Origin of the sequence: Geodermatophilus marinus (genome assembly GCF_003428645.1) — a bacterium.
Taxonomy (GTDB): Bacteria; Actinomycetota; Actinomycetes; order Mycobacteriales; family Geodermatophilaceae; genus Geodermatophilus.
Genome location: NZ_QVQH01000014.1, coordinates 1 through 56,745, shown reverse-complemented (window position 1 = coordinate 56,745; position 56,745 = coordinate 1). Strand labels below are relative to the sequence as shown.

The 56,745-nt window shown below is 72.2% G+C and carries 51 protein-coding genes and 1 pseudogene (1 of these 52 only partly in view); 17 read left to right on the top strand and 35 right to left on the bottom strand.

Annotated elements, in window-relative coordinates:
• The 7 genes from D0Z06_RS15650 to D0Z06_RS15620 form a co-directional block, all read right to left on the bottom strand.
• Positions 1-1,161, bottom strand: the 5' portion of a protein-coding gene (locus D0Z06_RS15650) for an acyl-CoA dehydrogenase family protein (protein WP_117378484.1). 24 nt of this gene lie to the left of the window's left edge; only the first 1,161 of its 1,185 coding nucleotides appear in the window; its start codon is at positions 1,159-1,161; its stop codon lies off the left edge, out of view.
• A gap of 11 nt (positions 1,162-1,172) precedes the next feature.
• Positions 1,173-2,246, bottom strand: coding sequence for a 4-hydroxy-2-oxovalerate aldolase (gene dmpG / locus D0Z06_RS15645; RefSeq protein ID WP_117378483.1), 1,074 nt, complete (start codon positions 2,244-2,246; stop codon positions 1,173-1,175).
• Between the two features lie 14 nt (positions 2,247-2,260).
• Positions 2,261-3,184 carry an acetaldehyde dehydrogenase (acetylating) gene (locus D0Z06_RS15640; protein ID WP_117378482.1) on the bottom strand — a complete coding sequence of 308 codons (924 nt, stop codon included), beginning with the start codon at positions 3,182-3,184 and terminating at the stop codon, positions 2,261-2,263.
• Positions 3,181-4,029, bottom strand: coding sequence for a 2-keto-4-pentenoate hydratase (locus D0Z06_RS15635; RefSeq protein ID WP_199522343.1), 849 nt, complete (start codon positions 4,027-4,029; stop codon positions 3,181-3,183). Before D0Z06_RS15635 ends, D0Z06_RS15640 begins: the two co-directional genes overlap by 4 nt.
• Positions 4,030-4,096: 67 nt before the next feature.
• Complete coding sequence (locus D0Z06_RS15630) at positions 4,097-5,140, bottom strand: ferredoxin--NADP reductase (RefSeq protein ID WP_117378480.1); 1,044 nt, start codon at positions 5,138-5,140, stop codon at positions 4,097-4,099.
• Positions 5,141-5,159: 19 nt separating this feature from the next.
• On the bottom strand, positions 5,160-6,857 hold the full coding sequence (locus D0Z06_RS15625; protein WP_117378479.1) for an FAD-binding protein: 1,698 nt from the start codon (positions 6,855-6,857) through the stop codon (positions 5,160-5,162).
• The gene (locus D0Z06_RS15620) at positions 6,854-7,720 is read right to left on the bottom strand and encodes an alpha/beta fold hydrolase (RefSeq protein WP_117378478.1); all 867 of its coding nucleotides are present in this window, start codon (positions 7,718-7,720) and stop codon (positions 6,854-6,856) included. Before D0Z06_RS15620 ends, D0Z06_RS15625 begins: the two co-directional genes overlap by 4 nt.
• Positions 7,721-8,053: 333 nt before the next feature.
• On the opposite strand from D0Z06_RS15620, the gene D0Z06_RS15615 reads away from it, so the two are divergent.
• A complete protein-coding gene (locus D0Z06_RS15615; RefSeq protein ID WP_233517723.1) occupies positions 8,054-8,542 on the top strand; it encodes a flavin reductase family protein in 489 nt (162 codons plus the stop codon).
• A gap of 66 nt (positions 8,543-8,608) precedes the next feature.
• Here D0Z06_RS15615 and D0Z06_RS15610 read toward each other — a convergent pair whose 3' ends face one another.
• On the bottom strand, positions 8,609-9,511 hold the full coding sequence (locus D0Z06_RS15610; RefSeq protein ID WP_117378476.1) for an IclR family transcriptional regulator: 903 nt from the start codon (positions 9,509-9,511) through the stop codon (positions 8,609-8,611).
• A 204-nt stretch (positions 9,512-9,715) separates the two neighbouring features.
• On the opposite strand from D0Z06_RS15610, the gene D0Z06_RS15605 reads away from it, so the two are divergent.
• From D0Z06_RS15605 to D0Z06_RS15595, 3 genes are read left to right on the top strand one after another with little or no spacing between them, the layout of a single operon-like run.
• Positions 9,716-10,585 (top strand): TIGR03619 family F420-dependent LLM class oxidoreductase, encoded by an 870-nt coding sequence (locus D0Z06_RS15605; protein ID WP_117378475.1) that lies wholly within the window; start codon positions 9,716-9,718, stop codon positions 10,583-10,585.
• The gene (locus D0Z06_RS15600) at positions 10,582-11,103 is read left to right on the top strand and encodes a nuclear transport factor 2 family protein (RefSeq protein ID WP_117378474.1); all 522 of its coding nucleotides are present in this window, start codon (positions 10,582-10,584) and stop codon (positions 11,101-11,103) included. Before D0Z06_RS15605 ends, D0Z06_RS15600 begins: the two co-directional genes overlap by 4 nt.
• Positions 11,100-11,504 carry a nuclear transport factor 2 family protein gene (locus D0Z06_RS15595; protein WP_117378473.1) on the top strand — a complete coding sequence of 135 codons (405 nt, stop codon included), beginning with the start codon at positions 11,100-11,102 and terminating at the stop codon, positions 11,502-11,504. The genes D0Z06_RS15600 and D0Z06_RS15595 overlap by 4 nt, the downstream gene beginning before the upstream one ends.
• 75 nt (positions 11,505-11,579) lie before the next feature.
• Here the strand turns inward: D0Z06_RS15595 and D0Z06_RS15590 are convergent, their stop codons facing one another.
• A complete protein-coding gene (locus D0Z06_RS15590; RefSeq protein WP_117378472.1) occupies positions 11,580-12,338 on the bottom strand; it encodes an SDR family NAD(P)-dependent oxidoreductase in 759 nt (252 codons plus the stop codon).
• A 164-nt stretch (positions 12,339-12,502) separates the two neighbouring features.
• On the opposite strand from D0Z06_RS15590, the gene D0Z06_RS15585 reads away from it, so the two are divergent.
• Together D0Z06_RS15585 and D0Z06_RS15580 are read left to right on the top strand one after the other, a co-directional pair.
• Positions 12,503-13,012: a nuclear transport factor 2 family protein gene (locus tag D0Z06_RS15585; RefSeq protein WP_117378471.1), complete on the top strand. Its 510-nt coding sequence runs from the start codon at positions 12,503-12,505 to the stop codon at positions 13,010-13,012.
• Positions 13,009-13,860, top strand: coding sequence for an SDR family NAD(P)-dependent oxidoreductase (locus D0Z06_RS15580; RefSeq protein ID WP_117378470.1), 852 nt, complete (start codon positions 13,009-13,011; stop codon positions 13,858-13,860). Before D0Z06_RS15585 ends, D0Z06_RS15580 begins: the two co-directional genes overlap by 4 nt.
• Before the next feature lie 22 nt (positions 13,861-13,882).
• Here the strand turns inward: D0Z06_RS15580 and D0Z06_RS15575 are convergent, their stop codons facing one another.
• A complete protein-coding gene (locus tag D0Z06_RS15575; RefSeq protein WP_117378469.1) occupies positions 13,883-15,079 on the bottom strand; it encodes an acetyl-CoA C-acetyltransferase in 1,197 nt (398 codons plus the stop codon).
• Positions 15,080-15,255: 176 nt separating this feature from the next.
• Here D0Z06_RS15575 and D0Z06_RS15570 point away from each other — a divergent pair, with 176 nt between their 5' ends.
• From D0Z06_RS15570 to D0Z06_RS15560, 3 genes are all read left to right on the top strand, one after another.
• Positions 15,256-15,723, top strand: a complete 468-nt coding sequence (locus tag D0Z06_RS15570; protein WP_117378541.1) for a VOC family protein — start codon at positions 15,256-15,258, stop codon at positions 15,721-15,723.
• A 357-nt stretch (positions 15,724-16,080) separates the two neighbouring features.
• On the top strand, positions 16,081-17,244 hold the full coding sequence (locus D0Z06_RS15565; RefSeq protein ID WP_255419351.1) for an acetyl-CoA C-acetyltransferase: 1,164 nt from the start codon (positions 16,081-16,083) through the stop codon (positions 17,242-17,244).
• 39 nt (positions 17,245-17,283) lie between these two features.
• A complete protein-coding gene (locus D0Z06_RS15560; protein WP_117378468.1) occupies positions 17,284-18,342 on the top strand; it encodes a TIGR03617 family F420-dependent LLM class oxidoreductase in 1,059 nt (352 codons plus the stop codon).
• On the opposite strand, the gene D0Z06_RS15555 is transcribed toward D0Z06_RS15560, so the two are convergent.
• The 11 genes from D0Z06_RS15555 to D0Z06_RS15505 are packed head-to-tail and all read right to left on the bottom strand — an operon-like array spanning position 18,339 to position 28,810.
• On the bottom strand, positions 18,339-19,424 hold the full coding sequence (locus tag D0Z06_RS15555) for an acyl-CoA dehydrogenase family protein (protein WP_117378467.1): 1,086 nt from the start codon (positions 19,422-19,424) through the stop codon (positions 18,339-18,341). The two genes, D0Z06_RS15560 and D0Z06_RS15555, sit on opposite strands and share 4 nt — an antisense overlap.
• 13 nt (positions 19,425-19,437) lie before the next feature.
• Entirely contained in the window at positions 19,438-20,613 is a 1,176-nt protein-coding gene (locus D0Z06_RS15550) for an acyl-CoA dehydrogenase family protein (RefSeq protein WP_117378466.1), read from the bottom strand.
• A complete protein-coding gene (locus D0Z06_RS15545) occupies positions 20,610-21,473 on the bottom strand; it encodes an SDR family oxidoreductase (protein WP_117378465.1) in 864 nt (287 codons plus the stop codon). Before D0Z06_RS15545 ends, D0Z06_RS15550 begins: the two co-directional genes overlap by 4 nt.
• Positions 21,470-22,342 carry an enoyl-CoA hydratase gene (locus D0Z06_RS15540; protein WP_117378464.1) on the bottom strand — a complete coding sequence of 291 codons (873 nt, stop codon included), beginning with the start codon at positions 22,340-22,342 and terminating at the stop codon, positions 21,470-21,472. Before D0Z06_RS15540 ends, D0Z06_RS15545 begins: the two co-directional genes overlap by 4 nt.
• Positions 22,339-23,373 (bottom strand): acyl-CoA dehydrogenase family protein, encoded by a 1,035-nt coding sequence (locus D0Z06_RS15535; RefSeq protein ID WP_117378463.1) that lies wholly within the window; start codon positions 23,371-23,373, stop codon positions 22,339-22,341. Before D0Z06_RS15535 ends, D0Z06_RS15540 begins: the two co-directional genes overlap by 4 nt.
• A 4-nt stretch (positions 23,374-23,377) precedes the next feature.
• Positions 23,378-24,508 carry an acyl-CoA dehydrogenase family protein gene (locus D0Z06_RS15530; RefSeq protein WP_117378462.1) on the bottom strand — a complete coding sequence of 377 codons (1,131 nt, stop codon included), beginning with the start codon at positions 24,506-24,508 and terminating at the stop codon, positions 23,378-23,380.
• The gene (locus D0Z06_RS15525) at positions 24,508-25,266 is read right to left on the bottom strand and encodes an enoyl-CoA hydratase family protein (protein ID WP_117378461.1); all 759 of its coding nucleotides are present in this window, start codon (positions 25,264-25,266) and stop codon (positions 24,508-24,510) included. The genes D0Z06_RS15530 and D0Z06_RS15525 overlap by 1 nt, the downstream gene beginning before the upstream one ends.
• A gap of 11 nt (positions 25,267-25,277) precedes the next feature.
• On the bottom strand, positions 25,278-26,069 hold the full coding sequence (locus D0Z06_RS15520) for an SDR family oxidoreductase (RefSeq protein ID WP_199522342.1): 792 nt from the start codon (positions 26,067-26,069) through the stop codon (positions 25,278-25,280).
• On the bottom strand, positions 26,062-27,153 hold the full coding sequence (locus D0Z06_RS15515) for an NAD(P)H-dependent flavin oxidoreductase (protein WP_233517722.1): 1,092 nt from the start codon (positions 27,151-27,153) through the stop codon (positions 26,062-26,064). The genes D0Z06_RS15520 and D0Z06_RS15515 overlap by 8 nt, the downstream gene beginning before the upstream one ends.
• The gene (locus D0Z06_RS15510; protein ID WP_117378459.1) at positions 27,150-27,947 is read right to left on the bottom strand and encodes a CoA-transferase subunit beta; all 798 of its coding nucleotides are present in this window, start codon (positions 27,945-27,947) and stop codon (positions 27,150-27,152) included. Before D0Z06_RS15510 ends, D0Z06_RS15515 begins: the two co-directional genes overlap by 4 nt.
• On the bottom strand, positions 27,944-28,810 hold the full coding sequence (locus D0Z06_RS15505) for a CoA transferase subunit A (RefSeq protein WP_117378458.1): 867 nt from the start codon (positions 28,808-28,810) through the stop codon (positions 27,944-27,946). The genes D0Z06_RS15510 and D0Z06_RS15505 overlap by 4 nt, the downstream gene beginning before the upstream one ends.
• A gap of 211 nt (positions 28,811-29,021) precedes the next feature.
• On the opposite strand from D0Z06_RS15505, the gene D0Z06_RS15500 reads away from it, so the two are divergent.
• Complete coding sequence (locus D0Z06_RS15500) at positions 29,022-30,614, top strand: FadD3 family acyl-CoA ligase (RefSeq protein ID WP_117378457.1); 1,593 nt, start codon at positions 29,022-29,024, stop codon at positions 30,612-30,614.
• Between the two features lie 271 nt (positions 30,615-30,885).
• Here D0Z06_RS15500 and D0Z06_RS15495 read toward each other — a convergent pair whose 3' ends face one another.
• The 14 genes from D0Z06_RS15495 to allB form a co-directional block, all read right to left on the bottom strand.
• Positions 30,886-31,725, bottom strand: a complete 840-nt coding sequence (locus tag D0Z06_RS15495; protein WP_117378455.1) for a bifunctional allantoicase/(S)-ureidoglycine aminohydrolase — start codon at positions 31,723-31,725, stop codon at positions 30,886-30,888.
• A gap of 157 nt (positions 31,726-31,882) precedes the next feature.
• Positions 31,883-33,139 (bottom strand): DUF6986 family protein, encoded by a 1,257-nt coding sequence (locus tag D0Z06_RS15490; protein WP_117378453.1) that lies wholly within the window; start codon positions 33,137-33,139, stop codon positions 31,883-31,885.
• A 31-nt stretch (positions 33,140-33,170) separates the two neighbouring features.
• Positions 33,171-34,760: a malate synthase A gene (gene aceB / locus D0Z06_RS15485; RefSeq protein ID WP_117378451.1), complete on the bottom strand. Its 1,590-nt coding sequence runs from the start codon at positions 34,758-34,760 to the stop codon at positions 33,171-33,173.
• 112 nt (positions 34,761-34,872) lie between these two features.
• The gene (bcp, locus tag D0Z06_RS15480) at positions 34,873-35,364 is read right to left on the bottom strand and encodes a thioredoxin-dependent thiol peroxidase (RefSeq protein WP_117378449.1); all 492 of its coding nucleotides are present in this window, start codon (positions 35,362-35,364) and stop codon (positions 34,873-34,875) included.
• A 45-nt stretch (positions 35,365-35,409) separates the two neighbouring features.
• Positions 35,410-37,122, bottom strand: coding sequence for an NAD-dependent malic enzyme (locus tag D0Z06_RS15475; RefSeq protein ID WP_117378447.1), 1,713 nt, complete (start codon positions 37,120-37,122; stop codon positions 35,410-35,412).
• Positions 37,123-37,208: 86 nt separating this feature from the next.
• Positions 37,209-39,032, bottom strand: a complete 1,824-nt coding sequence (gene lpdA / locus D0Z06_RS15470) for a dihydrolipoyl dehydrogenase (RefSeq protein WP_117378538.1) — start codon at positions 39,030-39,032, stop codon at positions 37,209-37,211.
• Positions 39,033-39,093: 61 nt separating this feature from the next.
• On the bottom strand, positions 39,094-40,425 hold the full coding sequence (aceF, locus tag D0Z06_RS15465) for a dihydrolipoyllysine-residue acetyltransferase (protein WP_233517731.1): 1,332 nt from the start codon (positions 40,423-40,425) through the stop codon (positions 39,094-39,096).
• 4 nt (positions 40,426-40,429) lie between these two features.
• Positions 40,430-43,108: a pyruvate dehydrogenase (acetyl-transferring), homodimeric type gene (aceE, locus tag D0Z06_RS15460; RefSeq protein WP_117378445.1), complete on the bottom strand. Its 2,679-nt coding sequence runs from the start codon at positions 43,106-43,108 to the stop codon at positions 40,430-40,432.
• Positions 43,109-43,214: 106 nt separating this feature from the next.
• Positions 43,215-44,702: a nucleobase:cation symporter-2 family protein gene (locus D0Z06_RS15455; protein ID WP_199522340.1), complete on the bottom strand. Its 1,488-nt coding sequence runs from the start codon at positions 44,700-44,702 to the stop codon at positions 43,215-43,217.
• Positions 44,703-44,736: 34 nt separating this feature from the next.
• Positions 44,737-45,615, bottom strand: a complete 879-nt coding sequence (pucL, locus tag D0Z06_RS15450; RefSeq protein ID WP_117378443.1) for a factor-independent urate hydroxylase — start codon at positions 45,613-45,615, stop codon at positions 44,737-44,739.
• Between the two features lie 18 nt (positions 45,616-45,633).
• Positions 45,634-45,966, bottom strand: coding sequence for a hydroxyisourate hydrolase (gene uraH / locus D0Z06_RS15445; protein ID WP_117378441.1), 333 nt, complete (start codon positions 45,964-45,966; stop codon positions 45,634-45,636).
• On the bottom strand, positions 45,963-46,487 hold the full coding sequence (uraD, locus tag D0Z06_RS15440; RefSeq protein ID WP_233517721.1) for a 2-oxo-4-hydroxy-4-carboxy-5-ureidoimidazoline decarboxylase: 525 nt from the start codon (positions 46,485-46,487) through the stop codon (positions 45,963-45,965). Before uraD ends, uraH begins: the two co-directional genes overlap by 4 nt.
• On the bottom strand, positions 46,484-46,612 hold the full coding sequence (locus D0Z06_RS26735; RefSeq protein ID WP_255419350.1) for a hypothetical protein: 129 nt from the start codon (positions 46,610-46,612) through the stop codon (positions 46,484-46,486). Before D0Z06_RS26735 ends, uraD begins: the two co-directional genes overlap by 4 nt.
• A gap of 2 nt (positions 46,613-46,614) precedes the next feature.
• Positions 46,615-47,952, bottom strand: coding sequence for an allantoinase AllB (gene allB / locus D0Z06_RS15435; protein WP_117378439.1), 1,338 nt, complete (start codon positions 47,950-47,952; stop codon positions 46,615-46,617).
• A 431-nt stretch (positions 47,953-48,383) separates the two neighbouring features.
• Between allB and D0Z06_RS15430 the strand changes: the two genes are divergently transcribed.
• The 7 genes and pseudogenes from D0Z06_RS15430 (at position 48,384) to D0Z06_RS15400 (ending at position 56,473) form a co-directional block, all read left to right on the top strand.
• A complete protein-coding gene (locus tag D0Z06_RS15430) occupies positions 48,384-49,199 on the top strand; it encodes a hydroxypyruvate isomerase family protein (protein ID WP_117378535.1) in 816 nt (271 codons plus the stop codon).
• Positions 49,200-49,247: 48 nt separating this feature from the next.
• A pseudogene (locus tag D0Z06_RS15425) lies at positions 49,248-50,129 on the top strand (2-hydroxy-3-oxopropionate reductase); the annotation flags it as partial.
• 67 nt (positions 50,130-50,196) lie between these two features.
• On the top strand, positions 50,197-51,987 hold the full coding sequence (gene gcl / locus D0Z06_RS15420) for a glyoxylate carboligase (RefSeq protein WP_233517720.1): 1,791 nt from the start codon (positions 50,197-50,199) through the stop codon (positions 51,985-51,987).
• Between the two features lie 88 nt (positions 51,988-52,075).
• On the top strand, positions 52,076-53,209 hold the full coding sequence (locus D0Z06_RS15415) for a glycerate kinase (protein WP_117378433.1): 1,134 nt from the start codon (positions 52,076-52,078) through the stop codon (positions 53,207-53,209).
• A gap of 4 nt (positions 53,210-53,213) precedes the next feature.
• On the top strand, positions 53,214-53,636 hold the full coding sequence (locus D0Z06_RS15410) for an allophanate hydrolase-related protein (protein WP_117378431.1): 423 nt from the start codon (positions 53,214-53,216) through the stop codon (positions 53,634-53,636).
• Positions 53,637-53,690: 54 nt separating this feature from the next.
• Positions 53,691-54,371 carry a GntR family transcriptional regulator gene (locus tag D0Z06_RS15405; RefSeq protein ID WP_117378430.1) on the top strand — a complete coding sequence of 227 codons (681 nt, stop codon included), beginning with the start codon at positions 53,691-53,693 and terminating at the stop codon, positions 54,369-54,371.
• A 302-nt stretch (positions 54,372-54,673) separates the two neighbouring features.
• Complete coding sequence (locus tag D0Z06_RS15400; protein WP_117378428.1) at positions 54,674-56,473, top strand: IS1634 family transposase; 1,800 nt, start codon at positions 54,674-54,676, stop codon at positions 56,471-56,473.
• The last annotated feature ends 272 nt before the right edge of the window (positions 56,474-56,745 follow it).

The following is a 56,745-nucleotide window of genomic DNA, read 5'->3' as shown; positions in this document are numbered from 1 at the left end:
CGGCGGCGGCTCGATGCCGAGCTGGGACAGCGCGGCCACGTGGTTGATCGAGCCGGGCACGTGGATGGCGTGCGTCAGGCCCATGTGGGCGTCCCGCCAGAAGCGCTGCAGCGGGTTGTCCATCCGCATGGCGTTCCCACCCGACCGGGCGACGATCTCGTCCACCGCCCGCACCGCCCGCCAGGCCGCCTGGGTCTGGTTGCGCCGGCCCAGCGCCCGCTCCTCGAAGGAGAACTCGTGGCCGGCGGCGGCCAGGTCGTACATCCGGTTGGCGTTGTCGAGCAAGGCGGCCCGGGACGCGGCGATCTCGCCGGCGGCCTCACCGATCGCGTAGAGCACGTACGGGTCGTCCTTCACCTTGGTCCCGGTGATCTGCACGCGCGTCCGCTGGTACGCCAGGTGGTGGGCCAGCGCGCCTTCCGCGATGCCGATGACGGCCGAGGTGATGCCGAGCGGGAACGCGCAGGAGAACGGCAGGTGGTAGAGCGGGTTGGTCAGCCCGGCGTCCTTGGGTTGCGTGCCGTCGACCAGCTTGGCGTTGTGGATGATCCGGTAGGACGGGATGAAGGCGTCCTTGACGATGATGTCCTTGCTGCCCGTGCCGCGCAGGCCGACGACGTCCCAGGTGTCCTCGACGATCTCGTAGTCCGAGCGCGGCAGGATCACGTGGACGTTCTGCGGCGGCTTGGCCATGTCGCCGTTCTCATCGCCGAGGAAGGCGCCGAGGAAGATCCAGTCGCAGTGATCCGTGCCCGAGGAGAACTGCCACCGACCGTTGAAGACGTACCCTCCCTCCACCGGGCGCAGGATGCCCATGGGGGCGTACGGCGAGGCGATCCAGACGTCGTGATCGGCTCCCCACACCTCCTCCTGCACCTTCGGGTCGGCCATGGCCATCTCCCACGGGTGGATGCCGACGATGCCGGCGACCCAGCCGGTGGAGCCGTCCAGGGCGGCGGTGGCCATCACGGTCTCGGCCCACTCCACCGGGTGCGCCTCGGCGCCGCCGTAGGTCGCGGGCTGCAGCATCCGGATGACGCCCGCGTCACGCAGCGTCTTCGCGGCGGTGTCGCTGAGCTTGCCGAGACGCTCGTTGACGACGCCCTGCGCCCGGATCTCGTCAGCGCGCTCGGTGATCGCGTCGAGGGCGGTGGTGGTCATGGCGGTGGGCCTCAGTTCTTTCCGGCGAGCGTGGAGTTCTTCTCGGCGAGCGAGACAGCGATGTCGATGAGCTGGTCCTCCTGCCCGCCGACCAGCTTGCGCCGTCCGGCCTCGATGAGGATCTCGGCGCCGGAGACCCCGTAGCGCTTGGCCTGGCGGTCGGCGTGCTTGAGGAAGGAGGAGTAGACGCCGGCGTAACCCATGGTCAAGGAGAGCCGGTCGAGCAGGCACTCGTCGTCCATGACCGGCCGGACGACGTCCTCGGCGGCATCGATGACCTTGAGGGTGTCGACGCCGGTGCGGATGCCGAGCTTCTCGGCGACCGCGACGAATGCCTCGACCGGGGTGTTCCCGGCCCCGGCGCCGAACCGGCGGGTGGAGCCGTCGATCTGCTGGGCGCCGTTGCGGACGGCGATGACCGAGTTCGCCACCCCGAGGCCGAGGTTCTCGTGGCCGTGGAAGCCGACCTGGGCGTCGTTCCCGAGCTCGGCCACCAGCGCGGCGATCCGGTCGCCGGTCTGCTCCATGATCAGCGCCCCGGCGGAGTCGACCACGTAGACGCATTGGCAGCCGGCATCGGCCATGATCCGCGCCTGCTGCGCCAGCATCTCCGGGGGCTGGCTGTGGCTCATCATCAGGAAGCCGACGGTCTCCAGCCCCAGCTCCCGGGCCAGCCCGAAGTGCTGGATCGAGATGTCGGCCTCGGTGCAGTGCGTGGCGATCCGGCAGATCGACGCACCGTTCCCGGCCGCCTCGCGGATGTCGTCCTGGATGCCCAGGCCGGGGAGCATGAGAAAGGCGATCCTGGCGCGGGTGGCCGTCTTCACCGCCTCCTTGATCAGCTCCTGCTCGGGGGTGTGGCTGAAGCCGTAGTTGAAGGACGAGCCACCCAGCCCGTCGCCGTGCGTCACCTCGATGACCGGCACGCCGGCGTCGTCGAGCGCGCCCACGATCGACCGGACGTGCTCAGCAGTGAACTGGTGCCGCTTGGCATGCGAGCCGTCACGCAGTGACGAGTCGGTGATCCGGATGTCGAGATCGTCGCTGTAGGCCTTCGCGGCCGGGAAAGCGGAGAGAGCAGTCATGGCGGTCGGTGTCCTCAGCTCGCGGCGGGTGTGCGGTCGGCCAGGATGCGGACGGCAAAGCCTTCACCGACCGCGGTCGCCGCGGCGGTCATGATGTCGAGGTTGCCGCTGTAGGGCGGCAGGAAGTCCCCTCCGCCCTCGACCTCGATGAAGACGGCGACCCGAGCCATCCCGCCGCTCATCGGGTTCGGGTCGTCGAACTGCGGGTCGGTGCGCAGCCGGTAGCCGGGCACGTAGGCGGCGACGTCGTCGGCCATCTTGTGGATCGAGGCAGCGATCGCTTCACGGTCGGCGTCCTCGGGGATGGCGCAGAAGATGGTGTCCTGCATGAACATCGGCGGCTCGGCGGGGTTGAGGATGATGATCGCCTTGCCTCGCCGCGCGCCACCGATGACCTCGATGCCCCGGGAGGTCGCCCGGGTGAACTCGTCGATGTTGTTGCGCGTGCCCGGGCCGGCCGACGGTGACGCCACACTGGCCACGATCTCCGCATAGGCCACCTCGGTCACCCGGGACACCGCGGCCACCATCGGGATGGTCGCCTGGCCGCCGCAGGTGATCAGGCTGACGTTGGGAGCCTCGCGGTGCTCGTCGAGGTTGACGGCGGGGACGACGGCGGGGCCGAGGGCAGCCGGGGTGAGGTCGATGGCCTGGATCCCCCGCTCGGCGTAGCGCGGCGCGTTGGCGCGGTGCACGTAGGCCGAGGTGGCCTCGAAGACGAGGTCGGGCTGCTCGTCCTGGGCCAGCAGCCAGTCGACACCGTCGGCCGATGACTCGAGGCCCAGGGCGGTCGCCCGGGCCAGACCCTCGCTGGCGGGGTCGACCCCGATCATCCAGCGCGGCTCGATGCTGGCCGAGCGCTGCAGCTTGTACAGCAGGTCGGTGCCGATGTTGCCCGAGCCGACGATGGCGGCGGTCGCCTTGCTGGTGGCGGTCACTGGTCTCCCCCGGTGAAGGTCAAAGCCACGGAGCCGAGTCCGACGAACTCGGCACGGAAGGTGGAGCCGGCCCGGACGTCGAGGGCCCGGGTGCAGGAGCCCGGCAGGATCACGTGCCCGGCCTCCAGCTTCACGCCGAAGGAGGCGACCGTGCGGGCCAGCCAGGCGACGGCGGTGGTCGGGTTGCCGAGGACGGCGCTGGTGTTGCCGCGGGCGACCTCCACGTCGTCCTGGAACAGCACCGCGTCGATGTCGGCCGGGTCCAGGTCGCGCGGACTCATCCGTGCGGCACCCAGGACGACGCCGGCCGAGGAGGCGTTGTCGGCGATCGTGTCGGCCAGACCGATCCGCCAGTCGACGATCCGGCTGTCGATCAGCTCGATGCTCGGAGCCAGGTACTCGGTGGCGGCGAGGACGTCGTCCTCGGTGCACCCCTCCCCCGGCAGCGTGTCGCCGAGCACGTAGGCCACCTCCACCTCGATCCGGGGGAAGCAGTACCGAGCAGCCGGCACGGGGGTGCCCTCGGAGAGCACCATCCTGTCGAGCAGGTGGCCGTAGTCGGGCTCGTCCACCCCCATCATCTGCTGCATCACCGGGGACGAGAGCCCCACCTTGTGGCCGTGCACGGTGGCGCCGTCGGCCCGCTGACGGGCGATGTTCAGCAGCTGGATCTCGTACGCGTCGACGACGTCGATGCCGGGGAACACAGTGGTCAGCGGCTGGACCGGAGCCCGGTCCCGCTCGGCGGCCCAGAGCAGGTCGGCCGCCTCCTGGCGTTGTGATCGGCTGAGCATCCGGTGCCTCTCGTCGTCCTGGCCTGCGCCCCGGTCGGGGTGTAGCTGCACGGTGGCATCGGGCTGCGCGAGCCGGGGGGCACCTCCCGGTGAGTGGGAGGCCCACCCGGTGGCGGGCTCATGCCTCGTAGGTGATCCGGAAGCGCTCGCTGATCGGGAAGGCCTGGCAGGCCAGCAGCAAGCCGTCCTCCAGGTCGTGGGCGTCGAGGACCTCGTTGCGCTCCATGGCGGCCTCACCCTCGAGCACCACGCAGGCGCACGCGCTGCAGTTGCCCTCGCGGCAGGAGAACGGTGCGTCCAGCCCCGCGTTGCGCAGCGCGTCGAGCAGCTTGGTGCGACGCGGCCAGGCGACCGTGGTCACCTCGCCATCGAGCTGGACCTCCACCTCGGCCGGCGGGCCGACGTCATCGTCCTCGACGTCGAGCTCGACGACGTCCACGTCGGCGAACGGATCGTTGGTGAGGGAGGTGAACCGCTCGATGTGCAGACGGGAGTCGGGGACACCAGCGGCGGCGAGGGTCGCCTGGGCGAGATCCATGAACGGTCCCGGGCCGCAGATGTACACCTGCCGGCCGGTGTACGGCCCGGTCAGCGCGCGCAACCCCGCGGCGGTGGGGATGCCCTGCAGGGACTCCAGCCAGTGCAGTACGACCAGCCGGTCGGGGTGCTCCTTGGCGAGGGTGACCAGCTCGTCGCGGAAGATCACGGACTGCTCGTCCCGGTTGGCATAGACGAGCGTCACCGCACCGGCGCCCGCGCCCAGCACCGACTTGAGGATGGACATCACCGGGGTGATGCCGCTCCCGCCGGCGAGCAGCAGGACGTCGTCGTCGAGGGACTTCGGGGTGAACATGCCCGAGGGCCGCAGCACCTCCAGCGTCATCCCCTCGGCCACGTTGTCGCACAGCCAGTTCGACCCGTAGCCGCCCACGGTGCGCTTGACGGTGACCTTCAGCCGTTCCTGGCAGTGCGGCGAGCTCGACAGCGAGTAGCAGCGGGCCGCGCCGCCTGCCCGCTCCGAGGGGATGCGGACGGTCAGGAACTGCCCCGGCCGGTAGGACTCGAACGGCTGCGGGTCCTCGGGTTCTAGGACGAGCGAGTGCGCGTCGACGGTCTCGCGAACGACCTCGACGACCCGGACGCGTTGCGGTCCGCTCGACATGGTGCTGCTCCTCAGGAGATCAGGCCGACTGGCGGAGCGGGTCCTCGCTGAACCGGTCGGCGGCCCGCGCGGCGGCATCCTTCGCGGCGACGTAGCCGAAGACGATCGAGGGACCGATCGTCGCGCCCGGGCCGGCGTACTCGTTGCCCATCACCGACGCCGAGGTGTTGCCGGTCGCGTACAGGCCCGGGATGACGCCGCCGTCCGTACGCAGCACCCGGCTGCGCTCGTCGGTGACCAGGCCGCCCTTGGTGCCGAGATCCCCGACCTCGATGCGGAAGGCGTAGAACGGCCCCTTGTCGATGACGTCGAGGTTGGGGTTCTTCAGCGTCGGGTCCCCGTAGTAGCGGTCGTACGCCGAGCCGCCGCGGCCGAAGTCGGCGTCCACACCGTTGCGGGCGAAGCCGTTGAAGCGGTCGACGGTGACGACCAACGCCTCGGCCGGGACACCGATCTGCTCGGCCAACCCCGTCAGGGAGTCCGCCCGGAAGGCGATCCCGGCGTCGTAGAACTCCTCGGGGACAGGCATGCCGGGCAGGATCTGCGCGAACGGGTACCGCGAGCGGGCCTTGGCATCCATGACGAACCAGGCCGGCACGTGCCCGCCGGCCAGCTGGTCGTGCACGAAGTTGACGTAGGGCGCGGACTCGTTGGTGAACCGCTGTCCGGCGGAGTCGACGATGACCGAGGGCGGGATGCACCGCTCGGACACCAGGGGGATCACCGCCCCGGCCGGGTGGCGCACCGAGGGCATCCACCAGGCGTCGTCCATCAGGTCCAGCGCCGCCCCGGCCTTCTGCCCCAGCAGGATGCCGTCGCCGACGATCTCCCGCGCACCGGCGCTGTAGTCGGGGTGCGCACCCTCGGGGAGGTACTGCTCACGCATCTGCTGGTTGTGGTCGAAGCCACCGGTGGCCAGCAGCACGCCATGGCGGGCACCGATGCGCATCGGCGTCCCCTCACGGCTGACCTCGATCCCGCGGACCGCGCCGGCGTCGTCGAGCACGAGGTCGGTCATCGGGGTGCGCAGCCACAGCGGGATGCCGGCGTCCTTGAGCGCCATGCGCATCCGGGCGGCCAGGGCGCGCCCGCCGGTGGCCATGTGCCGGCGCCGGACGACGTTGGACGACACCCGCCAGGCGGCGACGACCGACGCCCACCGACCACGCCAGGTCCGCTTCACCATGGCCAGGTCGTGGTAGTCCTTCGCGGTCACCCACAGGCCCAGCGGACCCTTCATGCTGTTGGGGCGCTGGAACTGCTCGTCCTCGCCGAGCTTGCGGGTGTCGAACGGCTTGGCCTCGATGGAGCGGCCCAGCGGGCGGCCACCCTCCAGTTCGGGGTGGTAATCGGCGTATCCCTTGGTCCAGTCGAAGACCATCCACTTGCTGCGGCACAGCAGTTCCATGGCGGGCGGACCGTTGTCGACGTAGGCGTCCAGGCGCGCCGCGGGCACCCGCCCCTCGGTGAGCAGGTCCAGGTAGCGGCGGATCGACTCGCGGCTGTCGTCGTGGCCCCTGGCCCGCAACGTCGGGTTGTTCGGGATCCAGATGCCGCCGCCGGAGATCGCGGTGCTGCCGCCGAACTTCTTGCCCTTCTCCACGACGAGCACGCTCAGCCCCGCGTCGGCAGCGGTGAGGGCTGCGGCCATGCCGCCGCCCCCGGAGCCGACGACGAGGAAGTCGTACTCCTCGTCCCAGTTCCCGCGCGCGGTCACGCCGCGTCCTTCCGGGTGAGGAAGGCCAGGACAGTGGTCTCCCAGGCCTCCTTGGCCTCGATCATCGCCCAGTGCCCGCAGTTGGGGAACACGTGCAGTTCGACCTCCGGGATCGTGCGCATCGGGATGAGGGCCATGTCCACGGGGCTGACCCGGTCGTCGCGACCCCAGGTGATGAGCGTGCGCGCCCTGATCTTGTGCAGCATGGCCCAGTACGGCGGCGCGTCGGAGTTCGCTGCCGCTGCCGTGCGGGACTCCATCGCCTTGCGCCCGTACATGCGGCGGGCACTGGCCAGGGTCTCCGGGTCGGTGGCCTGCGCCCACCGCTCCTCGATCAGCTCCTCGGTGACCATGGCCGGGTCGTACACCATGGAGTGGAGCCACTGGACCAGGCGCTCGCGAGTCGGCTCCTCGGTGAACTCCACGAGCAGCTTGATGCCCTCGCCAGGTGACGGGCTGAAGATGTTCCGGCCGATTCCACCGATGGTCACCAGCCGGCGGATGCGGTCCGGGTGGGCAGCGGCCACCTGGGCCGCCACGATCCCGCCCATCGAGTTGCCCACGACGTCCACCTGGTGCAGCCCGAGACCGTCGAGGAAGCGCAGCACCGAGGTGGGCGCGGCGACCATCGGGTGCTGGTCGGTCGGATCGCTCACCCCGAAGCCGGGGAACTCCAGCACCAGGCAGCGGAAGTGCTCGGCGAAGGCGGCCAGGTTGCCGCGGTAGTTCCGCCAGCCGGTGACCCCGGGGCCGGAGCCGTGCAGCAGCAGCAGCGGAGGGCCGCTGCCGGCCTCGTGGTAGCGCAGCACGCCCTGGTCGGTGGCCAGCTCCCGGAGCGTGGACTCGTGGGTCAGGGAGGTCATCGGCGGATCAGCTCCAGCGCACACGGGGACGGGTGGTCGGCGGGCGTGGGAACCGTAGGTGGGCCCGGGGGGTGATCGGCGGCACGCGTCCCGATCAACGGGACGGCCGGGCAGGACCGGGGCGGCGCGGCCGGTTCCCCGATCGGTCGCCGCCCGCTTCCGGTCACCGGGACGCGGCCGGGGACGGCTGCGCGTGGCCCTCCTACCGTCCTCCGCATGCGGACGATCGAGCCGAACAGCACGTCGCCGTCGGCAGGACCCGCGGTAGGCCTTGCGGGCAGTGCCACGGCACCGGACCCGGCACCACCGACCCCGGCGGAGATGCGGCGTGCCATGGGCGCCTTCGCCAGCGGCGTCACCGTGGTGACCGGGCACGACGGCCGGGACGCCGTGGGCTTCGCCTGCCAGTCCTTCGCCTCGGTGTCCCTGGAGCCACCGCTGATCCTGTTCTGCGCCGACCACCGGGGCCAGGCCTGGCCGCGCATCCGCACCTCCGGGAAGTTCTGCGTCAACGTGCTCGCCGAGGACCAGACCGATGTCTGCGGCCGGTTCGGCTCGGCACGTGGGAAGAAGTACGAGGGCCTGGAGTGGGACCGGTCGCGGTGGGGCGCCCCCGCCCTGCACGACGTCCTCCTCCGGGTGCACTGCGAGGTCTACGACGTGCACGTGGCCGGTGACCACGACGTCGTCATCGGCCGGGTGCTGCACGTGGAGACCGGTCCCGAGACACGACCGATGATCTTCTTCCGAGGCCGGTTCGGCGTGGACCCCGAACCGGAGTTCGCACCGCCGGACTGGGGCTGGGGCGACCGCTGGGGATGAGCCCCGGCGGTGGCCGGCCCGCCGCGCGCATCCAGCAGGCGGTCCAGCGTCTGCGGGGACCGGGTCTCAGAGCCAGTCGCCGTTCGTCCCGACGGCCAGCAGGCGGTCCAGCGTCTGCGGGGACCAGGTGGGGCCGGTTCCGGTGCGGACCGCGCGGGGACGGCGACCGGTTTCCAGGTTGGGGTGCAGGGCGAGGGAGACCTGGCGGGCAGCGTCCACCACCAGGGGAGCGACCTTCTCCAACGGCATCCGCGCGTCACCGACCAGGGAGATGCTGGCCAACGGCCCCTCCGGACCCCGAACGGCGGCGGCCACGCAGGAGATCTCCGCGAAGCACTCCCCCCGCTCGAAGGCCAGCCCCCGGCGCTGGCGGATCCGGTTGAGCTCCTGGTGCAGGGTGCCCAGATCACCGATGGTGCGGCTGGTCAGCCGGCCGATCGCCCGGCCCACCTGCACGTCGACCTGCTCGGGCTCCAACCAGGCCAGCATCGCCTTGCCCAGCGCCGTCGAGTGGGCCGGCGCCCGACCACCCACCCGGGACGGGACCGCGCCGGCGAACCGCCCACCGACCTTGTCCAGGTAGTAGACCGCCGCCCCCTCCAGCACGGCCAGGTGCACCACCAGCCCCGTCTTGATCTGCAGCTCGTGCAGCAGCGGTGCGGCCGCGACCCGGATCTCCTCGAACCCACCGTCCCGCCCGCCCAACCCCAGAGCGCGCTGGCCCAGCCGGTAGCCGAACGGGGTGTGCTCCAGCCAGCTCAACCGGACCAGCTGGTCCAGGATCCGGTGCGCGGTCGACCGCGGCAGGTGCGTGCGTCGGGCGACGTCCTCGAGCGTGAGCCGGGTGGAACGACCGTCGAAGGCATCCAGGATCAACGTCATCCGCTCCACCATCGACGGGGGCAGCTCCGGCCGCCCGGTGGCGGGAGCAGCGGAGTCAGCAGCGGGCTCGGCGGCGAGAACAGTCATCGGTGACGTCACCCATCCAGAACTGGAATGAATTCCTATTCCACCGAAGGTACCAGCGTCGGGCGTGACGTGGAACACCTACCCGGCGTCTTCTCCGGTCTCTCGCTCCCGGCCACCGGGAGGGGGCGGCGCACATGGCGCCGCCGCCGGTAGCAACGGAGCCGGACGCAGGCCACGCGGCGCCTGCCCGTGGGAGGAGCGCGCATGCGGATCGGGATCGTCAGCCCGGTGGTGACCCTGGTGCCGGGGGCCCACTCGCCGTGGGAGCGGGACGCGGGAATCGAGGAACTCGGCCTGATCGCCGAGGTGGCCGACCGGCTCGGTTTCGCCCACCTCACCTGCAGCGAGCACGTCGCCGTCCCTGTCGACGTCGCGGAGACCCGCGGCGCCACCTATTGGGACCCGTTGGCCACCTTCGGTCACCTGGCCGCCCGCACCCGGCGGATCCGCTTCGCCACCCAGGTGCTGGTGGTCGGCTACCACCACCCCCTGGAGATCGCCAAGCGCTATGGGACGCTGGACCGGGTCAGCGGGGGGCGGCTCACCCTCGGTCTGGGCGTCGGTAGCCTCGAGGAGGAGTTCGCGCTCCTCGGCGTCCCGTTCTCGGGGCGCGGCCCGCGGGCCGACGACGCGATCGCCGCGCTGCGCACGGCGCTGTCCCAGCGCGAGCCGAGTTTCGCGGGCGAGTTCTACGACTTCTCCGGTCTCGTCGTCGAGCCACACGCACAGCAGGAGCGGGTACCGCTGTGGATCGGCGGGCGGACGCTGAAGTCGCTGCGCCGGGCGCTCACCGTCGGCGACGGGTGGGTGCCCTTCGGGCTCTCCTTCGACGAGCTCGCCGACCTGCTGGGTCCCGTCGACGTCCCGGCCGGCTTCGAGGTCGTCCTCTCCGCGGGGCGGCCGCTGGACCCGGCGGGCGACCCCGATCGCACCCGCGCGGCGCTGGACCGGCCCCGGCGGACCGGTGCCACGACGGTCAACGTCGCGCTGGCCGCCGACTCCGCCGAGCACTACTGCGAGCAGTTGGAGGCCCTGGCCCGGCTGGCCGCCGTCGACGCGGTGGCCGCTCCGTGAGCGCCGACCTCGCCGGGCGCCTGGCGCGGCTGGAGCAGCGGGTGCAGCAGCTCGAGGACGAGCGCGCTGTGGCCCGGGTGATCGCGGCCTACGGTCCGCTCGTCGACGGCGGGGACGCCGCCCGGGTCGCCGCGCTGTGGGCGTCCGACGGCGTCTACGACGTCGACGAACTGCTCATGACCGGCCCGGCGGAGATCGCCGCCATGGTCCGCTCCCCCGCCCACCAGCGGTGGATCGCGGGGGGCTGCGCGCACCTGGTCGGTCCGCCCCACGTGACGGTGACCGGCGACGACGCGATCGCGGTCTGCCACTCGCTGATGGTCGTGCACGACAACGGCCGGTTCGTGGTCCGCCGGGCCACCGCCAACCGCTGGCGGCTGCGCCGCGGTGCCGGCGGCTGGCAGGTGGTCGACCGCACCAACCGGGTGCTCGACGGCCGCGAGGAGGCGCCGCACCTCCTGACCGGCGGGATCCCCGGTGCCGACGTCCCCGGCCACTCGCCTGGCGTGGAGCCGTGAGCGACCGCGCAGCGATCGAGGCGGTGCTGCACGGCGTCGCCTCGGCACTGGACGGACGGGACTGGACCGCGCTCGGGGCGGCGTTCACCGAGGACGCCCACGGCTACGGGGCCGACGGCCGGGCAGCGATCGTCGCCCGCGTCCGGGAGCACCTGGGCGGCTGCGGGCCGTCGCAGCACCTGCTGGGCAACGTGCGGGTGACGGTGGAGGGCGGCACCGCCCGGTCGCTGGCCTACGGGCGGGTGTTCCACGTCGGCGCAGACGACCCCGGCACCTTCTACGAGTGCATGGGCGAGTACCGCGACCGCTGGGTGCGCACGCCGGCGGGCTGGCGGCTGACCCGCCGCCGGTTCGTGGTCGCCATCGAGCGCGGCGACCGCGCGGTCCTGCGCCCCTGCTGACGACCCGGCGGAGGGTCGTGCCACCCAGGGCAGGGTGGGCCAGTCACCGACGGACCCACCCTGCCGGCTCCGAGGTCAGTCGAAGTTCGCCTGCCCGCCGTCCAGCGGGACGGTGGCGCCGGTGAGGTAGCGCATGGCCGGGCTGACGATCGCGGCGACCGCCCGGCCGATGTCCTCCTCGCAGTCGCCGATGTAGCCGAGCGGGATCGTCTTCTGAAACTCCGCCGCCTCCTCCGGGTTGGCCTCCACCCAAGACGCGAGGCCAGGGGACAGCGCGTGCGGCGCGATCGCGTTGACCCGGATGCCGTCGCGCCCCCACTCGTCGGCGGCCGCCTGGGTCAACGAGCGCAGCGCCCACTTGGCCGAGGCGTAGGCGCCGAACGTGGACAGGTCCCAGCGCACGGTCACCGAGCTGACCACGTTGACGATGCTGCCCCGCCGCTCCTTGAGGTACGGGTGCGCAGCCTTCATGAAGGCGAACGCGGCGAAGGGCCCGCTGACGAACCCGCGCTGGAACTTGCGATCGTCCATCGACAGCAGCGGGCCGTATGCACCGAAGTAGGCGTTGTTCACCTGGATGTCCAGGCCGCCGAAGACGTCGACCACCTTCTCGACGGCGTCGGGGATCGCCGCGGTCTCGGTGACGTCGCACTGGATCGCCTCAGCCTTCACCCCGCGGGCGCGCAGCAGGTCCGACGTCGTCTCCAGCTTGGACAACGTCCGGCCGAGGACGGCGACGTCGCAGCCCTCGGCAGCCAGCGCGAGCGCGATGCCCTGCCCTACCCCCTGCCCTGCCCCGGTGATCATGGCGACCTTGCCGTCGAGGATGCCCATGCCCGCCCTCTCGCCCCACCTGTCGTGTCCTCCGCCGGCCGGCGGCCCGGCCATCCTTCGCGACCGGGCGCCTGCTCTCCGAGCGCCGATCCCGCTCATCGGGATCGGCGGGGGCCCCCTCCCGCTGCCGCGGGCCACGGTGGCACGGTGCAGCAGGGACGACGATGAGCAGCAGTGACGTGTCCGCCTCCGTCGAGGAGCGGCTGGCCGCGCTGGAGGCCGTCGCGGCCATCGAGCGGTTGAAGCACCGCTACTGGCGCGCCTGCGACCGCAAGGACGTGGCCGGATTCCGGGCGTGCTTCGTCGCCTCCGGCGCCGACATCGACTTCGAGCGCATGGGGCGCTACGACGACGCCGACGGGCTCGCCGACGTCTTCGCGCGGGTGGCGCTGCGCCGCGACGAGGCGGGCCGGCACCTGGTCCTCGACATGCACCACGGCCTGCACCCCGACATCACCATCGTCGACCGGACGTCGGCGACCGGGCGGTGGACGCTGCGGTTCCGGCAGCTCGACCTGCGCGCCCGCACGGAGAAGGTGGCCGCCGTCGAGTACGACGACGCCTACGTCGTGGAGGACGGCGAGTGGCGGATCAGCCGGTGCGTCGCGCGCACGCTGTGGTTGATCACCCGCCCCCTGCCCGAGGACGTCCGGATCGAGGAGGCTGTCGCGTGAGCCGACCGGTCGCGCTGGTCACCGGGGCGAGCCGCGGTGTGGGCCAGGGCATCGCCCTCGGCCTGGGCGAGGCCGGGTGGACCGTCTATGTCACCGGCCGCGGCCCCGCGTCCCCCGGCGCTCCGCTCGCCACGACCGCCGATCGGGTGACGGCAGTCGGTGGTGACGGGATCGCCGTCGTCTGCGACCACCGCGACGACGAGGCGGTCGCCGCCCTCGTCGACCGCTGCGTCGCGGAACAGGGCCACCTGGACGTGCTGGTCAACAACGTGTGGGCGGGACCGGCCATCGCCGCGGAGGAGCCACCTTTCTGGGAGCGCCCGCTCGCGGAGTGGGACGACCTGGTCGGGCTCGGCCTGCGAGCCCACTGGGTGGCGAGCACGGCCGCCTGCCGGCACATGGTGGCCCGGGGCTCCGGGCTGGTCGTGAACGTCTCCTCCTTCGGCGCCCGCGGCTACCTGCACTCGGTGCTGTACGGCGTCGCCAAGGCGGGGCTGGACAAGATGACCCACGACATGGCCCGGGAGCTGCTGCCCCACGGCGTGGCCGCGCTCTCCCTGTGGCCGGGGCTGGTCCGCACCGACGCGCTGCTCTCCCGCGGCATCGAGCAGGTCGCCGGGGTGCCGGTGGCCGAGGGCGAGAGCCCGCAGCTGCAGGGGCGGGTGGTCCGTGCGCTGGCCGAGGACCCCGACCTGATGCAGCTGAGCGGTCAGGCCGTGGTGACGGCCGAGGCCGCGGTCCGGTACGGCCTCGCCGAGCCCGGTGGTCATATCCCGCCGTCCCTGCGCCACCTCTTCGGCGGTGGGCCGCTGTTCGGGCCGATGGCGCCGGTCCGGCGCGAGAGCTGACCGCCGCGCCGGACCGCGGCGGTCAGCTGAGCCGCTCGAACACCATCGCCATGCCCTGGCCACCGGCGGCGCACATCGTCTCCAGGCCGATCGACCCGTCGCGCACGCGCAGCCCGTTGAGCAGGGTGACGGTCAGCCGGGCACCGGTCTGGCCGAACGGGTGGCCGACGGCGATGGCGCCACCCTGCGGGTTCACCTTCTCGACGTCCAGGCCGAGGTCGTCGATCGAGGGCAGGACCTGCGCGGCGAACGCCTCGTTGATCTCGCAGACGTCGATGTCGGCAGCGGTCATGCCGGCCAGGGCCAGCGCGCGGCGGGATGCCTCCACCGGACCCAGCCCCATGATCTCCGGCGACAGGGCGCTGACCCCCGTGGAGACGACGCGGGCCAGCGGCGTGACGCCGAGCTCGCGCGCACGCGTGTCGCTCATCAACACCAGGGCGGCGGCCCCGTCGTTGAGGGGGCAGCAGTTGCCGGCGGTGACCGTGCCGTCCTCGCGGAACGCCGGCTTCAACGACGACAGCGCCTCCAGCGTCACGCCGGCGCGGGGGGTGTCGTCGGCGTCGACGACCATGCCGTCGGGCAGCGTGACCGGGGTGATCTCGCGGGCGTAGAACCCGTCGGCGATCGCCTTCTCCGCCCGGTTCTGGCTCAGCAGCGCGAACTCGTCCTGGGCCCGGCGGGTCACCCCGCGCAGCTGCGCCACGTTCTCCGCCGTCTGCCCCATGGCGATGTAGGGGTCGGGCAGCAGGCCGGCCAGCCGGGGGTCCGACCAGTCGCCGGTCCGCTCCGCCGAGTCGGAGAACCGCGGGTTGCGGGTCTCGGGCATCCCGTCCGACTTGCCGAACGTGTACCTCGAGACCATCTCCACGCCGGCGGAGACGACGACCTGCGCCTCGCCGGCGCGGATCGCGTGCAGCGCCATGCGGGTGCTCTGCAACGACGAGGCGCAGTAGCGCTGCACCGTCGTACCCGGCACGCCGTCCTGCCCGAGCAGCAGGGCGGTGATCCGGCCGAGGCCGTACCCCTGCTCCCCCGCCGGCTGCCCGCAGCCGAGGACCAGGTCGTCGATCTCGGCGGGGTCGAGCGCCGGCACCTGGTCCAGCGCGGCCTGCACGACCGTCGCGGCGAGGTCGTCGGCGCGCAGCTCGCGCAGCGACCCCTTGAAGGCGCGGCCGATCGGCGACCGGGCCGCGGCGACGAGCACTGCTTCGGGCATGCGGGGTTCTCCTTCGTCGTCCCACCCACCGGGCGGAGGCACCAGCAACGGGTCCGGGCCCGAAACTAGGCCGCCCCCGACCGGCCGGCGGGTCAGGTCTCGGTGACCGGCACGATCGGAGGAGCGCTCGGCCCGTCCGGCACGCGGGGACCCGCACGGTGCGGGACGGTGGCTGGATGGCAGACCTCCTCGCACCGTCCTGGCAGCCGACCGCCCTGCACCACGTCCGCTTGACGGTCACCGACATCACCCGCTCGAAGGCCTTCTACGCGCAGCTGCTCGGCGTCGGCCCGGCGATCGACTTCAGCGACCAGGCCCACGACCCGGCCGCCCGCCAGGACCCGCATCGGTTCTTCGGCGGCTGCACCTACGCCCTGGGCAGCCAGCTCCTGGGCCTGCGCCCGTCCGCGCCCCCGGGCGACCGGTTCGACCCGACGCGCATCGGGCTGGACCACGTCAGCCTGGCCGTCGACTCACCCGACGCGCTCCACCAGGCCGCCGACCGGCTCGGCAGCGCCGGCGTCGAGCACGGCGAGGTCACCGAGCTCGGGGAGCTCGGCATCGCCATCCTGTCCGTCCAGGATCCCGACGGCATCAACCTCGAGCTGGTGGCGACGCTGCCGGCGCCCGGTGACGCCGGCTGACGGTCAGGAAGCCGTCCCGCCACCACGGCTGGATCGACGCCTCCCATGCCGACCGCTTCCCCGAGTTGACGCCAGGAGGCACGGTGCCCCGCTCCCGTGCGGGCCGCGAGGTCGAGCCGACCCGCAACCCGGCCGGTGCCGTGCTGGCCGGCGCGCTGATCGCCGCGCAGAGCGCGCACGGCCCGGTCGACATCTCGTTCGGCCCGCCGGCCGTGGTGGTCCTCCCCGCCGGGGGCTGCTGGCGGGTCCCACCCAGCGGGCACTCCCCCGCGCCGGGCACCCACCACGGGCGATGCTGGGGCTTCGGACGGCAGCGCGGCGGCGTCCCGGTCGCCGGCACGGCAGGAGGGTTCTCCCATGGCTCGCACGATCGGCACCGCCTACCTCGTCGAGGCGGTCCGAACCCCGGTGGGGCGCCGTGGTGGCGGGCTCTCGGGCATCCACTCCGCCGACCTGGGCGCGCACGTGCTGAAGGAGCTGGTGACCCGCGCGGACGTCGACCCGTCCGCGGTGGACGACGTCGTGTTCGGCTGCGTGGACACGATCGGCTCTCAGGCCGGCGACATCGCCCGCACCGCCTGGCTGGCCGCCGGGCTGCCCGAGGAGGTGCCGGGCGTGACCGTCGACCGCCAGTGCGGCTCCTCGCAGCAGGCGGTGCACTTCGCCGCCCAGGCGGTGCTGTCGGGCACCGCCGACCTGGTCGTGGCCGGCGGCGTGCAGAACATGAGCGCGCTGCCGATCAGCAGCGCGATGACCGCGGGCCACGAGTACGGCTTCCCGGACCCGTTCTCCGGTTCCGCAGGCTGGGTCGCGCGCTACGGCGACCAGCCGATCGACCAGATCCGATCGGCGGAGATGATCGCCGAGAAGTGGGGCATCAGCCGGGCGGACATGGAGGAGTTCTCCGTCGAGAGCCACGAGCGCGCCCTGCGGGCGCGTGCCGAGGGCCGGTTCGACCGGGAGATCGCACCGATCGCCGGCGTGACGCAGGACGAGGGCCCGCGCGAGCCGAACTGGGACAAGATCCGCTCGCTGCCGCCGGTGCGCGAGGGCGGCCGGGTGACCGCCGCGGTGTCCAGCCAGATCTCCGACGGCGCCGCGGCGCTGCTGGTCGCCAGCGAGGACGCCGTCCGCGAGCACGGGCTCACGCCGAGGGCCCGGATCGTGCACCTCTCCGTGCGCGGCGCGGACCCGGTCTGGATGCTCACCGCACCCATCCCGGCGACGGCGCACGCGCTGGGCAAGGCCGGGCTCGGACTCGACGACATCGACCTGGTCGAGATCAACGAGGCGTTCGCCTCCGTCGTGCTGGCCTGGCAGCAGGAGACCGGGGCCGACCTGGCGAAGGTGAACGTCAACGGCGGCGGCATCGCGCTGGGCCACCCGCTCGGTGCCACCGGTGCCCGGTTGATGACCACCCTGCTGCACGAGCTCGAGCGCACCGGTGGCCGCTACGGCCTGCAGACGATGTGCGAGGGCGGCGGCCAGGCGAACGTGACCATCGTCGAACGCCTCGGCTGAGCCGGCGCGGCGATGTCAGGACGACGGAGCGGCTGACCGGTGCGGCTGGCCACCACCCTCCCGCCGGAGACACCGCTGCGCGACGTCCCCGCGGCGGTGCGCCGGGTGGAGCGGCTGGGCTTCGACACGGTGCACGTGCCCGAGACGCTGCACGACTCCCTGTCGGTGGCCCTGCTCGCGCTGGAGCACAGCTCGCGGATCCGGGTCCGCACCAGCATGACCCTGGCGTTCCCCCGGAGCCCGATGGTGGTCGCCTACGCCGCCTGGGACCTCGCCCGCTTCTCGAGCGGGCGCTTCCAGCTCGGGCTGGCCACGCAGGTGCGGGGCAACATCGTCGGCCGGTTCTCGATGCCGTGGTCGGACCCCGCCGCGCAGCTGACCGACTACGTGCGCGCGCTGCGGGCCATCTTCGCGGCGTTCACCCGCGAGGGTCCGCTGCGGTACGAGGGCACCCACTACCGCTTCGACCGCCTGCAGCCCTACTTCAACCCGGGCCCGCTGGAGGTGCCGGCACCTGAGATCTTCACCGGCGGCGTGAACCGGCTCATGTGCGAGCTCGCCGGCGCCGAGGCCGACGGCCTCGTGACCCACCCCACCAACTCGCACCCGCGGTTCCTGCGCGCCTCCGTGCTGCCCTGGCTGACCGCCGGAGCGGCCGCGGCGCAGCGCGTGTCGCGCCCGGTGCTCGTCGTGGGCGCCAAGGCCGTCAGCGCACCGGACGCGCGGTCGCTGCACGACGCCCTCAGCCGGGCCCGGACGGAGATGGCCTTTCTCTGGTCCACGCCCGCGTACCGCCCGACGCTCGCCCTGCTCGGGCACGAGGAGCTGGGTGAGCGGCTCACCGCGCTGGTCCGCGACCAGCGGTGGGACGAGTTGCCGGCCGCCCTGCCCGACGACGTCCTCGCCAGGATCGTGCCCGTCGCCACCTACGCCGAGTTCCCGGCGGTGATCGCCGACTGGTACGGCGGGCTGTGCGACGAGCTGTCCGTCGCCACACCGGCCGACACCTCCGCCGACGACCGGTTCGCCGCGATGCTGGAGGCCGTCCGCGCCGTGCCGGCTGCCGACGAGCCGGCTCCGGTCCGTTCCCGGAGCTAGAGGCCCGCGGCCGGGGCGAGCTGCCGGCGCAGCTGCTCCGGTGAGCCACCGGTGTGCTGCACGTGCGCTGCCCGCTTGAACCACAGGTGCGCGTCGTGCTCCCAGGTGATCGCGATGCCGCCGTGCAGCTGGATCGCCTCGGCGGCGACGTCGGTGAGCGCCTGCGCGCAGACCAGCTTCGCCAGCGGCGCCACCACCGGCAGCTCGTCCGGCGCCGTGGCCACCGCGCAGGCGGCGTAGCGGGCGGTCGACGCGGCGGCCTCCACGGTCGTGAACAGGTCCGCTGCCCGGTGCCGCAACGCCTGGAAGGAGCCCAGCACCCGGCCGAACTGCACCCGGGTGCGCAGGTGGTCGACGGTGCGCTCGAGCGCCCGCCGGGCCGTGCCCACCGCCTCGCAGGCCGTGGCGACCGCAGCCACGTCCCGCGCGAACGCCACGGCGTCGGGACCGCCCACCCGTTCACCGGGCACGCGCTCGAGCCGCAGGTCCGCGGCCTGTCGCGTCTGGTCCATCAACGGAACGGCCGCACGGCTCAACCCGGCAGCGTCCCCGGCGACGGCGAACAGCGCCTCTGCCCCACCGTCCACCGCGGCCACCAGGAGGAGATCGGCGGCCTCGCCGTCGATCACCGCAGCTTGGACGCCGGTGAGCAACCGGCTGCGCGTATTCCTCGACGCCACGCAGCCGACGTGCGGGGGCCACGACCGGTCACCGGGCTCGCGCTGCGCCAGCGCGCCCACGGCGCCGTCTCCCAACGGAGGGAGCAGATCGGTGCGGCCGAACCGCGTCAGCACCTCGGCGACGACGACGGTGGAGTCATAGGGCACCGGCAGCAGCGCGGCACCGACCTCCTCCAGGACGACGGCGACCTCCGCGAAGGACGCGCCCGCGCCGTCGTGCTGCTCCGGCACCGACAGCGCGGTCAGTCCGAGCTCGCCGGTGAGCTGCGCCCACAGCTGCTCGTCGCGGCCGGTGGGCGCGGCGATCGCGGTCCGGACGGCCTCGGCAGAGGCGTGCTTGGCCAGCAGCGAGCGGACCGCGTCCCGCAGGTCACGCTGCTCCTCGGAGAGCGACAGGTCCATCGGTGCGGCTTCCTCAGGCACGATCGCGGGGCAGTCCGAGGTGACGCTCGGCCAGTACGTTGCGCTGCACCTCGTTCGATCCCCCGTAGATGGTGTCGGCACGGCTGAACAGGAACAGCCGCTGCTCGTCGGTGAGCTCGTAGGGCAGCCCGGAGGTCACCACGGCGGCGGCGCCCTCCACCGCCATCGCGAGCTCACCGAGCCGGCGGTGCCAGTTCGCCCACAGCAGTTTGGAGACGTTGGCCGCCCACGGCGCCTCGCGCGCGGCGTCGCTGCCGAGCGTGCGCAGCGCGGTGTGCCGCATGACCTGCAGGTCGACCCAGGCCGAGACGATCCGGTCGGCCAGCACCGGGTCGTCGGCCGCGCCGTTCTCCCGCGCCCGGGCGGTGATCGCCTTGAGCTCGCGGGCGAAGCCGATCTGCTGCCCGAGGGTCGAGACCCCGCGCTCGAAGCCCAACAGGCTCATCGCCACCCGCCAGCCCTGGCCGGGCTCCCCCACCACGTCGCCGGCCGCCGCGACCGCGCCGTCGAGGAACACCTCGTTGAACTCCGACGTCCCGGTGAGCTGCACGATGGGCCGCACGGTGACACCGGGCTGGTCCATCGGGACGAGCAGGAACGACAGCCCGGCGTGCCGCTGCGATCCCGGCTCGGTGCGGGCGATCACGATGCACCAGTCGGCGACGTGCGCCAGCGAGGTCCAGATCTTCTGCCCGGTCACCACCCAGCGGTCGCCGTCGAGCACCGCACGGGTGCCGACGTTGGCCAGGTCCGAGCCGGCGTCGGGCTCGGAGTAGCCCTGGCACCACATGACCTCCCCGGCGGCCACGCCGGGCACGAAGCGCTCCTTCTGCTCCTCGGTCCCGTTGGCGAGCAGCGTGGGGACCAGCAGCTGCTCGCCGATGTGCCCGAGCCGGCCGGGCGCCGCCGCCCGCGCGTACTCCTCGTGGAAGATCACCTGGCGTTGCAGGCTCAGCGCCCGGCCGTACCGGGGATCGGGCCAGCCGATCCCGATCCAGCCGGCCTCCCCCAGCCGCCGCTCCCACGCGGCGCGCTCCTGGAGGTGCTCGTGCTCGCGCCCCGGACCGCCGCTGCCGCGCAGCCCGGCGAACTCACCGGACAGCTGCGCCTCCAGCCAGTCGCGGACCTCCGCGCGGAAGGTCACGTCCTGCGAGGTACCAGCGGTCATGCGCCGTAGACCGGGGTGGGCGGCACCGCCTCGGCCAGCAGGTCCTTGACCACCTCGCCCAGCTCGTCGGGGCGCCACCGCCGCCCGGCCTCCCGGCGCGGGCCGAACCGCCAGCCGTCGCAGATCCCGACCCGGTCGGCCTCGACCTCGAACACCTGGCCGGTGACGAACCCGGACTCCGCCGACGCCAGCCACACGACCAGCGGTGAGACGTTGGCCGGGTCCATGGCGTCGAAGCCCTCGTCGGGCTTGGCCATCGTCTGGGCGAACACCGCCTCGGTCATCGGGGTGCGCGCTGCGGGGGCCAGGGCGTTGACCGTGATCCCGTAGCGGGCCAGCTCCACCGCGGCGACCTGCGTCATCGCCACGACGCCGGCCTTCGCGGCCGCGTAGTTGCCCTGCCCGACGCTGCCCATGAGGCCGGCACCGGAGCTGGTGTTGACGATCCGCGCCTCCACCTGCTCGCCGGCCTTGAACCGCTCGCGCCAGTGCGCGGCGGCGTGCCGGAGCGGGCAGAAGTGCCCCTTCAGGTCGACGCGCAGCACGTCGTCCCACTCGCGCTCGCTCATCCCGACCAGCATCCGGTCGCGCACGATGCCGGCGTTGTTCACCAGGGCGTCCAGCCGGCCGAAGGCGTCGACCGCGGCACCGATCAGCCCCGCGGCGGCGTCCCAGTCGGCGACGTCGCAGGCGTGCGCCACCGCGCTGCCGCCGGCATCGCGGACCTCCTGCGCGACGACCTCGGCGGCCTCGCCCACGTCGTTGACGACGACGTCGAAGCCCGCCGCGCCGAGGGCGAGGGCGTGCGCGCGGCCCAGGCCCTGGCCGGCGCCGGTGACGATGACGGAACGGGCGGTCACGCGGTCTCCTGCGGGGTCTCGGCGGAGCGGCGGGCGTCGCGCATCGAGCGGGCGTCGTGCCCGCCGAGCGAGTCCGCGCCGACCTCGGCGTTGTGGGCGTGGGCGACGTGGTGCAGCCCGAAGACGGAATCCATCCCGGCGTGCTGGCCCATCAGGTCCTCGGCCTGGTTGATGGCCTTCTTGGTCAGCGCGAGCCCGAGCCGCGGCATGGTCGCGATCCGCGCCGCCAGGTCGGCGACCTCGGCGTCCAGCTGCTCGCGCGGCACGACCCGGTTGACCATCCCCCACTCCCGGGCCCGGGCGGCGTCGATCCGCTCGCCCAGGTAGAGGAACTCCTTGGCCTGACGCGTGCCCATCGCCCACGGGTGGGCGAAGTACTCCACCCCCGGGATGCCCATGCGCACGACCGGGTCGGCGAAGAAGGCATCGTCGGAGGCGACGATGAAGTCGCAGACCCAGGCGAGCATCAGCCCGCCGGCGATACAGGCGCCCTGCACCTGGGCGACGACCGGCTTGGGCAGCTCCCGCCAGCGCCGGCACATGCCCAGGTAGACCTCGGACTCGCGGGCGTACCGCAGCTCCGCCCCGGACTTGCCGACGTGGTCCCACCACAGCCCGGCCCTGCGGTCGAACGAGGTGTCGACGTCACGGCCAGGAGTTCCGATGTCGTGGCCTGCGCTGAAGTGCTTGCCGGCCGCGCGGAGCACCACGACCTTCACCTCGTCGTCGGCCGCGGCGTCGTAGAAGGCCTGGTCCAGCGCGTAGGTCATCGCCGAGTTCTGCGCGTTGCGGTACTCGGGCCGGTTGAGCGTCACGTAGGCGATCGAGTCGACCACCTCGTACAGGACCGGCGGCTGCGGTTCGGTCATCGTGCGGCCTCCCAGGGCAGTGCGGACGGGTCGACGGCGGGCGGCAGGCCGAGGGAGTCGGCGACGACGGCGCGGTGGTGCGCGACGTCCCCCCAGGACGCGGCCAGCGCCCAGGAGCGCTTCACGTAGAGGTGCAGGTCGTACTCGACCGTGTAGCCGATGGCGCCGTGCGCCTGGATGGTGCTGCGGGCAGTGCGCCCGGCCATCTCCGAGGTCATGGCCTTGGCCGCGGCGACGTGCGCCCGCGCCTCGGGGGCCCCCGAGGCCAGCGAGACGGCGGCCCGCTGGACCACCGGCACGCAGAAGCGCAGGTCCAGCAGGACGTTCGCGAGCAGGTGCTTGACCGCCTGCTGGCTGCCGACCGGGACGCCGAACTGCTTGCGCTCGCGGGTGTGGGCCACCGCCAGGTCGAGCTGGCGGTGGGCGAGGCCGACCAGTTGCGCGGCGGCGGCGAGGGCGCCGCGCAGCCAGGCCCGCTCGAGCTCCGCCGGATCCGCGGTCACGGAGGTGCCGGCGACCGACGGGGTGCGCGCGGCTGCCCGGCTGCCGTCGACGGTGACCACCGGCGCCAGATCCACGCCGGTGAGGTCGACCAACCGCAGCTCCGCGCCCGAACGCACCAGCGCCCGGTCGCTGCAGCCGGCCCACGGCAGGATGCCCGAGCCGGCCAGCTCCGCGGTACCCACGAGGTCACCGGCCACGAGCCCGGCCAGGTCGGTCGACCCGACCCCGGCCAGCACGGGCGCGAGGACGGCGACGGTCTCGGCGACGGGCAGCGGCACGGCGGCGCGGCCGACCTCCACGAACAGCGGTACGAGGTCGACCTCGGTGAGCCCGAGCCCACCGACGTCCTCGGGCACCATGGCACCGAGCAGGCCGAGGTCCGCGAGCTGCCGCCAGAGCGCCGTCCGGCCCGTGTCCCCTTCCGGGCCCCAGGCGGCGCGCACCACCTCCGGCGGGCAGGCGTCGGCGAGCAGTTCGCGGACGGCGCCGGCGAGCTCGAGCTGGTCAGGGGTGGGAGCGAATCTCATCGGGTCACTTCCGGGGCAGCCCGAGCAGGCGCTCGGCGACGATGGAGCGCTGGATCTCGTTGGTCCCGGCGTAGATCGGACCCGAGAGGGAGAACATGTGCCCGCGGCTCCAGGGGCCGTCGACCTCTGCGTCGGACCCGAGGAGCTGCAACGCCGTCTCGTGCAGGGCGATGTCGAGCTCGGACCAGTACAGCTTGTTGAGGCTGGACTCCGCGCCCGCCTTGCGCCCCTCCGCCAGATCCGTCACCTGGGCGAGGGTGAACAGCTGGTAGGCCTCGGCGCGCAGGTGTGCCTCGACCACGCCGTCGCGGGCCGAGGCGGAGAGTGAACCGGCCCGCTCGACGGCCAGCGCCCGGAGCCGCTCGGCGGCCGCGAGGAACCGGCCCGGTGAGCGGAGGGTGAGCCCGCGCTCGGAGCCGGTGGTGGCCATGGCCACCGACCAGCCCTGGCCGACCCCGCCGAGGACCGCGGAATCGGGGACGACGACATCGTCGAAGAACACCTCGGCGAAGCCCTCGTCCCCGTCGAGCCGGCCGAAGCCGCGGACGGTCACGCCAGGGGTGTCCAGCGGCACGAGGAGGTAGGTGAGCCCGGCGTGCCGGGATGCCTCGGGGTCGGTGCGGAACAACCCGAACAGGTGCGTGCAGAAGGCGCCGCGGGTGGTCCACGTCTTCTGCCCGTTGATCCGCCAGCCGCCGCCGACCTTGTCCGCCCGGCTGCTGATGGCAGCGAGGTCGCTGCCGGCGCCGGGCTCGGACCAGCCCTGGCCCCACAGCTGCTCGGCCGCGGCCATCCTGGGCAGGATCTCGTCCTGCTGCTCGGGGGTGCCGAACTCGAACACGGTGGGGGCGAGCAGGAAGATGCCGTTCTGGGTGACCCGCTGCGGGGCCCCGGCCCGGTAGTACTCCTCCTCGAAGATCAGCCACTCCCAGATGGAAGCGTCGCGCCCGCCGTAGCGCTCGGGCCAGGAGACGACCGCCCAGCGGTCGGCGAACAGCTTCCGCTCCCACTCCAGGTGAGCGGTGAAACCCTCGCGGGTGTCGCCCGAGGGCAGTCCGCGCGGCACGTTGGCATCGAGCCAGGTGCGGGCCTCGTCCCGGAACGCCTCCTCGGCCGGTGACCAGGTGAGGTCCATCAGCGACCACCTCCCGAGCCGAAGCCCTCGCGCACCTCGTCGGCGGTGCCGGACAGGTTGAGCTCGAAGGTGAAGCCCTGCTCGAACCGGTAGCTGCGCTTGACGTCCCACAGGTCGATGCCGTTGAGCGCCTCCTTGGCGGCGCGGATCACCGTCGGGTTCTTGGCCGCGATCTGCCCGGCGACCTCGAAGGCCGTGCCCCGCAGGTCAGCGCGGGGGACGACGGACCAGACGGAGCCGAAGGCGTGCAGCTGCGCAGCAGACGCGGTGGCGGAGGTGTAGAACATCGCCCGCATGAGGTGCTGGGGGACCAGCCGGGACAGGTGGGTGGCCGCGCCGAGTGCGCCACGGTCGACCTCGGGCAGGCCGAAGGTGGCGTCATCCGATGCGACGATGACGTCGGCGTTGCCGACCAGACCGATGCCACCGCCCAGGCAGAAGCCGTGCACGGCGGCGACCACCGGCACCGGGCAGTCGTAGACGGCGGCGAAGGCGGCGTAGCAGCCACGGTTGGCGCCGATGATCGCCGAGTGGTCCGGGCTGGCCTGCACCTCCTTGATGTCCACTCCCGCGTTGAAGCCGCGGCCCTCAGCGCGCAGCACGACGGCGCGGGTGGCCGGGTCACGGCCGGCCTCCGTCAGCGCATCGGCGACGGCGTACCAGCCGGCCACGGTCAGCGCGTTGACCGGCGGAGCGTCCATGACGACCTCGGCCACGCCGCTGGCATCCGCCCGCTCGAACCGGATCCCGGTGTCCATCGATTCCTTCCTCATGGGTGCTGGCTGCTGACGGACACGACCTCGCCGGTCATGTAGCTGGAGTAGTCGCTGGCCAGGAAAGCGATGACGTTGGCGACCTCCCACGGCTCGGCCGCGCGGCCGAACGCCTCGGAGTCGCTGAGCCGGTCCAGCAGCTCATCGCTGGTCACCTTGGCCAGGAACGCGTGCATGGCGATGCTGGGGGCCACGGCGTTGACGCGGACACCCTGCCGAGCGACGTCCATGGCGGTGCAGCGGGTCAGCGCCATGACGCCGGCCTTGGCCGCGGCGTAGTGGGCCTGCCCCTGCTGAGCGCGCCAGCCGACGACCGAGGCGTTGTTGACGATGACGCCCGAGCCTTGGTCGACCATGTGTCGCACCACCTCCCGGGTCATCCGGAAGGTGCCGGTGAGCGTCACGTCGAGGACCGAGGACCACTGGTCGTCGGTCATCTCCAGGATGCTCGCCGTCCCGCCGAGGCCGGCGTTGTTGACCAGCACGTCGAGCGAGCCGAACGCGGCGAGGGCGCCCTCGACGAGGGCCGTCACCTGCACCTGGTCGGTGACGTCGCACGGGATGGCGACGACGTCCGCGTCGAACTCCTTCGCCAGGAGTTCGGCGGTCTCGGCCAGCCGGCGCTCGTGCCGGTCGCTGATCGCAACACGGGCGCCCTCCTCCAGGCAGCGGCGGGCGGTGGCCGAGCCGATTCCCGTGCCGGCCGCGGCGGTGATCAGGACCGTCTTCCCGGCCAGCAGGCTGTGACCGGCCGGCGGAGCGGGAACGGACACGCAGGGGTCAGACACCGGCCACCTCCTGGGTGGGAGCGGTCAGGCCGGTGAGCACCTCGGAGGCCTGGGCGACGATGCGGTCGACGAGCTCCGCGCAGCTGGGCAGGTCGTCGATCAGGCCGGCGACCTGGCCGCTGGCCAGGCTGCCGACGTCGACGCGGCCGTCGACCATGCCGGTGCGGATCATCATCGGGGTGTTGGCGGCCATGAGCACCTGGTCCCACGAGAGCTCACGGTTCTTCCGCATGGCCAGTCCCTCGCGGACGATCGCCGGCCAGGAGCCGCCGGTCTCCCGCTTGAGGGCGACGGCACTGCGCACCGACGACGGCAGCCGGGACAGCCGCCGACCCGCGGTGAGTTGCTCGACCATCGGCGTGCGCAGCACCCGCTGCGGCACGCCGTCGATGGCGTCGGTGACCACGGTGCCGTCGACCCCGGCGTCCAGGTAGGCCTGCTTGACCTGCGCCGGGACGGTGGAGTCGGACGTGAGCAGGAAGCGGGTGCCCATGGCGATGCCCTCGGCGCCGTACGCCAGGGCGGCGACCAGTCCGCGGCCGTCGAAGAACCCACCCGCGGCGATCACCGGGATGTCGACGGCGTCGACGACCTGCGGCAGCAGCAGGGAGGTGGCGACCTGGCCGGTGTGCCCACCGCCCTCGCCGCCCTGCACGAGCACCGCGTCGGCGCCCATGGCCTGCACCTTCTCGGCGTGCCGGCGGGCGCCGATCGAGGGGATGACGACGATGCCGGCGTCCTTGAGCACGCCGATGACGTCGGCCTTGGGGGCGAGGGCGAAGGAAGCGACCCGCACGTCTTCGCGGATCAGCGTCCGCGCACGGTCCATCGCGTCGGGCGCGTCCCCGCGGATGTTCACGCCGAATGGCGCGTCGGTGCGCTCCTTGACGGTGCGGATGGCGACGAGCATGTCGTCGGCCGACAGGGTCGCGCTGGCGATGATGCCCAACCCGCCGGCGGCGGTGGTGGCGGCGGTGAGTTCGGGCCCGGAGACCCAGCCCATGCCGGTCTGCACGACCGGGTAGCGGACGCCGGTCAGCTCGGTGAGCCGGGTGCGCAGCCGTGGGTGCGGGGTGACCGTCACGCGCGGACCTCCTTGTCCCGCAGACCGCGCGGGTCGACGACCTCGCGGATGATCCGGAGCTCCTCGGCGGTCGGCAGACGGCTCTCGGGCACCTCGGCCGGCACGTCGAGCGCGAAGCCGGTGGCCTCGACCACCTGGTCGACGGTGACCCCTGGGTGCACCGAGGCCAGCCGCATGGCGCGCTCCGGACCGCTGAAGTCGAGCACGGCGAGGTTGGTGACCACCCGGCGGATCTCCACGTCCCGCTCGACGTCCCCGCCCTCGGCCCGGGCCCGGTCGTACCCGACGCCGGCGACCATGTCGACGTGCTCCACGAACACCCGGGTCGAGTGCTTCGGGATCCAGTAGCTGGTCGGGTGGTTGACCGTGTTGCCCGGCGCGCCACGCACGCCCAGCAGCTGCCGGCTGGGACGGGCGAACTCGCCCAGCGCGGAGATGTTGGCGTTGCCGAACCGGTCCACCTGGCTCGGGCTCATCATCACGTGCCGCTTGCCCGACCAGAGGATGTCGAAGATCCGGCGGAACGGGACGTAGCCCTCGACCCGGTCGAGCGGCGGCGTCTCGCCGATGGCCCAGGTACCGGTGTACAGCCGGGATTCGCCGTCGGAGAGCAGCAGATCCGGCTCGAAGGTGGCGCGGGCGGTGCGGGCCGCGATCGTGGGCACCGTCATCATCGGACTGGCCAGGATCTCGCCGTCGCCGCGCCATGCGTCGGCACACGCGGCGATGCAGACCTCGGCGCGGGTGACCGTGGCCGGGTCGACCTCGGTACGGACGTCGGTCTGCACGCTCATCGCACTGCCTCCAAGGCGTTCGCGGTCACAGCGGCCTGGTAGGCCTGCTCGTCGCCGGACAGATAGCGGTCGTGGAACGCGGCCCAGGTCTCGGGGTCACGAGCGGCCTGCACGTACTCGCGCTGGAACGCCTCGTCCCGGCCGTAGTCCGGCTCGCAGGTGGTGAAGTGCGCGCCGTTGGGGGCTTCCACGACGCCGGCGACCTCCGAGCGGCGGATCAGCAGCGACTGCACCGGACCGGCCGCGGTCAGCTCCGCGGTCGGCACGACCCGCTCGCAGGACAGGTAAGCGCGCCCGGCCGCCCCGCAGAACAGGTCGTCGAAGTAGGCGTCGGGCCCGAGGTACTGGCCGTTGCCGGCGGCGTCGGCGCGATTCAGATGCACCAGGGCGGCGTCCAGGGGCAGCGCCGGCACGGCCACGTACTCGGTGGCGTCCTCGTAGGGCGAGGTCACCCGCTTCAGGTCCGGGTTGACCGTCAGGACGTCGGAACCCAGACCCGACCGCAGCGGCAGGAACGACAGCCGGGACGCCGCGGCGTACAGCCCCCACTGGAGCATGCCCTCGTCCCACTCGCTCACGGTCACCGTGCCGTTCTGGCGGGCGGCCTGGAAGTGCGGCTCCAGCGGCACGGAGTCCAGCGAGACGAACCCGAAGACGAGGTGCTTCACCTTGCCGGCGGCCAGGAGCAGACCCACGTCGGGCCCGCCGTAGGAGACGATGGTCAGGTCCTGCAGGTCCGAGCGGCAGATCGCGCGCACCAGCGACATCGGCTTGCGCCGCGACCCCCATCCCCCGATCCCGATGGTCATGCCCGAGCGCAGCTCGGCAACCACCTCGTCCTCGGTCATCCGCTTGTCGGTCACCGGTCCCCTTCCTCGATACCGCCAGCCGTCCACCGGACCGTAGGAACCGGACCGCGACAGGGTCGGGCGCCGGACCGGTGAGTGGGCGTGGTGGGCATCTTGGGCACCAGAGGACGTGATGGCCCCGATCGCGCCCACTGAGCGGGACCTGCACCGAGCAGGGCCGCAGCCGCCCTACCGTGATCACTCCCCGATCCCCTCCGGAGGTGTCATGGGTGCGTCCGCCGAGAACACCGTCCCCGCACTGCTGCGTCGGATGGCGGCCGCCCGCCCCCACGCCGAAGCGGTGGTCACCAGCACGGTCCGCTGGACCTACGCAGACCTGCTCGACCAGGTCCGCACGGTGGCCGCTGCGTTGCTGCACCGTGGAGTGCGTCCCGGTGACCGGGTGGCGATCTGGGCGCCGAACTCGGAGCGGTGGGTGGCCGCGGCGCTGGCGCTGCAGCACCTCGGCGTCGCCGTGGTTCCGGTGAACACCCGGTACAAGGGCGAGGAGGCGCGCGATCTACTGGCCCGCACCCGCGCGGTCGCGTTGCTGACCGAGTCCGGCTTCCTCGGCCTGGACTACGCGGCGATGCTGGGCGCCGACGGGACGGCACCGGTGCCCGGATTGCCTGCGCTGCGACTGCTGGTCGAGCTGGGGAACGCGCCAACGCCGGGCGCGATCGGCTGGACCCAGCTCACCGCCACCGTCGATGACGCAGGGCGGGCCGAGGCCGACCGCGTGGCCGACGAGGTGACGCCGGGTGCGATCAGCTCGATCCTGTTCACCTCCGGGACGACCGGCCGGCCCAAGGGCGCCATGCTCGGGCAAGGACAGCTGTTGGAGGTGTTCGCCGCCTACGCGCGCGGGCTCGGCGTGGGTCCGGACGACCGCGCCCTGGCCGCCAACCCGTTCTTCCACACGTTCGGTTACGCGGCAGGCATCCTCACCTGCCTGCTCGCCGGCGCCACCCTGGTGCCCCTGCCGCAGTTCGACCCGGCGCAGGTCCTGGAGATCATCGAGCGGGAGCGGATCACCTGGCTGCCGGGGCCGCCGACGGTCTACGCGATGCTCATGGACTCCCCCGCCCGCCCGGGCCGGGACACGGGCTCCCTGCGCTTGGCGGTCACCGGCGCGTCGGTGGTCCCCGGAGAGCTGATCCGGCGGATGCGGGCCGATCTCGGCTTCCGGCAGGTCCTGACCGCCTACGGGCTCACCGAGTCCAGCGGCACGGTGACCATGTGCTCCCTCGATGATCCCGACGAGGTGGTGGAGCAGACCAGCGGCCGGCCGCTGCCCGGTGTGCAGGTGGAGATCCGCGATCAGGCCGGTGGAGTCTGTCCGCCCGGCACGCCCGGGGAGATCTGCGTCCGCGGCACCAACGTCATGACCGGCTACCTCGACGACCCGGAGGCCACCGCGGAAGCTGTCGATCCGGACGGCTGGCTGCACACCGGGGACGTCGGCTTCCTCGACGACGCCGGCTACCTGCACATCACCGACCGGCTCAAGGACATGTTCATCGTCGGCGGCTTCAACGCCTACCCGGCCGAGATCGAGCGCATCATGACCCAGCACCCCGCCGTGTCCCAGGCCGCGGTGGTCGGCGTGCCCGACCTCCGGCTGGGCGAGGTCGGCCGCGCCTACGTCATCCCGCGTCGCGGCGAGTCCCCTTCCTCCGACGCTCTCATCGCCTGGTGCCGGGAGCGCATGGCCAACTACAAGGTGCCGCGCGAGGTCGTCGTCACCGACGACCTGCCGCGGAACGCCGCCGGCAAGATCTCCAAGGTCGACCTGCGGGGCCGGGCGGGTCACGTGTGACAGCGGTTCCCGGCGGCCTCGGGGTCGGGGTAGCCGGCGTCAGCCGACCGGCCGGCGGCGTCAACGGCGGTGACCGCGGCCGGAGCCCCGGCGGTGGCGGCGTCCGGCGCTGCTCGCATGGTTCCAGGGGGACCTGGTGCTCGCCAGCAACGAACCTCCCGAAGCCCTGCAGCGCCGCACGAGCGCTTCCGGTCACTGCCCCGATCCGGGCAGAGACCTCGGTGGCCCGTCGCGCTGCTGCGGCTCAACGCGACGGGCCACCTGCGCGGGATCAGACGAACTGCCGGCTCAACTGCACGTGCCGGTTGACGTCCTTGTACAGCAGGTACCGGAAGCGACCGGGGCCACCGGCGTAACAGGCCTGCGGACAGAACGCACGCAGCCACATGAAGTCCCCGGCCTCGACCTCGACCCAGTCCTGGTTGAGGAGGTAGACGGCCTTGCCCTCCAGGACGTAGAGCCCGTGCTCCATCACGTGCGTCTCCGGGAACGGGATCACGCCCCCGGGCTCGAAGTTGACGATGTTGACGTGCATGTCGTGCCGCACGTCGGTCTGGTCGACGAAGCGGGTCGTCGTCCACGCGCCGCCGGTGTCGGGCATCGGGAGCGGCTCCACGTCGCGCTCGTTGGTCACGAACGCCTCCGGCACGTCGATCCCGTCGACCCGCTGGTACGCCTTGCGGATCCAGTGGAAGCGAGCCGGCTCGGCCTCCTCGTTGTGCAGGGTCCATGCCGCACCCGGAGGGAGGAAGGCGTAGCCACCCGGCTCGAGCCGGTGCGACGCCTCGCCGATCGTCAGTAGGAGGACGCCCTCGACGACGAAGAGGACCGCCTCGGCCGACGGGTCGGACTCGGGCTGGCGGCTGCCGCCTCCCGACGAGACCTCCACGATGTACTGGGAGAAGGTCTCGGCGAACCCCGAGAGCGGGCGCGCGATGACCCACAACCGCGTCCCCTCCCAGAAGGGGAGGTTGCTGGTGACGATGTCGGTCATCGTCGCCTTGGGCAGCACGGCGTAGGCCTCGGTGAACATGGCCCGATTGGTCGTGAGCTCGGTCTGCCCCGGCAGACCACCACGAGGGGCGAAGTACGGGTTCCTGGTCGCTGTCATGCTGGCTGTCCTTCCTGAGAATCCGCCGGAGCGGCTCGGTCCTGGCGTCGCTGGCGTCGATCGAACTCCTCGCACGCCGCCACCGACGAGGCGGCCGCGCCGCCACGTGCTCCGGACGACGCCGTGGGGCCGCAGGTCGGCGTAGGGCTCGGTCAGGTCACACCGGGACACGTCGGGCGAGCCCCTCCAGCTCGGCGCGGTCGACGCCCGTCCCGTCGGTGGCTTCCTGCGGCGTCACCGCGCCGCAGTCGATCCCGCGCAGGATGGCGCCCGCGAGGGCTTGCGCCGTGGCGGGCTCGTCCATGACCCCGCCTTCCACGCGGCCGAGGTAGGCCCTGATCCGTGCCGCGGTCGCCGGCAGGCTGGCCCGGAAGAAGCAGTAGGTGGCCAGGTAGCGGGTCGGCAGGTGTCCGGGGTGCATGTCCCAGCCCTGGTAGTAGCCGCGTTCCAGGGAGCGCGCCACGAGCCGGGCGTGGAGGCGCCAGGCCGCGTGCACTGCGTCCTGGTCACCCGTCGGGAGCACGTTGGTCGACCCATCGGAGAGATGAACGCCGGTACCGGCCGCAGCCACCTGCATCACCGACTTGGCGTGGTCGGCCGCCGGGTGTTCCAGGCTCTGGGAGGCGGCGGTGATCCCGAGTCCGGCGCTGTAGTCGTAGGTGCCGTAGTGCAGCCCCGTGCAGCGCCCGTCCGCCGCCGCGATCATGCGCGCGACGGTGGCGGTCCCGTCCGCGGCGAGGATGGCCTGCGAGGTCTCCACCTGGATCTCGAACCGCAGCCTGCCGACAGGCAGGCCATGTGCCTGCTCCAGCCGGGCGCAGACCTCCACCATGGCCTCGACCTGCGCCACCGAGGTCACCTTCGGCAGGGTCACGACGAACCCCTCCGGCAGGCCGCCGGACGTGAGGAGCCCGCCGACGACGAGGTCGAGCGTGCGCAGGCCACGCCGGCGGGTCGGCGCCTCGAAGCTCTTGAACCGGATGCCCAGGAAGGGCGGCCCATCCTCGGCCCGGGCAGCCGCGGCGAGGGCGGCGGCCACCTCTCCGGCCGCCCGGTCCTCCTCCTCGTCGGAGCGCTGGCCGTAGCCGTCCTCGAAGTCGACGCGCAGGTCCTCGATCGGCTCGCGGCCCAGCTTGGCGCGCACCCGGTCGTAGACGTCGCCCACCAGCTCGACGGGCATGCCCGTGACGTCGGCCAGGACCTCCGCCGTCGGGGCGTGCCGGTCGAGCAGCTCCACGGCCGCTGCGCCCCACTGCCTGTGGGCGTCGGCGGAGAACCGGTCGGCCGGGATGTAGACGGTGTGCACCGGCTGCCGGGTCCCCGGGTTCCCGGGGTACCGCTGCTGGAGCTCCCGATCGGCCTCGGCGAGCCGCTCGTCCAGGACGTCGGCGAGGTCGTCGCTCAGTCGGGTCATCGGCGTGGTCCTTCTCCCGTCGCGCCGCGCATCAGTCGACGACCTCGTAGGCGGGCAGGGTGAGGAAGTCGGCGAACTCGTCGGCGAGGGCCACGCGCTCGAAGAGGTCGCGGGCCTGCTCGTAGCGCCGGTCGGCCCACCCCTCGCCCACCTGCTGCCGCAACGCGGCCAGCTCCTCGTCGAGGATCTGCCGCACCAGCTCCGGGGTGACCTTCTCCCCCGACTCGAGGACGACGCCGTTGTGCACCCACTGCCAGATCTGGGACCGGGAGATCTCCGCAGTGGCGGCGTCCTCCATCAGGTTGTGGATCCCCACCGCCCCGTTGCCACGCAGCCACGCCTCGAGGTACTGCACGCCCACATCGACGTCGTTCCGCAGGCCGGCGAGGGTCCGGGAGCCCGGGATGCTGGAGACGTCGAGCAGCTGCCGCGCGGTCACCGACACGTCCCGGCGGACGTCGAGCTGGTTGGGCCGGTTCCCGAGCACCTCGTCGAACGCTTCCCGGCAGACCGGGACGAGGTCGGGGTGTGCCACCCATGAACCGTCGAAGCCGTCGCCGGCCTCGCGCTGCTTGTCCTCGCGGACCTTGGCGAACGCGCGCTCGTTGACCTCGGGATCCCTGCGGCTGGGGATGAAGGCCGCCATCCCGCCCATGGCGAAGGCGCCGCGTCGGTGGCAGGTGGCCACCAGCAGGTCGGTGTAGGCCCGCATCAGCGGCGCGGTCATCGTCACGTCGCCGCGGTCCGGGAGCACCATCGACGGTCCGGCGTCCCGGAAGGTCTTGATGACGCTGAACAGGTAGTCCCAGCGACCGGCGTTCAGCCCCGACGCGTGGTCACGTAGCTCGTAGAGGATCTCGTCCATCTCGAAGGCGGCGAGGATCGTCTCGATGAGCACGGTGGCGCGGACGGTGCCGTGCGGGATGCCCAGCTGCGCCTGGGCGAAGGTGAAGACGTCGTTCCAGAGCCTCGCCTCCAGGTGCGATTCCGTCTTCGGTAGGTAGAGGTACGGGCCGCTGCCGCGGTCGATGAGCGCCCGGGCGTTGTGGAAGAAGTAGAGGCCGAAGTCGACCAGCGCACCGGCGGTGGGCGACCCGTCGACGAGGAGGTGTCGCTCGTCGAGGTGCCATCCCCGCGGGCGCACGACGAGCGTTGCCAGCGGGCCGTCCCGGCGCAGCCGGTAGGACCTGCCCCCGGGCACGTCCACGGCGAGGACCCGCCGTACGGCGTCGGCCAGGGTCAGCTGGCCGGCCACGACGTTGCGCCAGTGCGGCGTGTTGGCGTCCTCGAGGTCGGCCAACCACACCTTCGCGCCGGAGTTCAACGCGTTGACGGCCATCTTCGGGTCGGTCGGGCCGGTGATCTCCACCCGCCGGTCGGTGAGATCGGCCGGGGCAGGCGCGACCGTCCACTCGGAACGGCGCACGCGCTCGGTCTCGGGCAGGAAGTCCAGCGCGCCCGTCCGCGCGACCTCCTCGCGGCGCTCGGCCCGCCGGGCGAGCAGCTCGCGGCGCCGGGGCCCGAATCGGCGTTGCAGTTCGGCCACGAACGCGAGCGCCTCGCCGGTGAGCACCTCCTCGCCACGCTCCACCGGATCCCCGGTCACGCGGACGTCGGTCATGGCTCGCACCTCGTCTTCCTGCACGGAGCGGACGGAGGACCACCGGGACCGGGTTGCCGGGTGGCCGGGACGGCGATCGGCCGGAAGGCCGGCTCGCCTCGGGTGGGCGTGGTCATGGCAGCCGGTGTCCCGGTCCTGCCAGGGCGAGGGTGCGGCGCAGTTCGGCCACGTGACCGGTTGCCCGGACGTCGTACATCGCCGCCTCCACCCGGCCCTCCTCGTCGAGGACGACGGTGGACCGGATGACCCCGGTCAGGGTCCTGCCGTCCACCTGCTTCACACCCCAGGCGCCGTAGGCCTCGCACACGGCGTGGTCGCTGTCGGCGAGGAGCGGGAAGGTCAGGGCCTCCTGCTCGCGGAACAGTGCCAGCTTCTGCGGGTCGTCGGGCGAGATGCCCAGGACGGTGTAACCGGCGCCGCGCAGCGAGGCGAGGTTGTCCCGGAAGTCGCAGGCCTCCGTGGTGCAGCCCGGGGTCATGGCCGCCGGGTAGAAGTAGAGGACCGCCTTCCCACCGCGCAGGCTTTCGAGGGACACCTGCTCGCCGTCCGCGGTGGGCAGGGCGAAGTCAGGGGCCGGATCGCCCGGCTGGAGCCGTTTCGACATCGTTCCTCCTGGTTGGTCTCGTGATGGCCGAACGCGGACCGGTGGTCAGATGGCCTCGATCCGCGGGTACTCCGGCCGCCACATCGCGGCGTGCACCTGCTGGACCGGGTCGTGCAGCTCGACCTGGCCCAGGCCCTCGGCCGATGCGGCCTCGGCCACCGCGATGCCGACCGCGGCGGACACCGGCCGCAGGTCGTCGACCGGGGGGAGGAGCGCGGACCCGGGGGTGCCCGCGTCCGAGAGCCGGGCGACCGCGGCGGCTGCCGCGGTGAGCATGCCGGTGCTGACCCGCCGGGCCTTGACCACCGACACCCCCAGTCCCAGGCCGGGGAAGACCAGGGCGTTGTTCGCCTGCGCGATGACGTGCTCCCTGCCGTCGTGGTGCACCGGGGGGAACGGGCTGCCGGTCGCCACCAGGGCACGGCCGTCGGTCCAGGCGATCAGGTCCTCGGGCAGCGCCTCGCACAGGGAGGTGGGGTTGGACAGTGGCAGGATGACCGGTCGCTCGGCGGCGGCCGCCATCGTCCGCACGATCGGCTCGCTGAAGGCGCCCGGCTGGGTCGAGGTGCCGATCAGGATCGTCGGCCGGGCCCGGGTCACGACCTCGTCGAGCCCGATGGACCCGCTGGGTCCGGCCCAGCCGGCCGTCTCGCCGGCGGGGCGGGCGTAGGGAACCTGGAAGTCCCGCAGTTCGGTGGCGCGCTCCTCGGTCAGCAGGCCACGGCTGCCCAGCGCCCAGAACCGCTGCGTCGCCTCCTCGCGGGACAGCCCGTCGGCCACCATGGCGTCGCGGAGCATGTCGGCGATCCCGATCCCCGCCGTCCCGGCGCCGTAGACGACCACCCGCTGGTCGCGCAGCCGCGCGCCGGTCGAGCCCAGCGCGGCGAAGACCGCCGCGAGCACGACCGCCGCGGTTCCCTCCATGTCGTCGTTGAAGGTGCAGCAGGTCTGGTTGTACCGCTCGAGGATCCTCCGGGCGTTGCTCGCCCCGAAGTCCTCCCAGTGCAGCAGGGCGTTGGGGAAGAGCTTGGTCGTCGTGGTCACGAAGGCGTCGATGAAGTCGTCGTAGCGCTGGCCGCGCACCCGGGGGTGCCGGTTCCCGAGGTACATCTCGTCGTCGAGCAGCCGCAGGTTGTCGGTGCCGACGTCGAGCACGACCGGGATGACCCGCCGGGGGTGGATCCCGCCGGCGGCGGTGTAGACGGTCAGCTTGCCGATGGAGATCTGGACCCCTCCGACGCCCTGGTCGCCGATGCCCAGGATCCCCTCGGAGTCGGTGGCGACGATGAGGTCGCAGTCGTCGGGCCCGAGACCGTAGTCGCGCATCGCGCGCTCGATGTCGTCCGGCTCGTCGATGGACAGGAAGACCCCGCGCGGCCGGTTGTAGTCGTGGCTGAAGCGCTCGATGACCTCACCGATCGTGGGGGTGTAGACGATCGGCAGCATCTCCTCCAGGTGCTCGGCGAGCAGCCGGTAGAAGAGGACCTCGTTGCGGTCGCGCAGGCTGGCCAGGTAGACGTGCCTGGCCAGTGCGTCGGGCTGGCTGCGGTACTGCTCGTACGTGCGGCGCACCTGCCCGTCCATCGCCGACACCGCGCTGGGGAGCAGGCCCTCCAGGCCCAACGCCTCCCGCTCGGCTCTGGTGAAGGCCGTGCCGCGGTTGAGCATCGGGTTGCGCAGCACGTCGTTGCCCCGGGCGCGGATGCGCGCGGTCAGGCTGTCGGGCGTACCGACCAGCTCGTAAGGCCGTTCGTACACGTGGTCACTCCTCGTGTTCGGTGTCCACCGGTCGCCGGTCAGGAATCGAGTCGGGCACACGCCGGCACTCCTCCCGCCCCGTGCGGCTAGTGCTTGGTCCGGGGCAGGTACAGGTCGGTGATGGTCCCTTCGAAGGCCTCGGCCGCCATGCCGACGCTCTCCGACAGCGTCGGGTGGGGGTGGACGGTCATCCCGACGTCCCCTGCGTCGGCACCCATCTCGATGGCCAGCGCGGCCTCCGCGATCAGCTCGCCCGCGGTCGGCCCGACCACGCCCGCACCGATCAGCCGGTGGGACCCCGATTCGAAGAGGAGCTTGGTCATGCCCTCGTCCCGCCCGAGGGAGAGCGCCCGCCCGCTGGCCGCCCACGGGAAGACGCCCGTGCCGTACTCCAGGCCCGCCGCCTTGGCGTCGTTCTCGGTGGCGCCCACCCACGCCACCTCGGGATCGGTGTAGGCCACCGACGGGATGACCCGCGCGTCGAAGTAGCTCGGCCGCCCGGTCGCGGCCTCGGCGGCGACCTTGCCTTCATGGGTCGCCTTGTGCGCGAGCATGGGCTGGCCGACGACGTCGCCGATGGCGAAGATGTGCGCCACGTTGGTGCGCAGCTGCTTGTCGACCGGGATGAAGCCCCGGTCGTCGACGATCACCCCCGCGGCGTCGGCGCCGATCAGCTTGCCGTTGGGCTTGCGGCCCACGGCGACCAGGACCTTGTCGAACACGTCCTCGGCGGGCGCGCCGGCGCCCTCGAAGAAGACCCGCAACCCGTCGGAGCCGGCCTCGACGCGAGTCACCTCGGTCGAGAGATGGACGTCCTCGTAGTGCTTGCGGATGCGCTCGGTGAGCGGGGCGACGAGGTCCGCGTCGGCTCCCGGGATGAGCTGGTCCATCAGCTCGACGACGGTGATCCGCGAGCCGAGCGCGGAGTACACCGTCGCCATCTCCAGCCCGATGATCCCGCCACCGAGCACCAGCAGGCGCTGCGGTACGTCGCTGAGCTCCAGGGCTCCCTCCGAGTCGATGACCCGAGGGTCGTCGTGGGGCACGAACGGCAGGGTCACCGGCTCGGAGCCGCAGGCGATGATCGCGGTGTCGAAGCCGACCAGCGTCGTGGACCCGTCTGTTCCGGCCACCTGCAGCTGGCTCGGGGAGACGAAGCGCCCCGTGCCCCGGACCATCGTGACCTTGCGCTGCCGCGCCAGCCCACCGAGGCCGCCGGTGAGCCGCCGGACGACGCCGTCCTTCCAGCCGCGCAGCGCATCCAGGTCGATGCTCGGCGACCCGAACCGCACCCCGGACCCGCTCATCTCCGCCGCCTCGGCGATCACCCGCGCGGCGTGCAGCAGGGCCTTGGACGGGATGCACCCGATGTTGAGGCAGACCCCGCCCAGGGCCTCGCGGGCGTCGACCACCACGACCCGCTTGCCGAGGTCCGCCGCCCGGAACGCCGCGGTGTACCCGCCGGGTCCGGCACCCAGGACCAGGACCTCGGCGTGCAGGTCGCTGTCCCGGTCCGCAGCCGGCCGCGGCGCCGGAGGCCGGCCGTGTGCCGCGGCGCCCCGCTGCGTCGGTCCCTGCTGCGGCGAGGCGTACACCCCGGCCGGGGAGCCGTAGCCGGCCTGGTCGGCGGCGGGAGCCATCGCCTCGGCGGCTTCCTGCGGCAATCCGGCCGGCTGCGGTCCCACCCGGCCGCCGGACAGGCGGAGCACGAGGTCACCAGGGCTGACGCTGTCCCCGACGGAGACCAGCACCTCCTCCACCGTCCCTGCCGCCGGGGCCGGGACGTCCATCGTCGCCTTGTCCGACTCGAGGGTGAGCACGGCCTCGTCGGCGGTGACCTCGTCGCCGGGCGCGACGTGCACCTCGACGACGGAGACCTCGGAGAAGGCGCCGAGGTCGGGGATGCGCATGTCCACGGGGACTCCAGGGCTACGGGAGGAGGCGAGAGGGGCGGGCGGGCCGGTGCAGGCGCTACAGCACCAGCCGGCGCACGTCCTCCAGCAGGTGGCACAGGTGCCGGGTGAAGCGCGCGGCGAGCGCGCCGTCGATCACCCGGTGGTCGTAGGAGAGCGACAGCGGCAGCACGAGCCGGGGGACGAACGCGGTGCCGTCCCACACCGGGGCGGTCCTCGACCGGACGACGCCGAGGATGGCCACTTCGGGGGCGTTGACCAGCGGGGTGAACGCGGTGCCGCCGATGCCGCCGAGGCTGGAGATGGTGAAGCAGCCGCCCTGCAGGTCGGGAGCGGTCAGCTTGCCGTCCCGGGCCCGGGCGGACACCTCGCCGAGCTCGCGGCTCAGCTCCCGGACGCCCTTGCGGTCGACGTCGCGGATGACCGGCACGACCAGGCCGTCGGGGGTGTCGACGGCGACGCCGACGTGGAAGTAGCGCTTGAGGACCAGGGCGTCCTTCTCCGGCGTCAGGCTGCTGTTGAACCGCGGGAACTCGCGGAGCGCCGACACCGTGGCCTTGAGCAGGAACGCCAGCAGGGTGACCCGGTAGCCCTCGGCCCGGGCCTCGACGTCGAGCTCCTTGCGGTAGGCGTCGAGCTCGGTGATGTCGGCGTCGTCGTCGTGGGTGACGTGCGGGACGTTGAGCCAGGAGCGGTGCAGGTGCGGTCCGGAGACCCGCTGGATGCGGGACAGCGGCTCGACCTCGACCGGGCCGAACCTCGAGAAGTCCTGGGGCGGGATCTCCGGGATGCCGCCTCCCGCCGTTGCGGCGGGTGCGGGGGCGGCCTGCTGCGGTCCGCGGACCTCCGTCAGCAGGTCGTCCTTGGTGATCCGGCCCTTGGGCCCCGAGCCGGTCACTCCGGTCAGGTCGACGCCGAGCTCCCGGGCCAGCCGGCGCACGCTGGGACCGGCGTGCACGCCGGCGAAGTCCGGCGCCGCGGCGGTCGCGCTCACCGGCGGGCCACCGGGCGCGACCGGAGGCGCCGCCGCCTCCGCGGAGCGGCGGGCGTGCTCCGTCACGACCTCGGCCGGCTCGTCCTGGTCGACCGTCTCCGCGGCGAGCTGCTCGACCGGGGCGGCCCCGTCGGACCGGTCGAGCAGCAGGATGGGCGACCCGACGTTCACCGTGTCGCCGACGGAGATCCGCAGCTCCCGGACGGTCCCGGCCGCGGGAGCGGGCACCTCCATCGTCGCCTTGTCCGACTCCAGCGTGACCAGCGGGTCCTCGGCCGCGACCGTGTCACCGGGCCCCACGTGGATCTCGATCACCGGGATGTCGGAGAAGTCGCCCAGGTCGGGGACCGTCACTTCGGCGGGCGAGGTCATGTCAGGCCTTCCGGACGAGGGGATGCGGTCAGGCGGTCCACGGCGGCGGGGCCTCCGGGTCGATGCCGTAGCGGCCGATCGCGTCGGCCACCGTCGTCGCCGGGACGGCGCCCTCCGCGGCGAGCGAGGCCAGGGCCGCCACGGCCAGCGCGTGGCGGTCGACCTCGAAGAACCGGCGCAGGTTGCGGCGGTAGTCCGAGCGGCCGTAGCCGTCGGTGCCCAGCACCCGGTAGCTGCCCGGGACGAAGGGGCGGATCTGGTCGGCGAAGGTCCGCACGTAGTCGCTGGCGGCGATCACCGGACCCGGCCGGTCGGCCAGGCACTGCTCGACCCAGCTGCGCCGCGGCGGCTCGGTGGGGTGCAGCAGGTTCCACCGCTCGACCGCCATCCCGTCCCGGCGCAGCTCGGTGAAGCTCGGCGCGCTCCACACGTCGGCGTCCACGCCGAAGTCGGCGGCGAGCAGGTCGGCGGCGGCGATCACCTCGCGCAGGATCGTGCCGCTGCCGAGCAGCTGCACCCGCGGCCGCGCGGCCTTGCGGCTGCGGCCCGACGGCGCGGCCGGCCCCTCGCGCAGCAGGTACAGCCCGCGCAGGATCCCCTCCTGCGAGCCCTCGGGCATTCCCGGGTGCTCGTAGTTCTCGTTCATCAGGGTGAGGTAGTAGAAGACGTCCTCCTGCTCGGCGACCATCCGGCGCAGCCCGTCCTGGACGATCACCGCGACCTCGTAGTGGAAGGTCGGGTCGTAGGAGACGCAGTTGGGGATCGCCGCGGAGAGCAGGTGGCTGTGGCCGTCCTCGTGCTGCAGGCCCTCCCCGTTGAGCGTGGTCCGCCCGGCGGTGGCACCGAGCAGGAAGCCGCGTGCCCGGGAGTCCCCGGCCGCCCAGGCCAGGTCCATGACCCGCTGGAAGCCGAACATCGAGTAGTAGATGTAGAACGGGATCATCGGGGTGTCGCTGAGGCTGTAGGACGTCGCCGCGGCGATCCACGACGACATCGCGCCGGCCTCGTTGATGCCCTCCTGCAGCATCTGCCCGTCCGGCGCCTCCCGGTAGTACATGAGCTGGTCGGCGTCCTGCGGCCGGTAGAGCTGGCCGACCTGGCTGAAGATGCCGAACTGCCGGAACATGCCCTCCATCCCGAAGGTGCGCGACTCGTCGGGCACGATCGGGACCACCCGCCGGCCGATCGCCTTGTCGCGCAGCAGCGTGTTGAGGATCCGGACGAAGGCCATCGTGGTGGAGATCTCCCGGCCCTCGACAGGGACCAGCTGCCCCCCGAAGGCGGAGAGATCCGGCACCTGCAGGGTTTCCGACGACCGGCGCCGCCGGACCGGCATCGACCCGCCCAGCGCCGCCCGGCGCTCACGCAGGTAGCGCATCTCCACGCTGTCCTCCGGGAACCGCAGGAACGGCACCTGCTCGAGCTGCTCGTCGGAGACCGGGATGTCGAAGCGGTCGCGGAACCGGGCCAGCGCCGCGCCCGCGACCTTCTTCTGCTGGTGGGTGATGTTCTGACCCTCGCCGGCCTCGCCCATCCCGTAGCCCTTGACCGTCTTGGCCAGGATCACCGTGGGCCGGCCGACGGTCCGCACCGCGGCGCTGTAGGCGGCGTACACCTTGCTGGGATCGTGCCCGGCCCGGGTGAGCGCCCAGATCTCGTCGTCGGTCATGCCGGCGACCAGCTCGAGCAGCTCCGGGTGCTTGCCGAAGAAGTGCTCCCGGACGTAGGCGCCGTTCTTGGACTTGAAGTCCTGGTACTCCCCGTCGACGCACTCCTCCATCCGCTGGAGCAGCAGGCCGGAGCTGTCCCGGGCGATGAGGGGATCCCAGTTGCTGCCCCAGATCGTCTTGATGACGTTCCACCCGGCGCCGCGGAAGATGCCCTCGAGCTCCTGGATGATCTTGCCGTTGCCGCGCACCGGCCCGTCGAGCCGCTGCAGGTTGCAGTTGACGACGAAGATCAGGTTGTCGAGCTTCTCCCGCGCGGCGAGCGCGATGGCGCCCAGCGACTCCGGCTCGTCGGTCTCCCCGTCGCCGAGGAACGCCCACACCTTGCGGCCCGTGCTGTCGGCCAGCCCGCGGCAGTCCAGGTACTTCAGGAACCGCGCCTGGTAGATGGCCATGATCGGACCGAGGCCCATCGACACGGTCGGCAGCTGCCAGTAGTCCGGCATGAGCCAGGGGTGCGGATAGGACGACAGGCCGCCGCCACCGACCTCCTGGCGGAACCGGAGCAGCTGCTCCTCGCTGAGCCGCCCCTCCAGGAAGGAGCGGGCGTAGATGCCGGGCGAGGAGTGCCCCTGGATGAACAGCAGGTCGCCGCCGTGGGTCTCGGTCGGCGCGTGCCAGAAGTGCTGGAACCCGACGTCGTAGAGGGTCGCCGCCGACTGGAAGCTCGCGATGTGGCCGCCCAGCTCGGAGGACTCCTCGTTCGCCCGCAGCACGATGGCCAGCGCGTTCCAGCGGATGAACGAGCGGATCCGGTGCTCGACCGCGCGGTCGCCCGGGTGCCGGTCCTCCTTCTCCGGCGGGATCGTGTTCAGGTACGGCGTGGTGGCGCTGTAGGGCACGGGTGCGCCCTTGCGGCGGGCCTCAGCGACGACCTGGTCGAGCAGGTGGAACGCCCGTTCGGCACCCTCGAACGCCAGTACCGAGTCCAGCGCGTCGATCCACTCCTGCGTCTCACCCGGATCCAGGTCGTCGAGCACGGAGAGCCTCCATGGTGTGAGCTGAGTCAGCTCGGTGATGGGATCGGTGCGGGACCGTCGGGACGGTGGAGCGGCTATGAACGGGCCCGCTCCGCCGTCCCGCAGGTCAGTGGGCAGTGTCCGAGGCGCGACGCGTCGGCCGGGTCGGGGTCGGGTGGTCGGTGTCGGTGTGCTCGACGACGATCCCCTCGGTGTCCCCCTCGAAGGTCGTGCCGATCGCCGGCGCCTCGGCGAAGATCGGCCCCTCCTCGACATGCCCGCGCCGCACGTTGAACAGCAGGTTGAGCAGGATCGCGGTGATCGCGGCAGCGCTGATACCGGAGTCGAAGATGACTTCGAACCAGCTCGGGAAGGGCTCGTAGAACTCCGGGATGGCGATCGGGATGACCCCCATCGCCAGGGCGGCCGCGACGATCACCAGGTTGGCGTTGCCGTCGTAGTCCACCTTGCTCAGCGTGCGGATGCCGCTGGCGGCGACCGTGCCGAACAGCACCAGTCCGGCGCCGCCGAGGACGGGCAGCGGCACGACCGCCACGATCGCCCCGAGGACCGGGAAGAGCCCCAGCAGGAACAGGATGACGCCGCTCACCGCGACGACGAACCGGCTCTTGATCCCCGTCACGGCGACCAGGCCGACGTTCTGGGCGAACGCGCTGACCGAGAAGCCGTTGAAGACGCCGGCCACGGTGGTGGACAGCATGTCGGCCTGCAGGCCGCCGGTCACGTCGCGGCGGGTGAGCCGCTTGTCGACGACCTCCCCGATGGCCAGGATGTCGGCCGTCGTCTCGGTCATGATCACCAGCATCACGACGAGCATCGAGATGATCGCGCCGATGGCGAAGGTCGGCGTTCCGAAGTGGAACGGCGCGGTGAGCTGGAAGGGCGCGGCGTCGGCCAGGGCACCGAAGTTGGTGGCACCGAAGGGAATCGCCACCAGCGTGCCCAGCACCAGCCCGAGCAGGATCGCCACCCGGTTGAAGAAGCCGCCCAGGAAGCGGTAGATCAGCACGATGATAAGCAGAGTTGCCGCGGCCAGCCCGATGTTGCGCATCGAACCGAACTCAGGGCTGGTCGCCGGCCCGAGCGCCCACCGCATCGCCACCGGGAGCAGGGAGATGCCGATGACGGTGATCACCGTGCCGGTGACGACCGGGGGGAAGAACCGCAGCAACCTGGTGAAGAACGGTGCGAGGAGCAGCGCGATGGCGCCGGCGACGATGAGCGCCCCGAAGATCGCCCGCAGCCCCGCCTCGCCGCCCAGCGGGACGCCGATGGCCAGCATGGTGGAGACGGCTGCGAACGACGTCCCCTGCACGATCGGCAGCCGGGCACCGATCCGCCAGACCCCGATCGTCTGCAGGAGCGTCGCCAGGCCGGAGATGAACAACCCGGCGCTGATCAGGTAGGTGGTCTGCGCGGTGGTGAGCTCGAGCGCGGTGCCGACGATGATCGGCACCGCCACCACGCCGGCGTACATGCTCAGCACGTGCTGCAGGCCGTAGGCGACCATGGGTCCGGGCGGCAGCACCTCGTCCACGGGGTGCACGTCGGTCGTGGCTGCACCGGCGCGGCGCTTCTTGTTCCACAGGGCCATCGGTCTTCTCTCCTCGGTCAAGGGGTCGGTGCGGTCACCAGCCCTGACCGGGGTCGAAGGCCAGACCCGGGTCGGGGGCGTCGTCACGGCGGACGGTGGCCTCGATCAGGCCGTAGGGCCGGTCGTCGGCGTGGAAGACCTCGTTGTCGTTCTCCAGCCCGAAGCGGCCGAGGTCGTAGACGAAGTGGTGCTTGTTCGGCGCGGAGAAGCGGATCTCGGCGATCTCCGGCTGGTTCTCCAGCGCCGCGGCGCCCATCTCGTAGAGCGTGTGCTGCAGCGCCAGGCTGTGGTGGTTGGCGAACGTGTCCTGCAGGGCCTGCAGGACACCGTCGTAGGACTTGCCCCAGTCGACGTCCTCACCGGTGTGGTACCACTGCGAGACCAACGAGGTGGCCACGATCCGGTCGTGCGTGGGCTGCAGTGTCGTGTACCGGTCCTCGATGTAGCCCCAGAACTCCGCGTCGGTGGTCTTCAGCACGACCAGGTCCTTGACGCCGGAGACCACCCAGGTGGTGGAGCCGTCGTAGGTGACGGTCGCCGTGCGGACGTAGCGGCCGTCGCGGACGAAGGCGTGCGGGTTGCCCAGCCGTGCCCAGGGGTACATCTCGACCTTGACCCGCGCCCGGTGGATCGGCTCGGTGTTGTCGACGAAGTGACGGGCCAGCCGGATGCCGAACGACTCCGGCTGGCCGACGACGTCGTCCTCCTTGGCGAAGGCGTAGACGGTGTTCTTCTGCGTGTCGGTGGGCAGGATCGGGGTGTTGTCACCGGTCAGGTGGGGTGCGTCCTGGTCGCCGGAGAGCGCGACGCTGACGTTGTAGTCGACGATCTCGTGGGGGTCGCTGTCCCGGAAGACCCGGACGACCCGGTTCTCCGCCTTGCCGTACTGGTTGTGGCCGAGCACGACTGCCATGTGGATCACACTCCTTGTCTAGGAACCGCGGTAGGTGGAGAAGGCGTACGGGCTGAGCAGCAGCGGGACGTGGTAGTGCCGGTCGTCGGTGACGGTGAAGGCCACCGTCACCTCGGGGTAGAAGCCGGTCTGGCCGGTGGTCGCGAAGTAGTCGCCCGTGGCGAAGACCAGGCGGTGCGCTCCGGCGTCCAGGCCGTCGGGAGCGAGGTCGCGCAGCCGGCCGTCGGCGTCGGTGACCCCTTCGCCGAGCAGCTGCCACTCCTCCCCCACCCGGCCTTCGAGGGACACCCGCACGCCTGCGGCGGGCTGCCCGGAGACGGCGTCGAGGACGTGCGTCGACAGGGAGCTCATGCCTGCAGCGACCTCTCCAGCCGCAGCCGGGTGATCTGCCGCAGCTGCTCGGCGACCTCGCGCTGTTCGGTCTCGGGGTCGTTGCGCAGCCGCCGGCGGAGCTCGGTGAGCATCTCCGCGGGCGACCGGCCGGCCGCGCGGACCAGGAAGACCTGATCGAAGCGCTCCTCGTACGCGACGTTGCCCTCACGCAACGCGGCGCGGACCTCGGCGTCGGCGTCCTCCATGCCGGACTGCTCCTGCCGGGACCAGGTGGCCTCGGTGGACGAGCCGCCCACCCGCTGCCCGATGCGGGGGTGCGCCGCCAGCGCCTCGGCCAGGTCGTCAGGTCCGAGTTCCCCGATCACTCGGTCGCTGGTGGTCAGCAGTTCCTCCACGTCGGCGTAGGGCCTGCTCGCCACCATGCGGGCGACCCAGGTGCGAGCTGCGCAGCAGGCGGCCAGTTGTTCCTCGGCCTGATCAGCAGGCAGCGTGTTGAGTTCCTGGAGACCGGGGTGCAAGACGTCCACGGACCCGCTCACCGGGTACCTCCCGTCCGCAGGGAGTGGACTGCGCGGGAGAGCGCGTTCGAGTCGATCACCGGCCGGCCGGCGATGACGCCGTCGGCCGCCGCGACGCCGGGCTGCTCCTGGACATGGCTGGTCATCGTCACGCTTCTCCTCGGGTCAACAGGTGGCCCCGCGGTTGGTCACCGGCCAGCTCTCGGCCGCGCAGCCAGGTGCTGCGGACGACTCCGTCGAGCCGCCGGCCCGCATACGGGGTGATCGGATTGCGGTGGAAGAGCTTGGCGGGGTCGACGACGAAGCCGTCGTCCGGCGCGAAGACGCAGAAGTCGGCGTCGTGGCCGGGCTCGATGCGGCCCTTGCGCTGCAGCCCGACGAGCTGCGCCGGCCGCTCGGCCATCCAGCGCGTGACGTCGGCGAGGGAGAAGCCGCGCTGCCGCGCCTCGGTCCACACGTCGGAGAGACCGATCTGCAGAGAGGATATGCCGCCCCACGCCTCGGCGAAGTCGCCCAGGTCGAGCCGCTTGAGCTCAGGGGTGCACGGCGAGTGATCGGAGACGATGCAGTCGATGGTCCCGTCGGCGAGTCCCCGCCACAGCTGCTCGCGGTTGTCCGCCTCCCGGATCGGCGGGCAGCACTTGAACTGCGTCGCACCTCCCGGGATCTCCTCGGCCGCGAACGTCAGGTAGTGCGGACACGTCTCCGCGGTGATCCGGACGCCGTCCCGGCGCGCCTCGGCGATGAGCGGGAGCGCGTCGCTGCTGGAGAGGTGGAGGACGTGCGCCCGTCCGCCCGTGGCCCGGGTGGCCTCGATGACCCGGCTGATGGCGCGGTTCTCCGCCACCCGTGGCCGGGAGGACAGGAAGTCGCGGTAGTCCTCGCTGTGGAGGCTGGGGGCCCGCTCGATCTCGCCGCCGTCCTCGGCGTGGACGATGAGGAGCCCGTCGACGGTCCGCAGGACGCCGAGGTAGTCCTCGAGGTCCTCAGGACGCAACGGAGGGAACTCCTCGACGCCGGAGTGCACCAGGAAGCACTTGAAACCGAAGACGCCGGCGGCGTGCAACGCGGTCAGCTCCCCGAGGTTGCCGGGGACGGCGCCGCCCCAGAAGCCGACGTCGACGAAGCTCTGGTCCCGGGCACTCTTGCGCTTCACGTCCAGCGCGGCGACGTCGACCGTCGGCGGGATGCTGTTGAGCGGCATGTCCAGGATCGTCGTGACGCCACCGGCGGCAGCCGCCCGGGTCGCCGACGCGAAGCCCTCCCACTCGGTGCGGCCGGGTTCGTTGACGTGCACGTGGGCGTCGACGAGGCCCGGGAGGAGCACGACGTCGTCACCGAGCTCGACGACGCGCCCGCCCTCCAGGTCTGACTCCAGCGGCCCGACCGCGGCGATGCGCCCGTCGGTGACCCCGACGCAGCCGGCCTGCTCGCGCCCGGCCGTCACGAGACGGCGGGCACGCAGGACCGTGTCGTACCGGGCCACGACGCCTCCTGCTGCATGAGAAGTGGATGGTCCGAGGGGCGCTCGCGGGGCAAGCGACACATGGCGGGGGCTCGATGACGCGGGGCCGTGCCACAGTCCCGCCGGGCGGGTCGAGTCGCCCGTCCGTTGGCGAAGGACGCTAGGAGTGTCAATGTGACCGGGTCAACACGCGGTCCACGGATATACCAAATACTCTTCGGGTCGAAGAATGGGGGCCGCTCCTCCCGGAGGGGTATTCGATATATCTTCCCCGGGATCGGGATCGGTGCGGATTCCCCGCTTGACCGCGCCTGTCAGCGGGACTTACGGTCCTGGACAGCAATTCAGCCGCACGAATCCGCCCCCCGGCGACCCGACTCCTGGTGCCATTTCTGTACTCATGAGTCGGTCGTGCACTCGCTGACGAACCGATCAAACCCACGGAAGACGTGATGGTCGCTCGCAATCGCCGGTACGAGGTCAACTGCTCCATCCTGTTCACCGAGCTGTCCCTGCTGGAGCGCCCGGCGGCCGCGAGGGAGGCCGGCTTCGATGCCGTCGAGTTCTGGTGGCCCTTCCCTGTCGCCGTTCCCTCCGACGCCGACGTCGACGCCTTCGTCGGGGCCGTCCGGGACGCAGGTGTGCACCTGGCCGGGCTGAACTTCTTCGCCGGGGACATGCCCGCGGGCGACAGAGGGCTGGTGTCCTGGCCGGCGCGTTCCCAGGAGTTCCGGGACAACATCGACGTCACCGTCGGGATCGGTGAGCAGCTCGGCTGCCGCGCCTTCAACGCGCTCTACGGCAACCGGGTCGACGACGCCCCGCAGGAGGAACAGGACGCGCTGGCAGTGGAGAACCTGGCCCTGGCCGGCCGGGCCGCGAGCCGTATCGGGGGCACGGTGCTGGTCGAACCGGTCAGCGGCGCACCTCGGTACCCCTTGCGCACCGCGACCGACGCCATCGGGGTGATCGACCGCGTCGCCCAGGAGACCGGGGCGACGAACCTGGGCCTCCTGTGCGACCTGTACCACCTGGCGGTCAACGGTGACGACCTCGACCGGGCCATCGAGACCTACGGCCGGCGGGTCGCGCACGTGCAGATCGCCGACGCCCCCGGCCGGAACGAACCCGGCACCGGCGAACTGGACCTGCACCGCTACCTCGACCAGCTGGCGGCCGCCGGTTACGACGGCTGGGTCGGGCTCGAGTACAAGCCCAGCGGCGCCTCCGCCGACAGCTTCAGCTGGCTGCACCGCTCCGCCGCCTGAACCTCACCACCCCACGACCGCTCACCGCCCCGACACGGAGGAAGTGTTCCTATGACAACGGTCGCCTTCATCGGCTTGGGCATCATGGGTGCCCCGATGGCCGGCAACCTGGTCAAGGCCGGCTTCGACGTCATCGGCCACAACCGCAGCCCCGAGCCGGTCCAGCGGCTTGCCCAGCAGGGCGGGCGCGCAGCCGGCAGCCTCGCGGAGGCGGTGCGCGACGCCGACGTCGTCGTCACGATGGTCCCCGACTCGCCGGACGTCGAGGCGGTCACCATCGGCGAGGACGGGTTCTACGGGCTGGTCAAGCCGGGGACCCTGCACGTCGACATGAGTTCCATCCGCCCCGACGTGGCGAAGAAGGTGGCCGACGCGGGCCGGGAGCGCGGCGTGCGCGTCCTCGACGCCCCGGTGAGCGGCGGGGAGCAGGGCGCGATCGACGGCACGCTCTCGATCATGGTCGGCGGGAGCCCGGAGGACTTCGCCGACGGTCGGCCCGTCCTCGAGGCGGTCGGCAAGACGGTGGTGCACGTGGGTCCGGCCGGCTCCGGCCAGACGGTCAAGGCGGCCAACCAGCTGATCGTCGCGGGCACCATCGAGCTCGTCGCCGAGGCCATCGTCTTCCTCGAGGCCTACGGCGTCGACACCGAGGCTGCGGTCAAGGTGCTCGCCGGCGGCTTGGCCGGCAACGCGATCCTCGACCGCAAGGCCGCGGCGATGCTGCGCCGCGACTTCAAGCCCGGCTTCCGCATCGAGCTGCACCACAAGGACCTGGGCATCGTCACCTCCGCTGCCCGCGAGGCAGGAGTGGTCATCCCGCTCGGGGCGGTCGTCGCCCAGCTCGTCGCCAGCTTGAAGGCCCAGGGCGACGGCACCCTCGACCACTCAGCGCTGCTCAAGCTCGTCGAGCAGCTCTCCGGCCGCCACTGACCACCAGCATCCCTCAGCAGACGCGGGTCCGGCGATCGGACCCGGAGACAGGAGACACATGCCTCGCATGAGGGCCATCTCGGCCGCGGTGCAGATCCTCGAGCGGGAAGGCGTGACGCACGCCTTCGGCGTGCCCGGAGCGGCGATCAACCCGCTCTACGCCGCACTCCGCGAGAACGGCACCATCTCCCACGTGCTCGCCCGACACGTCGAGGGCGCCTCTCACATGGCGGAGGGCTACACACGGGCCAAGGCCGGCAACATCGGGGTCTGCATCGGCACCTCCGGGCCGGCCGGCACGGACATGATCACCGGGCTGTACTCGGCGTCGGGCGACTCGATCCCGATCCTGTGCATCACCGGGCAGGCACCGACGGCGCGGTTGCACAAGGAGGATTTCCAGGCCGTCGACATCGCCGCGATCGCCGCCCCGGTCACCAAGATGGCGATGACCGTGCTGGAGCCGGCGCAGGTCCCACGGGCCTTCCAACAGGCCTTCCACCTGATGCGCTCCGGTCGGCCCGGTCCGGTGCTGATCGACCTGCCCTTCGACGTGCAGATGGCCGAGATCGAGTTCGACATCGACGCCTACGAGCCCCTGCCGGTCTACAGGCCGCAGGCCACCCGCGCCCAGATCGAGAAAGCCCTCGACATGCTGGCCGGCGCCGAGCGGCCGGTGATCGTCGCCGGCGGGGGCATCATCAACGCCGACGCCGCCGACCTGTTGGTCGAGTTCGCCGAACTGGTCGACGTCCCGGTCATCCCGACGCTGATGGGCTGGGGCGCCATCCCCGACGACCACCGGCTGATGGCCGGCATGGCGGGACTGCAGACATCGCAGCGCTACGGCAACGAGAACCTCCTGGCCTCCGACGTCGTGCTCGGCATCGGCAACCGGTGGGCGAACCGGCACACCGGCGGGCTGGAGACCTACACCCGTGGGCGCACGTTCGTCCACGTCGACGTCGAGCCCACCCAGATCGGGCGGGTGTTCACGCCCGACCTCGGGATCGTCTCCGACGCAGGAGCGGCGCTGCAGCTCTTCGTCGGGGTGGCGCGCGAGCGCAAGGCAGCCGGCCGGCTCCCGGACCGGCATCGCTGGGTCGAGGAGTGCGGCGAGCGCAAGCGGACCCTGCTGCGCCGCACGCACTTCGACGACGTCCCGATCAAGCCACAGCGGGTCTACGAGGAGATGAACAAAGCATTCGGGAAGGACACCCGCTACGTCAGCACCATCGGCCTCTCCCAGATCGCCGGCGGTCAGTTCCTCCACGTCTACCGGCCCCGCCACTGGATCAACGCCGGTCAGGCCGGGCCCCTGGGCTGGACCGTGCCCGCGGCCCTCGGCGTCTGCGTCGCCGATCCAGAGGCCACGGTCGTGGCGCTGTCCGGCGACTACGACCTCCAGTTCCTGATCGAGGAGCTGGCCGTGGGGGCGCAGTTCAACCTGCCCTACATCCAGGTGCTGGTGAACAACTCCTACCTGGGGCTGATCCGGCAGGCGCAGCGGGCGTTCGACATGGACTACGCCGTGCAGCTGGCCTTCGACAACGTCAACTCCCCCGAGCTCGGCGGCTACGGCGTGGACCACGTCAAGGTCGCCGAAGGGCTGGGCTGCAAGGCGCTCCGGGTGCACGAGCCCGACCAGATCGGCCCTGCGCTGGAGGAGGCCAAGAAGCTGCTCGTCGAGCACCGCGTGCCGGTGGTCGTGGAGATCATCCTCGAGCGCGTCACCAACATCTCGATGGGCACGGAGCTGGACAACGTCGTGGAGTTCGAGGAGCTAGCCAGCAAGGGTGAGCACGCCCCCACCGCCATCTCCGCGCTCAACCTCGACAACATGCAGCTGCTCGACTGAGGAGGGCCCCGCTGCCCCGCCGCTCGCAGGCTCGCGACGGGCCCTGCAGCGGGGCCGTCCAGTCCGTCACCAGACCGAGGGAGGGCGCATGCGCGTCGTGGTAGCGCCGGACAAGTTCAAGGGCTCCCTGTCCGCGCCGCAGGTCGCCGCCCACCTGACCGCCGGGCTGGTGCACGCCGCCCCTGGCACCGAGGTCGTCCAGGTGCCGGTTGCCGACGGAGGCGACGGAACGCTCGACGCGGCGGTCTCCGCCGGCTACCGGCGGGTGCCGGTGTCCGCCCAGGGGCCCACCGGCGAACCGGTGGCGACCGCCTACGCCGAGCGGGACGGCAACGCCGTCGTCGAGATGGCCGACGTGTCGGGGCTGCGCCGGCTCCCCGGCGGACAGCTCGCCGCCCGCACTGCGTCGAGCTACGGCACCGGCGAGGTCGTCCGTACCGCACTCGACGCGGGATGCCGACGCATCGTGCTCGGCATCGGGGGCAGCGCGACCACCGACGGCGGCGCGGGGCTGGTCCAGGCGCTGGGCGGCCGCCTGCTGGACGCCGAGGACCGCGAGGTCGGGCGGGGTGGTGCCGCTCTCGCCGCCGTTGAGGTGCTGGACCTCTCCGGTCTCCACCCGGCCCTGCGGGATGCGGAGGTCGTCGTCGCCTGCGACGTCGACAACCCGCTGCTGGGGTCGCACGGCGCGGCGGCCGTCTACGGACCGCAGAAGGGCGCCTCACCCGACGACGTCGCAGAGTTGGACGCCGCACTGGCACGGTGGGCAGAGGCCGTGCGGGTGGCGACCGACGTCGACGCGGCGGACCGCCCGGGCGCCGGCGCGGCCGGGGGCGTGGGGTTCGCGGCGCTGGCCGTGCTCGGCGCGACGCTGCGACCGGGGATCGACCTCGTCCTCGACCTCGTCGACTTCCGTGCCGCGCTGCCCGGTGCCGGCCTCGTGATCACTGGCGAGGGCTCGCTGGACGAACAGACCCTGCACGGCAAGGCGCCCGCCGGCGTCGCCGCCGCCGCCCGCAGGGCGGGCGTGCCGGTCGTCGCCGTCGCCGGCCGCTCGCTGCTGGCTCCCGCCGACCTGGCGCCCACCGGGATCCGCGCCGCGTACGCGCTGACCGACATCGAACCCGATCCCGCACGGTGCATGAGCGAGGCGGGGGCCCTCCTGGAGCGGCTGGCCGCACGAGTCGCCGCCGACTGGGCAACCGACGACGACAATGAATGATCACGTGACCGCACCAGCTCGGTCCGAGGGGAGCCTCACCATCCCCCTCTTCCTCAACGGCGAGGGCATGCGTGGGGGTCGGGTGCACCCCAGCATCGCGCACTACACCTTCCTCGGCGAGGTGCAGACCGCTCCGCGCTACCGCGTCTACGCGGGCGAGGCCGGTTTCCCGGCTCTGTGGCCGGTCACCGAGGGTGGGATCTCGGTACCCGGGGATTTGTACGCGCTGCCGCTGGAGGCTGTCCGCGACGAGTTCATGCCGGTGGAGCCGCTGGAGCTCGAACTGGCCGTGGTCGAACCCGCCGACGGGTCTGCGAGCCTCGCCGTCCAGCTCCGCCCCGAGGTCCATGCCAGGGGCCCCGGCCTCGTCGACATCTCCGACCGCGGCGGCTGGCGCGCCTATCAAGCGAGCCGAGTGCAGCAATAACGGACCGGGGAGGGCACACTACCTGCCACGAACGCCAGCAGAGCGAGGTGGCAGGTGGTTACCACGTTCCGACCGCAGACCATGCAGGAAGCGGTCCTCCAGGAGCTGCGGCGCCGGATCCATGACGGGGAGCTGCGTCCGGGGACCGTGATCCGGGTCGATGCCGTGGCAGGAGCGCTGGGGGTCAGCCGGATCCCGGTCCGCGAGGCGCTCATGATCCTCGAGGGGGAAGGCCTGGTGACGCACCGGCCGCACGTGGGGTTCACCGTCCCCAGCCTCACCGCCGAGGAGCTCGAGGAGATCTACTTCATCCGCGCCATGCTGGAGGACGAGGCCCTGCGTCGGGCGCTGAAGAAGACCACGGACGCCGACCGTGCCGCAGCTCGAGAAGCGTGCCGAGCAGCTGAGGAAGCGCTCGACCACGGTCAGGTCAACGCCTTCAGCGACAGCGGCCGTCGTTTCCACGAGGCTCTTCTCGCCCCCTGCCGCATGCCGCGACTGCTCCGCCTGCTCGCGGGCCTGTGGGAAGCGACCGAGAGCTATCGGGCGGCAAACCTGCTGGACCGGGGCGGCCAGGAGATCCTGCAGGTCGAGCACCACGTCATGCTGGATGCCTTCCTCGCCGGTGACGAGCAGCGACTGATCGAAGCGGCGGAGCAGCACCGACAGCACCTGCTTGCCGGCGCCCAGCTCGGCACGTGTCCCACACCGGACACGCCTGCCGGCCAGCGTTGAGAGCACGGGCCAGGCTGGGCACCGCCCGTCGGCGCGTCTGGTGGCGCCGCGACTGGCGGGGACCGAGGCGGCGGGGCGTCCTGCGACGACCCTCCTGCTGCCGGCCGGCGACCGGGATCACCTGAAAGCCGATCCCGACCCAGCTCGCGTTCCGCAGCTGAGTGCTGTTTCTGGTGACGGGGATCGGCGTCTGTGCAGGTCAGGGTTCGGGCAGTCGGCGGCGGGTGCCGACTGGCCTAGTGACGGAGGCAGGTTGTTCACACGTTGACTGCCTGCGGCGATGGGCCCTAGCGTCTGATGACGTGTTCGTGCGTACGTCGACCCGCCGAAACTCGGCCGGCGTGCCGGTGCGCTACCTGCAGCTGGTGCACAACCGGTGGGACCCGGCGGCCGGGGCGGCGAAGATGCAGGTGCTGCACTCCTTCGGCCGCGAGGACCAGGTCGACCGGGCCGCGATCGAGCGGCTGATCGCCTCGCTGAGCAGGCTGCTCGACCCGGCGGCCGCGCTGCGTGCGACTGGGACCGCGGCGGCGCCGGAGCTGGCGTTCGTCTCCGCCCGGCCGCTGGGCGCGACGTGGGCGCTGGACGGGGTGTGGCGCTCCCTCGGCCTGGACACGCTGCTGGCCCGGCTGCTGGCCAGCACCCGCCGCGGCGAGCGGACCGAGCGGGTGATCTTCGGACTGGTCGCCGCCCGGGCGATCGAGCCGGGCAGCAAGCTGGCCACCGCCGCGTGGCTGACCCGGCGCACTCACATCGCCGGGCTCACCGACGGCGAGCACGGCACGGTCAGCGAGGACGAGTGCTACCGGGCGATGGACTGGTTGATCGAGGCCGCGCCGCAGCTGGAGCGCGAGGTGTTCTGGTCGGTCGCTTCGCTGCTGGACCTGGAGGTCGACCTGCTGCTGTTCGACACCACCAGCACCTACTTCGAGGTCGACGACGCCGACGAACCCGTGCTGCGCGACGAGCGCGGCCACCCCCGGCCCAACCCCCAGCCCGCCGCGGATGCCGGCGCCGAGGGCGAAGGCCGCGCCGAGGACGAGGACGAGGACGAGGACGCGGGGCAGCGGGCCGGGTTCCGCACCTGGGGCAAGTCCAAGGACTTCCGCGGTGACCTGCCGCAGATCGTGATCGGGATGGCCGTCACCCGTACCGGCATCCCGGTGCGGGTCTGGTCCTGGCCGGGCAACACAGCCGACTCCGCGCTTATCCGCCAGGCCAAGGATGATCTGCGGGAGTGGACCCTGGCCAAGATCGTGTGGGTCGGCAACCGCGGGTTCACCTCGGCGGCCAACCGCCGGGACCTGCGCGCCGGCGGGCACGGCTACATCCTCGGCGAGAAGCTGCGCTCCGGTTCCGCCGACGCGCAAGCGGCGCTGGCCCGCCCCGGCCGCTACCAGCAGGTGGCGGACAATCTGCAGGTCAAAGAAGTGAAGATCCGCGACGACGAGCGGTTCGTCGTCTGCTTCAACCCCGAGGCCGCCGACCGGGACGCCGCGGTGCGGGAGGTGATGGTCGGCAAACTCGAGCACCTGATCGCCGGCACCGACCGGCTGTCGGCGACCAGACGCGCCGAGCTGGCCGGAAGGATCAGCATGATGCCCGGTCCGGCCCGCTACCTGCGCCGCACCAGCGGCGGGCTGCTCCGGGTGGACAAGGCCAAGGTGGCCGCCGAGGCCAAGCTGGACGGCAAGTACCTGCTGCGTTGCTCGGACCCGACCATGACCGCCGAGGACATCGCGCTGGGCTACAAGCAGCTCGTCTCCGTCGAACGCGGCTGGCGAGACCTCAAGACCCACCTCGAGCTGCGCCCGGTCTACCACCGGCTCGAGCACCGCATCCGCGCCCACGTCCTGCTCTGCTGGCTGGCCCTGCTCCTGGTGCGCATCGTGGAGACCCACACCGGGCGCACCTGGGCGACCGTGCGCGAGGACCTGCACGACCTGCAGGTCGGGCTGTTCACCGGCCCGGCCGGCACCTTCACCCAGACCAGCGAGCCCACCGCCGCTACCAAGAGGCTGCTGGCCGCCCTGGACGTGGCCCCGCCGAAGAAGATCCTTCAGCTCACCCCCGCCACCCCGCCCGGCCAGCAACCCGACTGACCCGCTGACCAGGGCGTTCCCGACCGCCTAGTGACACGATCCGTCACCGCTGCAACGGGCATACCTGCACGTCAACCCGCAAATTCGCGTCACTATAGTGGGCCGCTGCTGCGGAACCCGAGCCCAGCTGCACTGGCCAACGTGTTGTCGACGACGCCTGAAAACTGACCCCCTCGCGACGGTCGAAAGTTGACCCCCTCCCGAGACCCTGGCTCGAGCCGAGCCGGGGAGGGACGAGGTGCTGGCAGTGGAGGACTGGGCGGAGATCCGCC

Bases quoted from the DNA above. Each gene is read 5' to 3' on its own strand.
- dmpG (WP_117378483.1), bottom strand. From the start codon at position 2,246: ATGACTGCTCTCTCCGCTTTCCCGGCCGCGAAGGCCTACAGCGACGAT.
- D0Z06_RS15630 (WP_117378480.1), bottom strand. From the start codon at position 5,140: ATGTCGAGCGGACCGCAACGCGTCCGGGTCGTCGAGGTCGTTCGCGAG.
- D0Z06_RS15620 (WP_117378478.1), bottom strand. From the start codon at position 7,720: ATGACCTCCCTGACCCACGAGTCCACGCTCCGGGAGCTGGCCACCGAC.
- D0Z06_RS15615 (WP_233517723.1), top strand. From the start codon at position 8,054: ATGGGCGCCTTCGCCAGCGGCGTCACCGTGGTGACCGGGCACGACGGC.
- D0Z06_RS15610 (WP_117378476.1), bottom strand. From the start codon at position 9,511: ATGACTGTTCTCGCCGCCGAGCCCGCTGCTGACTCCGCTGCTCCCGCC.
- D0Z06_RS15605 (WP_117378475.1), top strand. From the start codon at position 9,716: ATGCGGATCGGGATCGTCAGCCCGGTGGTGACCCTGGTGCCGGGGGCC.
- D0Z06_RS15590 (WP_117378472.1), bottom strand. From the start codon at position 12,338: ATGGGCATCCTCGACGGCAAGGTCGCCATGATCACCGGGGCAGGGCAG.
- D0Z06_RS15585 (WP_117378471.1), top strand. From the start codon at position 12,503: ATGAGCAGCAGTGACGTGTCCGCCTCCGTCGAGGAGCGGCTGGCCGCG.
- D0Z06_RS15575 (WP_117378469.1), bottom strand. From the start codon at position 15,079: ATGCCCGAAGCAGTGCTCGTCGCCGCGGCCCGGTCGCCGATCGGCCGC.
- D0Z06_RS15570 (WP_117378541.1), top strand. From the start codon at position 15,256: ATGGCAGACCTCCTCGCACCGTCCTGGCAGCCGACCGCCCTGCACCAC.
- D0Z06_RS15565 (WP_255419351.1), top strand. From the start codon at position 16,081: ATGGCTCGCACGATCGGCACCGCCTACCTCGTCGAGGCGGTCCGAACC.
- D0Z06_RS15555 (WP_117378467.1), bottom strand. From the start codon at position 19,424: ATGGACCTGTCGCTCTCCGAGGAGCAGCGTGACCTGCGGGACGCGGTC.
- D0Z06_RS15550 (WP_117378466.1), bottom strand. From the start codon at position 20,613: ATGACCGCTGGTACCTCGCAGGACGTGACCTTCCGCGCGGAGGTCCGC.
- D0Z06_RS15540 (WP_117378464.1), bottom strand. From the start codon at position 22,342: ATGACCGAACCGCAGCCGCCGGTCCTGTACGAGGTGGTCGACTCGATC.
- D0Z06_RS15535 (WP_117378463.1), bottom strand. From the start codon at position 23,373: ATGAGATTCGCTCCCACCCCTGACCAGCTCGAGCTCGCCGGCGCCGTC.
- D0Z06_RS15530 (WP_117378462.1), bottom strand. From the start codon at position 24,508: ATGGACCTCACCTGGTCACCGGCCGAGGAGGCGTTCCGGGACGAGGCC.
- D0Z06_RS15525 (WP_117378461.1), bottom strand. From the start codon at position 25,266: ATGGACACCGGGATCCGGTTCGAGCGGGCGGATGCCAGCGGCGTGGCC.
- D0Z06_RS15510 (WP_117378459.1), bottom strand. From the start codon at position 27,947: ATGAGCGTGCAGACCGACGTCCGTACCGAGGTCGACCCGGCCACGGTC.
- D0Z06_RS15500 (WP_117378457.1), top strand. From the start codon at position 29,022: ATGGGTGCGTCCGCCGAGAACACCGTCCCCGCACTGCTGCGTCGGATG.
- D0Z06_RS15495 (WP_117378455.1), bottom strand. From the start codon at position 31,725: ATGACAGCGACCAGGAACCCGTACTTCGCCCCTCGTGGTGGTCTGCCG.
- D0Z06_RS15490 (WP_117378453.1), bottom strand. From the start codon at position 33,139: ATGACCCGACTGAGCGACGACCTCGCCGACGTCCTGGACGAGCGGCTC.
- aceB (WP_117378451.1), bottom strand. From the start codon at position 34,760: ATGACCGACGTCCGCGTGACCGGGGATCCGGTGGAGCGTGGCGAGGAG.
- bcp (WP_117378449.1), bottom strand. From the start codon at position 35,364: ATGTCGAAACGGCTCCAGCCGGGCGATCCGGCCCCTGACTTCGCCCTG.
- lpdA (WP_117378538.1), bottom strand. From the start codon at position 39,032: ATGCGCATCCCCGACCTCGGCGCCTTCTCCGAGGTCTCCGTCGTCGAG.
- D0Z06_RS15455 (WP_199522340.1), bottom strand. From the start codon at position 44,702: ATGGCCCTGTGGAACAAGAAGCGCCGCGCCGGTGCAGCCACGACCGAC.
- pucL (WP_117378443.1), bottom strand. From the start codon at position 45,615: ATGGCAGTCGTGCTCGGCCACAACCAGTACGGCAAGGCGGAGAACCGG.
- uraH (WP_117378441.1), bottom strand. From the start codon at position 45,966: ATGAGCTCCCTGTCGACGCACGTCCTCGACGCCGTCTCCGGGCAGCCC.
- D0Z06_RS26735 (WP_255419350.1), bottom strand. From the start codon at position 46,612: ATGACCAGCCATGTCCAGGAGCAGCCCGGCGTCGCGGCGGCCGACGGC.
- D0Z06_RS15430 (WP_117378535.1), top strand. From the start codon at position 48,384: ATGGTCGCTCGCAATCGCCGGTACGAGGTCAACTGCTCCATCCTGTTC.
- gcl (WP_233517720.1), top strand. From the start codon at position 50,197: ATGAGGGCCATCTCGGCCGCGGTGCAGATCCTCGAGCGGGAAGGCGTG.
- D0Z06_RS15415 (WP_117378433.1), top strand. From the start codon at position 52,076: ATGCGCGTCGTGGTAGCGCCGGACAAGTTCAAGGGCTCCCTGTCCGCG.